At 63.9% G+C, this 56,164-nt stretch carries 52 protein-coding genes and 1 tRNA gene (1 of these 53 cut by a window edge); 25 read left to right on the forward strand and 28 right to left on the reverse strand.

Going from position 1 to position 56,164, the window contains the following annotated elements; translation table 11 throughout:
* Window positions 1-97 precede the first annotated feature (97 nt).
* Window positions 98-1,165, reverse strand: coding sequence for an SMP-30/gluconolactonase/LRE family protein (locus H1S03_RS10340; protein ID WP_185804374.1), 1,068 nt, complete (start codon window positions 1,163-1,165; stop codon window positions 98-100).
* Between the two features lie 121 nt (window positions 1,166-1,286).
* Here H1S03_RS10340 and H1S03_RS10345 point away from each other — a divergent pair, with 121 nt between their 5' ends.
* Together H1S03_RS10345 and H1S03_RS10350 are read left to right on the forward strand one after the other, a co-directional pair.
* The gene (locus tag H1S03_RS10345; protein WP_185804375.1) at window positions 1,287-1,868 is read left to right on the forward strand and encodes a nitroreductase family protein; all 582 of its coding nucleotides are present in this window, start codon (window positions 1,287-1,289) and stop codon (window positions 1,866-1,868) included.
* A complete protein-coding gene (locus H1S03_RS10350) occupies window positions 1,865-2,578 on the forward strand; it encodes an EI24 domain-containing protein (RefSeq protein WP_185804376.1) in 714 nt (237 codons plus the stop codon). Before H1S03_RS10345 ends, H1S03_RS10350 begins: the two co-directional genes overlap by 4 nt.
* Here H1S03_RS10350 and H1S03_RS10355 read toward each other — a convergent pair.
* On the reverse strand, window positions 2,559-3,950 hold the full coding sequence (locus tag H1S03_RS10355) for an L-serine ammonia-lyase (RefSeq protein ID WP_185804377.1): 1,392 nt from the start codon (window positions 3,948-3,950) through the stop codon (window positions 2,559-2,561). The genes H1S03_RS10350 and H1S03_RS10355 overlap by 20 nt on opposite strands.
* Window positions 3,951-4,102: 152 nt before the next feature.
* Here H1S03_RS10355 and H1S03_RS10360 point away from each other — a divergent pair, with 152 nt between their 5' ends.
* The gene (locus H1S03_RS10360; RefSeq protein ID WP_185804378.1) at window positions 4,103-5,656 is read left to right on the forward strand and encodes a cisplatin damage response ATP-dependent DNA ligase; all 1,554 of its coding nucleotides are present in this window, start codon (window positions 4,103-4,105) and stop codon (window positions 5,654-5,656) included.
* Between the two features lie 82 nt (window positions 5,657-5,738).
* Complete coding sequence (locus tag H1S03_RS10365; RefSeq protein WP_185804379.1) at window positions 5,739-6,263, forward strand: invasion associated locus B family protein; 525 nt, start codon at window positions 5,739-5,741, stop codon at window positions 6,261-6,263.
* A gap of 43 nt (window positions 6,264-6,306) precedes the next feature.
* On the opposite strand, the gene H1S03_RS10370 is transcribed toward H1S03_RS10365, so the two are convergent.
* From H1S03_RS10370 to H1S03_RS10385, 4 genes are all read right to left on the reverse strand, one after another.
* Window positions 6,307-7,095: an FAD binding domain-containing protein gene (locus H1S03_RS10370; RefSeq protein ID WP_185804380.1), complete on the reverse strand. Its 789-nt coding sequence runs from the start codon at window positions 7,093-7,095 to the stop codon at window positions 6,307-6,309.
* A 73-nt stretch (window positions 7,096-7,168) separates the two neighbouring features.
* A complete protein-coding gene (locus tag H1S03_RS10375; protein ID WP_185804381.1) occupies window positions 7,169-7,654 on the reverse strand; it encodes a (2Fe-2S)-binding protein in 486 nt (161 codons plus the stop codon).
* Window positions 7,655-7,824: 170 nt separating this feature from the next.
* Entirely contained in the window at window positions 7,825-8,694 is an 870-nt protein-coding gene (locus H1S03_RS10380; RefSeq protein WP_185804382.1) for a 1-acyl-sn-glycerol-3-phosphate acyltransferase, read from the reverse strand.
* A gap of 83 nt (window positions 8,695-8,777) precedes the next feature.
* A complete protein-coding gene (locus H1S03_RS10385) occupies window positions 8,778-10,577 on the reverse strand; it encodes a PHA/PHB synthase family protein (protein WP_185804383.1) in 1,800 nt (599 codons plus the stop codon).
* Window positions 10,578-10,675: 98 nt separating this feature from the next.
* Here H1S03_RS10385 and H1S03_RS10390 point away from each other — a divergent pair, with 98 nt between their 5' ends.
* The 3 genes from H1S03_RS10390 to selD all read left to right on the forward strand — a co-directional run bounded on the left by H1S03_RS10390 (window position 10,676) and on the right by selD (window position 14,059).
* Window positions 10,676-11,056, forward strand: a complete 381-nt coding sequence (locus H1S03_RS10390; RefSeq protein WP_185804384.1) for a hypothetical protein — start codon at window positions 10,676-10,678, stop codon at window positions 11,054-11,056.
* An 83-nt stretch (window positions 11,057-11,139) separates the two neighbouring features.
* Window positions 11,140-11,886, forward strand: a complete 747-nt coding sequence (locus tag H1S03_RS10395) for a TerC family protein (RefSeq protein WP_185804385.1) — start codon at window positions 11,140-11,142, stop codon at window positions 11,884-11,886.
* A 25-nt stretch (window positions 11,887-11,911) separates the two neighbouring features.
* On the forward strand, window positions 11,912-14,059 hold the full coding sequence (selD, locus tag H1S03_RS10400) for a selenide, water dikinase SelD (RefSeq protein ID WP_347339226.1): 2,148 nt from the start codon (window positions 11,912-11,914) through the stop codon (window positions 14,057-14,059).
* On the opposite strand, the gene mnmH is transcribed toward selD, so the two are convergent.
* Window positions 14,046-15,107: a tRNA 2-selenouridine(34) synthase MnmH gene (mnmH, locus tag H1S03_RS10405; RefSeq protein ID WP_185804516.1), complete on the reverse strand. Its 1,062-nt coding sequence runs from the start codon at window positions 15,105-15,107 to the stop codon at window positions 14,046-14,048. The genes selD and mnmH overlap by 14 nt on opposite strands.
* A 142-nt stretch (window positions 15,108-15,249) precedes the next feature.
* Between mnmH and H1S03_RS10410 the strand changes: the two genes are divergently transcribed.
* Complete coding sequence (locus H1S03_RS10410) at window positions 15,250-16,257, forward strand: Fe(3+) ABC transporter substrate-binding protein (protein WP_185804387.1); 1,008 nt, start codon at window positions 15,250-15,252, stop codon at window positions 16,255-16,257.
* A gap of 66 nt (window positions 16,258-16,323) precedes the next feature.
* On the opposite strand, the gene gatA is transcribed toward H1S03_RS10410, so the two are convergent.
* The 4 genes from gatA to H1S03_RS10430 all read right to left on the reverse strand — a co-directional run bounded on the left by gatA (window position 16,324) and on the right by H1S03_RS10430 (window position 19,847).
* Entirely contained in the window at window positions 16,324-17,808 is a 1,485-nt protein-coding gene (gene gatA / locus H1S03_RS10415; protein WP_430700905.1) for an Asp-tRNA(Asn)/Glu-tRNA(Gln) amidotransferase subunit GatA, read from the reverse strand.
* Between the two features lie 2 nt (window positions 17,809-17,810).
* Window positions 17,811-18,098, reverse strand: a complete 288-nt coding sequence (gene gatC / locus H1S03_RS10420) for an Asp-tRNA(Asn)/Glu-tRNA(Gln) amidotransferase subunit GatC (RefSeq protein WP_166193273.1) — start codon at window positions 18,096-18,098, stop codon at window positions 17,811-17,813.
* A gap of 53 nt (window positions 18,099-18,151) precedes the next feature.
* A complete protein-coding gene (gene guaD, locus H1S03_RS10425; protein ID WP_185804389.1) occupies window positions 18,152-19,444 on the reverse strand; it encodes a guanine deaminase in 1,293 nt (430 codons plus the stop codon).
* A gap of 199 nt (window positions 19,445-19,643) precedes the next feature.
* A complete protein-coding gene (locus H1S03_RS10430; RefSeq protein WP_097928136.1) occupies window positions 19,644-19,847 on the reverse strand; it encodes a cold-shock protein in 204 nt (67 codons plus the stop codon).
* Window positions 19,848-20,091: 244 nt separating this feature from the next.
* On the opposite strand from H1S03_RS10430, the gene H1S03_RS10435 reads away from it, so the two are divergent.
* The 5 genes from H1S03_RS10435 to H1S03_RS10455 all read left to right on the forward strand — a co-directional run bounded on the left by H1S03_RS10435 (window position 20,092) and on the right by H1S03_RS10455 (window position 25,408).
* A complete protein-coding gene (locus tag H1S03_RS10435) occupies window positions 20,092-20,916 on the forward strand; it encodes a TerC family protein (protein ID WP_185804390.1) in 825 nt (274 codons plus the stop codon).
* Window positions 20,917-21,065: 149 nt separating this feature from the next.
* On the forward strand, window positions 21,066-21,977 hold the full coding sequence (locus H1S03_RS10440; RefSeq protein ID WP_185804391.1) for a 5-bromo-4-chloroindolyl phosphate hydrolysis family protein: 912 nt from the start codon (window positions 21,066-21,068) through the stop codon (window positions 21,975-21,977).
* A gap of 3 nt (window positions 21,978-21,980) precedes the next feature.
* Entirely contained in the window at window positions 21,981-23,162 is a 1,182-nt protein-coding gene (locus tag H1S03_RS10445) for a toxic anion resistance protein (protein ID WP_185804392.1), read from the forward strand.
* A 62-nt stretch (window positions 23,163-23,224) separates the two neighbouring features.
* Entirely contained in the window at window positions 23,225-24,328 is a 1,104-nt protein-coding gene (locus tag H1S03_RS10450) for an SPFH domain-containing protein (RefSeq protein WP_185804393.1), read from the forward strand.
* Window positions 24,329-24,331: 3 nt separating this feature from the next.
* Entirely contained in the window at window positions 24,332-25,408 is a 1,077-nt protein-coding gene (locus tag H1S03_RS10455; protein WP_185804394.1) for a TFIIB-type zinc ribbon-containing protein, read from the forward strand.
* 86 nt (window positions 25,409-25,494) lie between these two features.
* Here H1S03_RS10455 and H1S03_RS10460 read toward each other — a convergent pair whose 3' ends face one another.
* Together H1S03_RS10460 and H1S03_RS10465 are read right to left on the reverse strand one after the other, a co-directional pair.
* On the reverse strand, window positions 25,495-30,459 hold the full coding sequence (locus H1S03_RS10460) for a beta strand repeat-containing protein (protein ID WP_185804395.1): 4,965 nt from the start codon (window positions 30,457-30,459) through the stop codon (window positions 25,495-25,497).
* Window positions 30,460-30,737: 278 nt separating this feature from the next.
* Window positions 30,738-32,315 carry a bifunctional metallophosphatase/5'-nucleotidase gene (locus H1S03_RS10465; RefSeq protein ID WP_430700901.1) on the reverse strand — a complete coding sequence of 526 codons (1,578 nt, stop codon included), beginning with the start codon at window positions 32,313-32,315 and terminating at the stop codon, window positions 30,738-30,740.
* 149 nt (window positions 32,316-32,464) lie between these two features.
* Between H1S03_RS10465 and H1S03_RS10470 the strand changes: the two genes are divergently transcribed.
* Together H1S03_RS10470 and H1S03_RS10475 are read left to right on the forward strand one after the other, a co-directional pair.
* Window positions 32,465-32,782, forward strand: coding sequence for an ArsR/SmtB family transcription factor (locus tag H1S03_RS10470; RefSeq protein ID WP_166193299.1), 318 nt, complete (start codon window positions 32,465-32,467; stop codon window positions 32,780-32,782).
* 59 nt (window positions 32,783-32,841) lie between these two features.
* On the forward strand, window positions 32,842-33,885 hold the full coding sequence (locus H1S03_RS10475) for a permease (protein ID WP_185804397.1): 1,044 nt from the start codon (window positions 32,842-32,844) through the stop codon (window positions 33,883-33,885).
* 76 nt (window positions 33,886-33,961) lie between these two features.
* Here H1S03_RS10475 and H1S03_RS10480 read toward each other — a convergent pair whose 3' ends face one another.
* Complete coding sequence (locus H1S03_RS10480; RefSeq protein ID WP_185804398.1) at window positions 33,962-34,174, reverse strand: DUF3072 domain-containing protein; 213 nt, start codon at window positions 34,172-34,174, stop codon at window positions 33,962-33,964.
* A gap of 58 nt (window positions 34,175-34,232) precedes the next feature.
* Entirely contained in the window at window positions 34,233-34,442 is a 210-nt protein-coding gene (locus H1S03_RS10485; protein ID WP_166193308.1) for a DUF6324 family protein, read from the reverse strand.
* A gap of 97 nt (window positions 34,443-34,539) precedes the next feature.
* Here H1S03_RS10485 and H1S03_RS10490 point away from each other — a divergent pair.
* Window positions 34,540-34,616: transfer RNA gene (locus H1S03_RS10490), tRNA-His, on the forward strand.
* A 6-nt stretch (window positions 34,617-34,622) separates the two neighbouring features.
* On the opposite strand, the gene H1S03_RS10495 is transcribed toward H1S03_RS10490, so the two are convergent.
* From H1S03_RS10495 to H1S03_RS10510, 4 genes are all read right to left on the reverse strand, one after another.
* Window positions 34,623-35,846 carry a glycerate kinase type-2 family protein gene (locus H1S03_RS10495; protein ID WP_185804399.1) on the reverse strand — a complete coding sequence of 408 codons (1,224 nt, stop codon included), beginning with the start codon at window positions 35,844-35,846 and terminating at the stop codon, window positions 34,623-34,625.
* An 87-nt stretch (window positions 35,847-35,933) separates the two neighbouring features.
* Window positions 35,934-36,698, reverse strand: a complete 765-nt coding sequence (locus H1S03_RS10500; RefSeq protein WP_185804400.1) for a TIGR02186 family protein — start codon at window positions 36,696-36,698, stop codon at window positions 35,934-35,936.
* Window positions 36,698-37,609, reverse strand: coding sequence for a sulfite exporter TauE/SafE family protein (locus tag H1S03_RS10505; RefSeq protein ID WP_166193317.1), 912 nt, complete (start codon window positions 37,607-37,609; stop codon window positions 36,698-36,700). The genes H1S03_RS10500 and H1S03_RS10505 overlap by 1 nt, the downstream gene beginning before the upstream one ends.
* 105 nt (window positions 37,610-37,714) lie before the next feature.
* Window positions 37,715-38,317, reverse strand: coding sequence for a LolA family protein (locus H1S03_RS10510; RefSeq protein WP_185804401.1), 603 nt, complete (start codon window positions 38,315-38,317; stop codon window positions 37,715-37,717).
* A gap of 180 nt (window positions 38,318-38,497) precedes the next feature.
* On the opposite strand from H1S03_RS10510, the gene H1S03_RS10515 reads away from it, so the two are divergent.
* Window positions 38,498-39,073 (forward strand): PhnA domain-containing protein, encoded by a 576-nt coding sequence (locus H1S03_RS10515; RefSeq protein ID WP_185804402.1) that lies wholly within the window; start codon window positions 38,498-38,500, stop codon window positions 39,071-39,073.
* A gap of 102 nt (window positions 39,074-39,175) precedes the next feature.
* Here H1S03_RS10515 and H1S03_RS10520 read toward each other — a convergent pair whose 3' ends face one another.
* From H1S03_RS10520 to H1S03_RS10530, 3 genes are all read right to left on the reverse strand, one after another.
* Window positions 39,176-41,701: a DNA translocase FtsK gene (locus H1S03_RS10520; protein WP_185804403.1), complete on the reverse strand. Its 2,526-nt coding sequence runs from the start codon at window positions 41,699-41,701 to the stop codon at window positions 39,176-39,178.
* Window positions 41,698-42,903, reverse strand: a complete 1,206-nt coding sequence (locus tag H1S03_RS10525; protein WP_185804404.1) for an aminotransferase class I/II-fold pyridoxal phosphate-dependent enzyme — start codon at window positions 42,901-42,903, stop codon at window positions 41,698-41,700. Before H1S03_RS10525 ends, H1S03_RS10520 begins: the two co-directional genes overlap by 4 nt.
* Window positions 42,904-43,037: 134 nt before the next feature.
* Window positions 43,038-44,264 (reverse strand): UbiH/UbiF/VisC/COQ6 family ubiquinone biosynthesis hydroxylase, encoded by a 1,227-nt coding sequence (locus H1S03_RS10530; protein ID WP_185804405.1) that lies wholly within the window; start codon window positions 44,262-44,264, stop codon window positions 43,038-43,040.
* Between the two features lie 84 nt (window positions 44,265-44,348).
* Here H1S03_RS10530 and H1S03_RS10535 point away from each other — a divergent pair, with 84 nt between their 5' ends.
* The gene (locus H1S03_RS10535; protein ID WP_185804406.1) at window positions 44,349-45,686 is read left to right on the forward strand and encodes an amidase; all 1,338 of its coding nucleotides are present in this window, start codon (window positions 44,349-44,351) and stop codon (window positions 45,684-45,686) included.
* Window positions 45,687-45,727: 41 nt separating this feature from the next.
* Here the strand turns inward: H1S03_RS10535 and H1S03_RS10540 are convergent, their stop codons facing one another.
* From H1S03_RS10540 to H1S03_RS10550, 3 genes are read right to left on the reverse strand one after another with little or no spacing between them, the layout of a single operon-like run.
* A complete protein-coding gene (locus tag H1S03_RS10540) occupies window positions 45,728-46,159 on the reverse strand; it encodes a GNAT family N-acetyltransferase (RefSeq protein ID WP_185804407.1) in 432 nt (143 codons plus the stop codon).
* Window positions 46,160-46,166: 7 nt separating this feature from the next.
* Window positions 46,167-47,171 (reverse strand): YcjF family protein, encoded by a 1,005-nt coding sequence (locus H1S03_RS10545; RefSeq protein ID WP_185804408.1) that lies wholly within the window; start codon window positions 47,169-47,171, stop codon window positions 46,167-46,169.
* Window positions 47,168-48,589: a YcjX family GTP-binding protein gene (locus tag H1S03_RS10550; RefSeq protein ID WP_430700902.1), complete on the reverse strand. Its 1,422-nt coding sequence runs from the start codon at window positions 48,587-48,589 to the stop codon at window positions 47,168-47,170. Before H1S03_RS10550 ends, H1S03_RS10545 begins: the two co-directional genes overlap by 4 nt.
* Before the next feature lie 96 nt (window positions 48,590-48,685).
* Between H1S03_RS10550 and truA the strand changes: the two genes are divergently transcribed.
* Window positions 48,686-49,483, forward strand: a complete 798-nt coding sequence (gene truA, locus H1S03_RS10555) for a tRNA pseudouridine(38-40) synthase TruA (protein WP_185804409.1) — start codon at window positions 48,686-48,688, stop codon at window positions 49,481-49,483.
* Here truA and H1S03_RS10560 read toward each other — a convergent pair.
* From H1S03_RS10560 to cobU, 3 genes are all read right to left on the reverse strand, one after another.
* Window positions 49,465-50,313 (reverse strand): glutathione S-transferase, encoded by an 849-nt coding sequence (locus H1S03_RS10560; protein ID WP_185804410.1) that lies wholly within the window; start codon window positions 50,311-50,313, stop codon window positions 49,465-49,467. The genes truA and H1S03_RS10560 overlap by 19 nt on opposite strands.
* A gap of 83 nt (window positions 50,314-50,396) precedes the next feature.
* Window positions 50,397-50,984, reverse strand: a complete 588-nt coding sequence (locus tag H1S03_RS10565; RefSeq protein WP_185804411.1) for a histidine phosphatase family protein — start codon at window positions 50,982-50,984, stop codon at window positions 50,397-50,399.
* Window positions 50,974-51,531: a bifunctional adenosylcobinamide kinase/adenosylcobinamide-phosphate guanylyltransferase gene (gene cobU, locus H1S03_RS10570; protein WP_185804412.1), complete on the reverse strand. Its 558-nt coding sequence runs from the start codon at window positions 51,529-51,531 to the stop codon at window positions 50,974-50,976. The genes H1S03_RS10565 and cobU overlap by 11 nt, the downstream gene beginning before the upstream one ends.
* A 97-nt stretch (window positions 51,532-51,628) precedes the next feature.
* On the opposite strand from cobU, the gene H1S03_RS10575 reads away from it, so the two are divergent.
* The 6 genes from H1S03_RS10575 to H1S03_RS10600 form a co-directional block, all read left to right on the forward strand.
* Complete coding sequence (locus H1S03_RS10575; protein WP_185804413.1) at window positions 51,629-52,507, forward strand: RNA polymerase factor sigma-32; 879 nt, start codon at window positions 51,629-51,631, stop codon at window positions 52,505-52,507.
* 79 nt (window positions 52,508-52,586) lie between these two features.
* Window positions 52,587-53,396 carry a ChaN family lipoprotein gene (locus H1S03_RS10580; protein ID WP_221892674.1) on the forward strand — a complete coding sequence of 270 codons (810 nt, stop codon included), beginning with the start codon at window positions 52,587-52,589 and terminating at the stop codon, window positions 53,394-53,396.
* A gap of 49 nt (window positions 53,397-53,445) precedes the next feature.
* Entirely contained in the window at window positions 53,446-54,636 is a 1,191-nt protein-coding gene (gene coaBC, locus H1S03_RS10585; RefSeq protein WP_185804415.1) for a bifunctional phosphopantothenoylcysteine decarboxylase/phosphopantothenate--cysteine ligase CoaBC, read from the forward strand.
* Window positions 54,633-55,133 (forward strand): dUTP diphosphatase, encoded by a 501-nt coding sequence (gene dut / locus H1S03_RS10590; protein ID WP_185804416.1) that lies wholly within the window; start codon window positions 54,633-54,635, stop codon window positions 55,131-55,133. The genes coaBC and dut overlap by 4 nt, the downstream gene beginning before the upstream one ends.
* A complete protein-coding gene (locus tag H1S03_RS10595; protein WP_185804417.1) occupies window positions 55,130-55,837 on the forward strand; it encodes a GNAT family N-acetyltransferase in 708 nt (235 codons plus the stop codon). The genes dut and H1S03_RS10595 overlap by 4 nt, the downstream gene beginning before the upstream one ends.
* On the forward strand, window positions 55,834-56,164 hold the 5' portion of the coding sequence (locus tag H1S03_RS10600) for a HesA/MoeB/ThiF family protein (RefSeq protein WP_185804418.1). The gene runs 440 nt beyond the window's last position; only the first 331 of its 771 coding nucleotides appear in the window; the start codon lies at window positions 55,834-55,836; its stop codon lies off the right edge, out of view. Before H1S03_RS10595 ends, H1S03_RS10600 begins: the two co-directional genes overlap by 4 nt.

The following is a 56,164-nucleotide window of genomic DNA, read 5'->3' on the forward strand; positions in this document are numbered from 1 at the left end:
CCGGAGAACTTCCTGGCAGCCATCAAGCTCGCAGCGATCCGCATCTGGATTGCTGATCAATGAGTCCACACCCTAGCTGGCCTAAGCACGTCCTTGTCTAGGGCGCGTCCATCGCGGCCAGTCCGGGCGCACCCAGCGATGTGACGTACAACGTGCCGTCCACCTCCATCGCCCCGGTGACGAGGGAATATTCCCCCTCCGGCGCTTGCAGAACGTCCAGTATCTGCCCCTCCCCATCGATCCGCATCAAGATGCCGTGATGAACGGGCGCGGGGCGCACGACCTCGGGCAGACGCCAGATGATGTTGCGCAGCGTCGGATAGGGCGCGAGCGCGTCCGCGATCGCCTGTCGGGGTGAGACGAGGCCGACCCAATACGTGCCATCGCCCTGCGCCTGAATGTTGTCGGGAAAGCCGGGCAGACCATCCAGAATAACCTCACGCGTGCCGGTTTCCAGATCGTGCTTCCAGATCCGGTATTCGCCGGTTTCCGCGATCAGCAGCGCATCCTGTTGCGGTGTCAGCGCGATACCGTTGGTGAAGTTGAACCCGTCGGCCACCTGCGTCAGACCGTCCGGCGACCAGTGCAGGACATGCCCGGTGCGACGATGTTCCCACAGATCAACGACCGAGGATGCCAGCGTTCCACCCTGCGCCTGCGGATCGTGCCGCCGGGTGGAGACGGAGAAATACACCGACCCGTCCCGCGCCGGGGCCACCTGGTTGGCATAGCGGATCGGCGCGTCGTCATACCGATCGGCAAGCACCTCGGTGCCGTTCGCCTGCGTCCAGCGAAGCAATCCCAGATAGCTGTCAGCGATGTAGAGCGCGCCATCCCCGCCGAATTCGAGGCCCAGAGGCCGACCGCCCAGCCGTCCGACATGGGTCATCTCGCGGTCATCAACGCGCCACAACCCGCTTTGCAGGCTGGTCACCCAGGCCACGCCCGCCGCATCGACGGCGATATCCTCGGGGCCCTCTTCGCCTGCCATATCCAGAATCTCGACCGAGGCCAGCCGCTGGTTCGGCGCAAACGAACCCGTCAGGCCGGGATCGTGCGAGGGTGTGTAGGCGACAGGGGCGATGCCGGTGGGGCTGAAGCCCAGATACCAGATCGCGAAAATGGCGATCACCGCATAGGACAGCATTCTAAAGGCGCGATACATTTGAAGCGGGTTCCTCTCTTTTTACAGAACCCTGCGCGGAAAAACCCCTGTCAGGCAAGCACGCTGTCTTGAAACCCCCATCCATCGGCGCGACATGGGGCAGGAACGAAAGGACGCTCGCATGGCTCTTACCCCTCACCCCGAGGTAATGGATTTTCTGCTGACACGCCGGTCGCGCCCCGCGCCGACATTGACCGGCCCAGCCCCCGATCGCACCACGCTGATGCCGATACTGGAGGCCGCCGCCCGCACCCCCGATCATGGCAAGCTGGAACCCTGGCGCTTTATCGTGCTGGAGGGGGCGGCCCTGACCCGGTTGGCGGATCTGACATTGAAGCGTGGCACCGCGAAGGCGGAGCCGGAGGAGAAGCTGGCAAAGGCCGCGAACCATTTCCGCACCGCGCACCAAATCGTCGCCGTCATCGCCAGCCCGCAGCCCAGTGAGAAGGTCCCCGCAATCGAACAGCACCTGTCGGCGGGTGCGGTCTGCCTCGCCCTGCTCAACGCCGCACAGGCGAGCGGCTGGGGTGCAAACTGGCTGACCGGCTGGATGGCGATGGACCCCGAATGGCTGCGCGAGGGTCTGTCGCTGCAAGCAGGCGAATTCGTCGCGGGCTTCATCCATATCGGCACGCAAACCAGCACGCCCCCCGATCGCCCCCGCCCCGATCTGGAGGCCATCACCACATGGGTTCAGGAATGATCGCCCCCATTCTGGCCGCGCTGAACCAACTGCCCGACCCCAAATTCCGAATGGTCCTGCTCAAGGCTGTCGCGATGACGCTGGGGGTGCTGATCGTGCTCTACACGCTGGTGGGCTATCTGGTGTCGGGCATCGACCCGTTCAGCCTGCCGTGGATCGGCATGGTAGACCCTGCTGGCCTCCTCGCCGGATTGGCGGTCGGTGCGATGATGCTGGCATCGGTGTTCCTGATGATTCCGGTGGCGTCGCTGTGCATCGGGTTCCTGCTCGACGATATTGCCGAGGCGGTGGAGCAGAAACACTACGCGCATCTGCCTGCGGCCACGCCGCCCGGCCTGTTGACCACCATCGTCGATACGGTGCGGTTCTTCGTGATTCTGGTGGTGGCGAACATCGCGGCGCTGGCGATCTATCTGCTGGTGGCCCCTCTGGCGCCGTTCATCTTCTATCTGGTGAACGGATACCTTCTGGGCCGCGAATATTTCCAGCTGGTCGCCCTGCGCCGCCTGCCCCCGCGTGAGGCGAGCGCGCTCAGAAAATCCAATCGCGGACGCATCTGGGTGATGGGTATCGCGATGGCCGTGCCGCTGTCGATTCCGGTGCTGAACCTGATCGTGCCGCTGATCGGGGTGGCGGCCTATACGCACCTGTTCCATCGGCTGCGCGGGAATGTCAGCACTCAGGCAGGTTTCAACACTCAGGCACGTTGACGGCCAGCCCACCTTGCGAGGTTTCCTTGTAGCGTCGATCCATGTCGCGTCCTGTCTGGCGCATCGTCTCGACGCAGGCATCGAGGCTGACCAGATGCCGACCGTCGCCGCGCAACGACAGGGAGGCCGCCGAAACCGCCTTGATGGCACCCAATCCATTGCGCTCGATGCAGGGTGCCTGCACCAGCCCCTTGATCGGATCGCATGTCATGCCGAGGTGATGCTCCAACGCGATTTCAGCTGCATTCTCCACCTGCTCGGGCGTGCCGTCCATCACGGCGCACAATCCCGCAGCGGCCATCGCGGCGGCGGAGCCGACCTCGCCTTGGCACCCAACCTCCGCGCCTGAGATCGAGGCATTGCTCTTGATCAGCCCCCCGACGGCAGCGGCCGTCAGCAGAAAGTCCGGGATCAGACCGCGATGCGCCCCCGGCACATGATCCAGCCAGTAACGGATCGTTCCAGGCACGACCCCTGCCGCACCATTGGTCGGTGCGGTTACGACCTGACCACCGGCGGCGTTTTCCTCATTCACGGCCATCGCATAGACCGACAGCCAGTCGTTGACGGTATGGGGGGCGGACAGGTTGCGGCCCCGTTCCTCCAGCAACTGGCGATGAATGTGGCCCGCACGCCGGCGCAGGTTCAGCCCGCCCGGCAGGATCCCGTCGGTGGCGATGCCGCGCGCGATGCAATCCTCCATCACCCGCCAGATCCGGTCGAGACCTTTGTCCAGATCCTCCGCCGAGCGGGCCGCCAGTTCGTTGCGGCGCTTCATCTGCGCGATGGAATGTCCGCTTTCGCGCGCCATGCGCAGCATCTCCGCCGCGGTTCTGAACGGATGCGGCACGCCCTCGGGCATGGTATCCTCGCCCTGCCGGTCCAGTTCGCGCGCGGTCATGACGAAGCCGCCGCCGACGGAATAATAGGTCTCCGTCATGTGCAGGTTGCCTGCAACGTCATAGGCGCGCAGCACCATGCCGTTCGTGTGACCGGGCAGCATTTCGTCATAGTCGAAGATCAGATCGGTTTCGGGCGCGTAGGCAAGCGCGGGCAAGCCATCGGGCCGCAGTGTCCCGGTCTCATACAAGGTTGCCAGTTCGTGCTCCGCCGCCACCACGTCGAAGGTCGCTGGCGCATGGCCCAGCAGGCCCAGATGGACCGCGCGATCGGTCGCGTGCCCCTTGCCCGTGAACGCGAGGGAGCCGTGCAACCGCGCCTCGATCCGGGCCGCCTCACCCGCGCCGGGCACCCGGTCTGCGCCGCTGCGCAGGGCCTCCAGAAAACGGGCCGCCGCCACCATCGGCCCCATAGTATGAGAGGATGAGGGCCCGACTCCGATCTTGAAAATATCGAATACACTTAGAAACATGATCCCCTCCGTCACCCTCCTTTTATCCTGCGCAAACCCGTCCCGCGTTCCGAATGCGACGCTGATCCGACCGTGCGCGCCCCTGCGCCAGCGAAGCTTTTGCCGCAGGTTGGCCTCTCGCCCCCGGGCGCTTTCCCGCTAGATGGCCCCATATGACACCGTTCGCGAATTTATTGGAACAGTTGGCCTTCACGCCCGGCCGCAATGGCAAGCTTGTGCTGTTGCGCCGTTATTTCAGCAGCACCCCGGACCCGGATCGCGGCTGGGCGCTGGCCGCGCTGGCCGGAACTCTGGATCTGCCGCATGTGACCCCCTCGGTCATTCGCGGCATGATGGAGGAGCGGATGGACCCGGTGCTGTTCGCCCTGTCGCGCGCCTATGTCGGGGATCTGGCGGAAACCGTGTCGCTGCTGTGGCCGGAGCCTGAGGAAACCTCGCCCCCCAGTCTGGATGAGGTCGTCACCCGCCTGCTGGCCTCCAGCCGGTCCGACCGGCCAGCGGTCCTGGCCGGTTTGCTGAACCGGTGCGAGGCCTCGGCCAGACTGGCGCTTATCAAGCTGTGCACGGGGGGAATGCGGGTCGGCGTATCCACCCGCATGGCACAAAACGCGCTGGCGGATGCGGACCATCCGGTTGAGGTGATCGAACGTCTGTGGTTCGCGATCGACCCGCCCTATGGTGAGCTGTTCCGCTGGCTCGACGGCGGTCCGCGCCCCGATGTGGACCTGTCGCTGGCCTATCGCCCGATGATGCTGGCCCACCCGGTGGAGGAACGCTTCACCACACTCGACCCGGCGGATTATGTCGCGGAGTGGAAATGGGACGGCATCCGCGTGCAGGCGGTCGCCACGCCGGGCGGTCGCAGGCTCTACACCCGCACCGGGGACGACATCTCCGACAGCTTCCCCGATATCGTCGAGGCGATGGACTGGCACGGCTGCATTGACGGCGAATTGCTGGTGATGCGCGATCAGGCCGTCGCGCCCTTTGCCGATCTGCAAAAACGGCTGGGGCGCAAGCGGGTGGGAAAGAAGACCCTCACCGATTTTCCCGCGCATATCCGCGCCTATGACCTGCTCGACCATGACGGCGAGGATTTGCGCGATCTGCCATGGACGCAGCGCCGCGCCCGGCTCGAAGGGTTCGGCACCCGCCCCCGGCTCGACCTGTCACCGGTGATTCCGTTCGAGACATGGCCGCAATTGCAGACGCTGCGCGACAGCGCGCGTGAGGATGCTCTCGAAGGGCTGATGCTCAAACGACGTGACAGCCTCTACCTCGCCGGTCGTCCGGTCGGGCAATGGTGGAAGTGGAAACGCGATCCGTTGGAGGCCGATTGCGTGATGATGTATGCGCAGCGCGGCCACGGCAGGCGGTCGTCCTATTATTCCGACTACACGTTCGGCGCCTGGGTGGACGGGCCGGAGGGGCGCTATCTGACGCCGGTGGGCAAGGCCTATTCCGGCTTTACCGATGCGGAGCTGGAGGAGCTGGACCGCTTCGTCCGCAACAACTTCACCCAGCGGTTCGGACCGGTGCGCGCGGTCAAACCGAAACTGGTTCTGGAAATCGCCTTCGATGCCATTCAGGAGAGCAAGCGGCACAAATCCGGTGTTGCCATGCGCTTTCCGCGTATCAAGCGCATTCGCTGGGACAAACCTCCCGAGGAGGCCGCCACCTTGCAGGCCCTGCGCGCGATGATCTGAGATCGGGGCGGCAGGCACAGGGCTTGATCCAGGCGGATACTTGCCCGAAGGTCGGGCCGACGTGAAATCACGGAGTATCCTCATGCAACGCATCGCGACCCTTGCCCCGGCACTTGCCTTGGCCCTTGCCGTTTTCAGCCCCCTGACCGGTGCCATGGCGCAGCAGGCCGCATCTGTTGAGAATGGCACCACCTTCGGCAGCTGGGTCATCGGATGTGGCGCGGAAACGACGCAGCCCGCCCAATGCAATCTGGTTCAGGACCTCAGAATCGCGGAATCCGGCGCGCTGGTCGCGCGCGTTCTCGTCACCGAGCTTCAGGGCGGTCCCGCGCTGATCGGGCAAGTGCCGATCGGGGCCTATCTGCCCTCCGGTATCGTTTATCAGGTGGAGGGCGACGACACCCCGCAGCGCGAACTGATCTGGCAGCGTTGTCTGGGCGAACTGTGTGAGGGGGCACTGGCGCTGGATGATGCGGAGATCGAACGGTTGAGCCAGGGCACCATGCTGCTCGGCTATCGCCCCGCTCCCGGCAGCGACCCGGTGATCCTGCGCATTCAACTCGACGGGTTCGGGGACGGCGTCGCCGCGATCTTTGGCGGGAACTGAGCCTCCTGCCGCCCAAGCGCGGGCGGCAGGGGCAAACCTTGGATCAGGTCAGCTTTTCGACCGCGCGGCGGGTCATCACCCCGATCAGATGGGCGCGATAGGCCGCAGTGCCGTGAATATCCGCGATCATGTCCTCCGCTGAGTGGCGTAGCCCCTCAATCGCACCGGCACTGAAATTCGACGAAAGCGCCTGCTCGGCCTCCGCCCAGCGGAACACGCCGTTATTGCTGGCACCGGTGACGGCGACGCGCACGCCATCAGCGTATTTCGCCACGAACACCGCGACCAGCGGGAACCGGCTGGCGGGTTGGGCCATCTTCTCGTAATGCGCGGCCTGCGGGATGGGAAACCTGACGGCGGTGACGATCTCCCCTTCCTCCAGCGCGGTGGTGAACATGCCCTGAAAATAATCGTCAGCCGCGATTTCGCGCGTGTTCGTCACGATGGTCGCGCCCGAACCGAGGGCCGCAGCCGGATAGCAGGCGGACGGATCGTTGTTGGCCAGACTGCCGCCGATGGTGCCGCGATTGCGCACCGACGGGTCGCCGATACGCCCCGCCAGATCGGCCAGCCCCGGATAGGCCTCTGCCGCCTGCGCCGCGACGGTCGCATGGGTCGTACCGCCGCCGATCTCGATCACATCGCCGTTCACGCGAACATATTTCAGATCCGCGATATGGGCGAGGCTGACAAGGGTGCCGGGATCGGCCAATCGCGCCTTGAGGGTCGGGATCAACGTCTGACCACCGCCCAGGGCCTGCGCCTCACCCTCCGAAAGTGCCTGAATGGCTTCGTCTATGCTGGTGGGTTTTACGAAATCGAATGCGTACATCTGGTGATCTCCTGTCGGTGAACCCTTGCAGGTCCTGCTCTGCTCCGTTCGCTTGGGTCTTGTCCGTTCGCAGCTACCCCGCCGCGACCGAGGGCACGTTTTGCCCGGCGGCGGCCTGAATGGCCTTCACGATGTTGTGGTAGCCGGTGCACCGGCAGATGTTGCCCTCAAGGTAATCGCGAATTTCCTGCTCGGACGGATCGGGGTTGTTCTTGAGCAGATCGGCCGCGATCATCACCATGCCCGGTGTGCAGAACCCGCATTGCAGACCGTGATAATCGCGAAAGGCCTGCTGAATGGTGCCCAGCGAACCGTCGGGGTTCGCCATGCCTTCGATCGTGGTAATCTCGGCCCCTTCGGCATCCGCTGCGAACATGGTGCAGGATTTCACCGCGACCCCGTCCACGTGCACGACACAGGCGCCACATTGCGAGGTGTCGCAGCCGACATGGGTGCCGGTCAGCCTCAACCCCTCGCGGAGGAAATTCACCAACAGGGTGTTGCCCTCCGCCGCCGCGCTTACGTCCTTGCCGTTCACACGCATGGAAATGGTGGTCATCTCGATCTCCCCGATTCTCGCGGCGCGCTCCTCGCGAATCCGGGCGCGCCATTGATTGCGCGCAGTGTCGGGCGGAATCGCCTGTCTGCCAAGCCCCGACCTGGCAATTTCGTTCGACGGGCAAGTGATACGCCCCGGACGAACAGTGTCGCAGCGCGGCGGAGTGTCGATCACCCCAACCGAGGCTGCGGTTTGAGTTGCCGGGGGCGGTTCACGAACAACCTGCGCTCGCGCCGGGGGGAGCGTAGGCGGTCAACCGCGTCGAACAGAACCTGCGTCGCCGTATCGCTGTCGGCGGGCAGACTGTCACCCTGGATCACCGTGCCGAGGCGCACGTGAAATTGCTGCCGGTCCTTGTTCAGAACCTCGTGAAACAGGGTGATGTCGCGCAAGCTGGGATGCATCTTGTCGAACAGATAGAACAGCAGCGAGTTTCGTGCGGTGATCCGCACCGGCACCACGGGCAATTCGTATTTTCGCGCCAGCATGGCGGCGGAGGGCATCCACTCCCGCTCATGCAGCGACATTCCCCGCCGCTTGGACAGGCGCCCGGCAGGGAAGATCACGGCGAGCCGACCCTTGGCAAAGGCATCCTTCGCATAGGTCAGAGTCTCACGGTTTTTCTTCATCGACCGCTTGCCCTCACGCCATTCGACCGGCGCGATCATCGAGGTGAATTGCGGCATGATCCGCAGGATGTCCCCGTTGGCAAAAAAGAACAGATCCGGTCTGAGGTGGCGCAGCAGCTTGTACAGGACGATACCGTCGGCAATTCCGGTGGGATGGTTGCATACGATGATCGCCGGCCCGTCCTCGGGCACGTTTTCCAGCCCCTCGACCTCGACCCGTTTGGCAATCAGGTCCGCCATGTGGTCCATAACCTCAGGCGTTGGGGTCTTTTCGAACTTCCGGCCCAGCGCCAGCGTGCGATCATAGGACAGCATCAGATGCAGCAAGGCCCGAACCGGGCGCACCAGAGGGCCCGCGCGGTACATCCACCGCGCACGCTCCTCAATCAAAGTGTCGAGCTGTTCTTTCATTCCCTGGCACTACCGCGCTGTCATGTCCGTCTTGCGACACTCTTCCCCCCATCAGGTAGAACGCGGCGCGGATGAAACAATCCTCAGCGTTGATCGAAGCGCAGCCGCACATATGATCCCGGAGCAGGTTCGATCACGTCGGATTTCTGGCCGGGCGTGCGCGCCTTCACCTTGCGACCCGAATGGCGGGCGAGCCAGGGTGCCCAATCCTGCCACCACGATCCGGGATGCTCCTGCGCTTGTGTCATCCACTCCTCCAGCGTTTCCTCGTCCAGACTGTCCTTCGACCAGTACTGGTACTTTTCGGCCGCAGGCGGGTTCACCACACCCGCGATATGACCCGAACCGGCGAGGACGAAGCGGACATCCGCGTTCTTCATCATCCGTGCGCCGCGATAGACCGAATGCGCAGGCGCGATGTGATCTTCGCGCGCCGCCACGTGATAGACCGGTCCGGTAATATCATCCAACCCCACGACCTCACCCTTGATCGGCAAGGTGCCGCGCACGAAGGCGTTGTTGCGATAAAACGTCTCCAGATAGAAGTGATGCACCCGCGCCGGCATCGCCGTGCTGTCCGCGTTCCAGTACAGCAGGTCGAAGGGAAACGGCTCCTTGCCCAGCATGTAATTATTGACGATATATCCCCAGATCAGATCGGCCGAGCGCAGCATGTTGAAGGCCGACGCCATCTTTTCGGCGGGCAGGAATCCCTTCTCCATTTCGGCATCCACCGCGTCGATGGTCTTGTCATCCACGAAGACCTGCAACTCCCCGGCATCGGCAAAATCAAGCTGTGCGGTGAACAGCGTGGCGGATGCGATGCGCGTGTCCTTCGTCTTTCCCGCATGGGCCAGGATCGACCCGACCATCGTACCGCCGATGCAATAGGACGCGATGTTCAGCTTTTTCTGGCCGGTTTCCTTCAACGCGACGTTCATCGCGTCGCTCAGCGCATCCATGTAGCTGTCCCACGTCTCCGCCGCCTGGGCCTCATCGGGATTGACCCAGGACACCATGAAGACGGTAAAGCCCTGCGCGACCAGCCATTTCATCATGCTCTTCTTCTCATTCAGGTCGAGCACGTAATACTTGTTTATCCAGGGCGGGATGAACATCAGCGGGCGGGCGTGAACCTGCTCGGTCGTGGGGGCATATTGAATAAGTTGCAGGACGTTGTTTTGAAAGATTACCGATCCCGGCGACACTGCCATGTCGCGCCCGACCTCGAAGGCGTCCATGTCGGTCTGGCGAATGATCAGTTGGCCCTTTCCCCGCTCCATGTCCTGCAACATCATTTTCAACCCGCGAACCAGATTCTCCCCCTTTTGCGAGGCGGTCGCCTCCAGTACTTCGGGGTTCAGCGCGAAGAAGTTGGACGGGCTCATCGCCTCGACGAAGGCGCGGGTGTAGAACTCGATCTTCTTGCGCTCCTGCGGCGGCAGGTCACCGACATCGTGTGCCGTGCCCTGAAGATAGCTGGCGGTCAGCAGATAGGATTGCTTGAGATAGTCGAACAGCACGTTTTCCGACCATTGCTCATGCTTGAACCGCTTGTCCCCGCGCGACGGTTCGACCACGGCGTCGGCAGGTTCCCCGATCCAGCGGGACCACGCGCTTTGCCACAATTCGGCCTGCGACTGCCACCACCCGAACGTCGCGGCGGCCAGCTGTTGCGGATTGTCCGCAAGGGCCTTGGCGAAATTCGTGAAGGACGGCAAGGTGTTGAGCGGATCGAGACGCGCCGGATGGTCCGCATTGGCGGCCTGGGCGTGCAGAAACTGCTTCCAGATCTCGGCGCTCGTCTCGGACACCTGCGCCATGTTGTGCGTGAACTCGGCACTTTCCTCCATCCATGTCTCCATGGTGTCCTTGTCACTCATCGTTCCCTCCGGTCTTCGCATCCTGTCGCGGCCCTGTACGGGGCAGGCCGGATGCTTTAATCGTTTGTTCAAACGTAACTCATATCTGGCGAAATCCCATGCGCTTTCTCACTGTTCTGACGGTCGTGGCACTTGGCGGATGCACCTTTGGTGAGGCCACGGGCCTGTACGATCTGCCTGAGGAAACGCCGATCGCTTTGCAGGATGCGGCCTATCCCGAATTGCTGACCCAACAACAGATCGCCGATCGCGGAATCGCCCCGCTGACCAGCGCAGAACAAGCGGTCGAACTGGCATCCGCCGATGCGCTGAGCCGACGCGCCGCCGGCGTCTTGCAGGAAGAGGCCGACCGGATCCAAGCGCGTGCAGGCGCATTGCGCAGCACCGCAGGCTCGCTGGACAAGACCGGCCCCGGCCTGACAGCAGACGGCCGGGCGCTTCTGGCGCGCGCGGCGCGATTGCGGGCCCGCGCTTCCTGATCTGATGACCCACTGGCCGACTGGACGCGAACCGGCACAGACCTATCTCGCAGAGCGTCAGTAACAGTAAACCGGATCGCCAGATGGACAGCATCGTACAGTTGATAAACGACCCCGCCAACTGGGCGGCCCTGATGACGTTGATCGTGATGGAGGTCGTGCTGGGCATCGACAACCTGCTGTTCATCTCGATCGTCACCAACAAGTTACCGGAAAGCCAGCGGCGGCGGGCACGCAATCTGGGCATCGGCATGGCCCTCGTCCTGCGACTGTGCCTTCTGGCCGCCATAGCGTGGATCGTGGGCCTGACGGAGCCGGTCATCGAATTGTTCGGACGCGGCTTTTCGTGGAAGGACATCATCCTGCTTGCGGGCGGCACGTTCCTCGTCTGGAAGGCGACGAGGGAGATCCATCACCACGTCGACCCCGATCCCGGCGGCGACATGATGGTCGGCACGGCGGTCAAGATGTCGCTCAGCGCGGCAATCGTGCAGATCCTCCTGCTCGATCTGGTCTTTTCCATCGATTCGATCATCACGGCGGTCGGCATGACGCCGCATGTGCCGATCATGGTGGTGGCGGTTATCATCGCCGTGACCTGCATGTTGCTGCTCGCCGCACCTTTGTCCGCCTTCGTGAACAGCAATCCGACGGTGGTCATGCTGGCGCTCGGCTTCCTGCTGATGATCGGCACGACCCTGGTGGCGGAGGGGTTCCACGTCGAGATTCCCAAGGGCTATATCTACGCCGCGATGGGTTTCGCCGGTCTGATCGAAGGGTTGAACCTGCTGGCCAAACGCCGCCGGGCGAAGCTGAAGAGCGGGGTCTGAGCGCGATATGCAGCCCAGCCATCCCGTGACCCGTGACCTCATCCTGATCGGCGGGGGCCACGCACATGCGCTGGTGCTGCGAAAATGGGGCATGTCCCCCCTGCCCGGGGTGCGCGTCACCCTGATAACGCCCGAGCCGACCGCGCCCTATACCGGAATGCTGCCCGGTCACGTTGCGGGCCACTATTCCCGCGATGCGCTGGATATCGACCTGATGCGCCTCGCCCGGTTCGCGGGGGCGCGTGTGGTGCTGAAACCGGCGACCGGGCTAGACCTGAATGCCCGGCAGGTCATCGTGCCGGATCGCGCGCCTGTGGCGTTCGACGCGCTGTCGATCAATGTCGGCATCCGCTCCACCCTGCCCGACCTGCCCGGCTTTGCGGAGCATGCCATACCGGCCAAGCCACTGGGCCTGTTCGCGGATCGCTGGGCACGCTTTGTCGAAGCGGTTGAAAAGGGAGAGGTCGAGGCAAGGATCGCGGTGATCGGCTGCGGTGTCGCCGGTGCGGAACTGGCCCTGTCGATGCATCACCGCTTGCGCGACCATGCGCCCGAAATCGTGATTCTGGAGGCGGAGGACGCGCTCAAACACGCCAGCCCCCGCGCCCGCGCCGCGTTGGAGCGCAATTTGCGCGATGCCGGCATCACGATACGTGAGGGCGTGCAGGTTACGCGGATCGCGGCGGATCACGTGGAAACCCAGGCGGGCGATATCCCCTCCAACTTCACGGTCGGCGCAGCGGGGGCGACGCCGCTGCCTTGGGTCGCGCGGACAGGTCTGCCCGTGACGGATGGTTTTATCGAGGTCGGTGAGCATCTCAACAGCCCAGCCGATCCGACGATTTTTGCCGGTGGGGATTGTGCGCATATGCTGCATGCCCCGCGTGAGAAGGCCGGCGTTTTCGCCGTTAGGCAGGCACCGATCCTGCACCACAATCTGCGCGCGACGCTCAGCGGCAAGCGGCTCAAGGCTTACAAGCCACAGCGCGACTACCTCAAGCTGGTCAGCCTCGGCACGAAGGACGCTGTGGCGGACTGGCACGGACTTGCCCCCTCGGGATCACTGCTCTGGCGGTGGAAGGATCACATAGACAGCAAGTTCATGCGCAAGTTCGACGATCTGCCCGCAATGAACCAGTCCAACGACATTCCAGCCGAGGCCGCTGACGGTCTGGCTGAGATGATCGCCGCCCAGCCGATGTGCGGCGGTTGCGGGGCCAAGGTCGGGGCCGCGACGCTGCGCCGCCAGATCGACGATCTGCCCGCCCCGCACCGCCCTGACATAGCCGAGGGCGCAGGCGACGACGCGGCTCTTCTGATCCATGGCGCGGGTTTCCAGACCTTCACCACCGATCACTTCCGCGCCTTCATCGACGACCCGTGGCTTCTGACGCGAATAGCGGTGCTGCACGCCCTGGGCGACGTCTGGGCAATGGGCGGGCAGCCACAAGCCGCGCTGAGCCAGATTATCCTGCCCCGCATGGCTGAAAAGGCACAGGCCGACACCCTGCGTGAGATCATGGACGCGGCCAGCACCACCCTGCGCGATGCGGGTGCTGATCTGGTGGGCGGTCACACGTCCCTGGGGGCGGAACTGACCGTCGGCTTCAGCGTCACCGGGCTGGTCGAGCGGCCCATACGTCTGTCCGGCGCGCAGGCGGGCGACGCTCTGATCCTGACGAAACCCATCGGCACGGGCACCATTCTGGCCGCGGACATGCAGGCACAGGCGCCCGGTCATAGCGTGGCGGCGGCGCTGACGTCGATGTCGCTCAGTTCGGCGCGCGCTGCCGCAATCCTGTCGCCGCTGGCACATGCGATGACCGATGTGACGGGCTTCGGCCTGGCCGGTCATCTGTTCGGCATCCTCGACCTGTGCAGTCTTTCCGCCGATCTGCACGAGATACCCCTCATCAACGGCGCGCTGGCGCTGGCCGAGGCGGGGCACCGGTCCTCTCTGTTCACGCAAAACACAATGCGGATCGCGGACGTTATTGGACCGGCGGGACCGCTCAAGGATTTGCTGTTCGATCCCCAAACCTCAGGTGGGCTGCTGGCGGCAATCGCACCGGGGGACGTCTCGGCGACCCTGTCGGCGCTGATGGATTCAGGCTATACCGCCGCCCATATCGGCACTTTGTCCGATGGTCCGGCCCGGATCAGGATCGGGTGATTTCCCGTGCCAGGCTGGCGACCGATCCGGCCACCTCGACAATGCCGGCAGGGTCCAGTCGCCTGACGGCCAGGCCGACTGTCTTTACATCATGCCGGGCGCGCTGTCGGCTGTAGGCCGCGTCGTAGTGGTCCTGCATCAACGCGGCGGCCAACGCCTCCAATTCGCCGGATGCAGCCAGTTCGCGCCAGTTTTTCAGAACCTCGTGACTATGCAACCCTTGCAAGCGGTCGATGATGTTGTCCAGTCGCGCGGGATCGGCAACGATGTCGGAATAGGCCCGGGTGAGGTATTTGGCCCTCTCATCCAGCGGCGCGGAGAGGTGGATTCTCGGCGCGGCCTGCATCGCCTTCCACAGGCTCGGCGGCACCAGAACTTGCCCGATCTTGCTCGATTCAGCCTCGACCAGCACCGGTTTCGCCGGGTCCAAGGCCGTGAATATATGGCTCAACGCCGACTCGAAGGCCTTCTGACTGGGTTGCGAGACGTCAACGAAGCCGCCGAACACCGAGCCGCGATGACGGGCCAGCCCCTCCAGATCGACGACCTGAACCTCCGGGTCCTCGATCGCGTTGAGGATATCAGTCTTTGCGCAGCCGGTATTGCCGTCCAGCAGGACCAGCTTCCACGCGAAGTCGGCGTCGTACAACATCTGGCTGACCAGGCGCCGATAGGTGCGATATCCCCCCTCCAGCACTTCGGCCCGCCAGCCGATCTGCTTGAGGATCAGCGCCATCGAATTCGACCGCTGCCCGCCACGCCAGCAATAGATCAGCGGGCGATAGCTGCCCGGTTTGTCCGCGAAATAGGCGTCGATATGATCCGCGACATTTCGCGCGACCAGACCGGCGCCCAGTTTTCGCGCCTCCAACCGGCTGTTTTGCACATAGATCGTTCCAACCTCGGCGCGCTGCGCATCCCTGAGGACCGGCAGGTTGATCGCGCCGGGCAGATGATCCTCCGCGAACTCGGACGGGGAGCGGACGTCGATGATATCGTCGAAGCCGGCAGCCGCGATATCGGCAAGTGAGGAGATGGAAAAGGTCATGCCCCGGACATAGCCGAGCCCTGCGAAAGAGGGAAGCGTCACCTTTCTGAGTATTTTAGTCGGAATAATGCTTGACGTTTTTTGTCGGAATGTGGTGAACATGCCCCTGCAACGCAAATCGACCTGCCATGAAGGACACATCATGTACCGTACGCTTCTGCTCACCACTGTCGCGATCTCGATGGCGGCCCCTGCCTTCGCGCAGGAACTGAACCTCTATTCCTCGCGCCATTACGACACGGATGAGCGTCTCTATTCCGATTTCGAAGAGGCGACCGGCATCACCATCAACCGCATTGACGGCAACGCGGACGAGTTGATCGAGCGCATGGTCGCGGAGGGTGAGAATTCGCCCGCCGACGTCATGCTGACCGTCGACGCGTCGCGCATCACCCGCGCCGAAAATGCCGGTGTTCTGCAATCCATCGACAGCGATGTCCTGAACGAGGCGATTCCCGCCAACCTTCGCGACGAAGACGGCAAGTGGTTCGGTTTCTCGCAACGCGCGCGCATGATCTTCTTCGCCAAGGATCGCGTTGAAAACCCGCCCGCGACCTATACCGATCTGGCCGATCCGGCCTATTCGGATATGGTCTGCATCCGCTCTTCAACCAACACCTACAACCAGACCCTGCTGGCCTCCATCGTCACGCATGAGGGTGAGGAAGCAGCGACCGAATGGGCGCAGGGCATCGTATCCAACATGGCCCGTGATCCGCAGGGCGGCGACACCGACCAGCTGCGCGGTCTGGTCTCGGGTGAGTGCGACATCGCCGTCACCAACTCCTACTACTTCGCGCGCGCCCTGCGCTCGGACGTGGACGGCCTGTCCAGTGGAGTGGAGGACATCGGCTGGGTGTTCCCCGATCAGGACGGCAACGGCACGCATGTGAACATCTCCGCCGGCGGTGTCGCGGCACATGCGCCGAACCGTGAGAATGCGATCGCGTTCCTCGAATATCTGGCCAGCCCGTCGGCGCAGGAATACTTCGCCAACGGCAACGACGAATTCCCCGTCGTCGCGGGCGTCGAGGTCGGTGAGGCCGCCGCGTCGCTGGGTGAGTTCAAGGCGGACGATGTCAGCCTGGCCGAGGTCGCATCGAACATCCCGCTGGCACAGCAGATCTTCAACACGGTCGGCTGGGAGTAATTCCCACCCCTGAAACGCGAAAGGGCGCCCTGCGGGACGCCCTTTTTTAGTACCCGGCTCGAAGTGCTACCACCAGCGCGCGGCCTTGGTCTCGAACTTCGCCGCCTTCTCCAGCGCGAACGCAGTGTTGAGCAGGTCGCCCTCCTCCCACGGTTTTCCGATCAATTGCAGGCCGAGCGGCAAACCATCCGCGGAAAGGCCGGAGGGGACGGAGATTCCCGGCAGACCCGCCAGGTTCAGCGTCACCGTGAAGACGTCGTTCAGGTACATCTCCACCGGGCTCATTTCTGCGGCCGCGCCCAGCGCGAAGGCGCGTGAGGGCGTGGTCGGCGTCAGGATCGCGTCGATGCCATCGGCGAAGGCTGTCTCGAAATCCCGCTTGATCAGCGTGCGAACCCGCTGCGCCTTGCGGTAATAGGCGTCGTAGAAGCCGGCGCTCAGCACATAGGCGCCCAGCATCACGCGGCGTTGCACTTCGGTGCCGAACCCCTCGGCCCGGGTCTTCTCGTACATCTCGGTGATGCCGTCGCCCGCCGACAGTTTCGCCCGGTGGCCGTAGCGCACACCGTCATAGCGCGACAGGTTCGAGGATGCCTCCGCCGGGGCGATCACATAATAGGTCGGCAGCGCGTATTGCGTGTGCGGCAGGGAGATATCGACAACCTGCGCCCCTGCATCGCGCAGCATGGCCGCGCCCTCGTCCCACTGCTTCGCAATCGTGTCAGACAGGCCGTCCACGCGATATTCGCGCGGAATGCCGATCTTCTTGCCGCGAATGTCGCCGGTCAGGGCCGCCTCGAAATCGGGCACGGGAATGTCGGCGGAGGTGCTGTCCTTCTCATCATGCCCGGCCATCGCACCCAGCATGATCGCGGCATCGCGCACCGTCTTGGTCATCGGACCCGCCTGATCGAGCGAGGATGCATAAGCGATCACGCCCCAGCGCGAGCACCGTCCATAGGTCGGTCGCAGACCCACCGTGCCGGTGAACGCGGCGGGCTGGCGGATCGAACCGCCGGTATCGGTGCCCGTCGCAGCCAGACACAGATCCGCCGCGACCGCCGCCGCCGATCCGCCGGACGATCCACCCGCCGTCAGCTTCGCGTCCGATCCCTGCGCCCGCCAGGGGGATACGGTAGGTCCGTAGACCGAATATTCCGTGGCGGAGCCCATGCCGAACTCATCCATGTTCAATTTGCCCAGCATGACCGCGCCGGAGGACCACAGGTTCGCCGTGACCGTCGACTCGTAGGGCGGCGTGAATCCATCCAGAATCTTCGATGCCGCCTGACTGCGCACGCCCTCGACGCAGAACAGATCCTTCACGCCCAGCGGAATGCCGGTCATCGCGGTCGCGTCGCCACCTGCGATGCGGGCATCGGCGGCATCCGCCATGTCCAGCGCCCGTTCCGCCGTGACGGTGACCACGGCGTTCAGCGCGGAGGCCCCCTCGATCGCGTCCAGACAGGCCTGCGTCAGCTCCCGACTCGTCACTTCCTTGGCGGCCAGTTTCGCGCGGGCATCGGCAATGGTGAGGGTATTGAGAGCCATGGTCATTCCACCACCTTCGGAACTGCAAAGAAGCCTTCGCGCGCGTCGGGCGCGTTGGCCAGGATATCCTCCTGCCGGTCGCCGTCCGTAATCACATCGGCGCGGCGTTTCAGGTTCATCGGCGTGACCGAGGTCATCGGCTCCACCCCGTCCGTATCCACTTGCGACAATTGCTCCATGAAGGCGAGCACGGCGCTCAACTCCTCGGCGAGCGCGGGCAGGCGCTCCTCCTCCACATGGATGCGGGCGAGATGCGCGACACGGCGCGCGGTATCGGTATCGATGGCCATTGGCGGTTCCCTCTCAGGCGTCGATCAGGGTGTAACGGCGCAGGGGGCGAGGTTCAAGCAGGCAGCATCTGGCGACCGGCAACATAGACCTGCTCGACCGCGCGGTCGTCGCCCAGCATGATCGTGGCGAACAGCGCGTCCCAGATATCCACGGCCCGCGCGGCGCGTTGCGAGATGACAGGTGTAGAGGCAAGATCGAGCACGGTGATGTCCGCTTCGCGACCTGCGGCCAGATTGCCGACCTTGTCACCGATGCGCAGCACGTTCGCAGACCCCTGGGTCGCCAGCCACAACAGCTCCGCCGCGTGCAGGCTGTCGCCGCGCAACTGGCCGACCTCATAGGCCGCCGCCATCGTGCGCAACATGGAAAAGCTGGAGCCGCCGCCGACATCCGTCGCCAGACCGATGGGAATGCCCCGCGCGGCCAGCCCGCGCACGTCGCACAGGCCCGATCCGATGAAGGTGTTCGAGGTGGGGCAATGCGCAACGCCGGACCCCGTGGCGACCATCGCCTCGACCTCCCGCTGCGTCAGGTGGATCGCGTGACCCATCACAGCGCCGGGGCCGGCCAGGCCATGCGCCTCGTAGACGGACAGATAATCGGGATGATCGGGGAAAAGCTCCTTCATCCAGGCGATTTCCTCGCGCTGTTCGCTCAGATGGGTCTGCATCGCGCAGGTCGGGTTTTCCGCCCACAAAGTGCCTGCCGCCTCCAACTGCGCGGCGCTGGAGGTCGGGGCAAACCGGGGCGTCACGGCATAGCCCAGCCGGTCCACGCCGTGCCATTTCTCCAACAGTGCCCTGGACTGATCGTAGCCACTTTGCGCGTCGTCACGCAGCCCCTCGGGCGCGTTGCGGTCCATCATGACCTTGCCGCCGATCATCCGCATCCCGCGCGCCTGCGCCGCGGCGAAATACGCCTCCACACTCTGGGGATGGATGGTGCAGAAACTGGCGGCGCTGGTGATGCCGTTCGCCAGCGAGAAATCAAAATACAGTTCCGCCATCTGCTGCGCATGACCCGGATCGTCGAAGCGCATTTCCTCGGGGAAGGTATAGGTCTGCAACCAGTCGATCAGCCGCTTGCCCCAACTCGCGATGATGCCGGTCTGGGAGTAGTGAACATGTGCATCCACGAATCCCGCGATCAGCAGGGAATTGCCATGATCGATCAAGGTGCAATCACCGTAGCGTCCTCGCAAATCCGCCGCCGGCCCGACCTCCAGCACGAAGCCGTCACGCATGGCCACCGCGCCGCGGCTCAGATGGCGGGCAGCCTTCAGCCCGGCGGCGAAGGGATCATTGTCAAAACTCAGGGTCTGGCCCAGAAGGAGGGTGGTGGCCATTGGCGTCGTCCATTCTCAGTATGCTAGCCTTAGATAGGCCAGTTTCACGATGAAGTCCCGCCTTCGCTTCACCGACATGCGTGCTGCCGCGCGGATCACCTCATCCCTGACCCGTGCAAGAGACCCGCACAGCAAAAAGGGGCGCCGCGCCGACACCCCCTTTCAGTTCGCGTGACTCAGTTCGCGTGACGTGCCGCGTTCAGACGACCAGATCGCCCGCGCTCTTGCGCCCATCACGCCCGTCGATCAATTCGTATTCAATCGGCTGATTGTCCTGAAGCGACTGTAGCCCCGCTTGTTGCACTGCGGAAATGTGGACGAAGATGTCCTTCCCTCCGTCATCCGGTTGGATGAATCCATAACCCTTTTCAGAGTTGAACCACTTGACGATACCTTTGGCCATTGCTGACGGTCCTTGAGTAGTATGGAGGAGCAACGCGCCCCGCCTTCGCAAACCCTATCAACCGCCCCGGCCCGTCATCGACGTGCTGAATAGTCTTCAGGGTTGTCCGAATGTAGCGGAAAATGGCCCTTCGTTCAACGCGGAGGCTTAAATCCCCTATAGAAAATTTCTGCCAACCGATGAAATCTGAAAAAAACACACAGGTTGAAACTATACCTATCAATCTCAGCGCAAAGGGAGCGTCATGGACCTGCTCACACTCGAAAACCTCGGCACCCTGGTGATGCTGATCTTCCTTCAGGCCGTGCTCGGCTTTGACAACCTGCTCTATATCTCCATCGAGTCGCAGCGAGCGCCGATCGCGGATCAGGCCCGCGTGCGCCGCTGGGGCATTCTGATCGCCATCGCGCTGCGAATCATATTGCTGTTCGTGATGATCCAGCTGCTGCAAGTGCTGTCGCAGACATTGTTCACGCTGGATTTCGAGGGGATCATCACGGGTGAGTTCACCTTCGCGACCCTGGTGTTCCTGTTCGGCGGGGGCTTCATCATGTACACGGCGGTCAAGGAAATCGCCCACCTGCTGGCCGTCGATCATCTTGGTGCCGGTGTGGACCAGAAAAAACGCAAGTCGGCGGCCTCCGTCATTGCGTTGATCGTGTTCATGAACCTGATCTTCAGCTTCGACTCGATCCTGTCGGCCATCGCCATCACGACGATCTTTCCCATTCTCGCCATCGCGATCCTGTTGTCAGGTGTGGGCATGCTGCTGCTCGCCGACAAGGTGTCCGAGTTCATCGAGCGTAACCGCATGTACGAGGTTCTGGGCCTTATGGTCCTGCTGATCGTCGGCGTCGTCCTGCTTGGCGAAGGCGGGCATCAGGCGCATATGAAGCTCTTGGGCTACGAGGTCATCGCAATGTCGAAATCCACCTTCTATTTCTCGATCGTGGTGCTGTTCATCGTCCAGATCCTGCAAACCGGATACCGGCGCAAGCTCGACACCGTGCGCAAGCATCGTGCGGCTCAGGTAGGCCCCGAGGCGAAACCTCTTGGCGCAGTGGAGTAGCGAACCGGCGGTGGAGCACTTATACTAGGAACGACGCGAACGAAGCAGGAGCGACAGATGGAACGACGCAATATCCGGCGCGTGGCGACAGCGGTGCTGATCGTCATCCTGGTCGTCGTCGCATTTCAGGCGTCCGGAGGCCCCTCCTGATGGCCCGCCGCTATGGGGGTGATTTCAGTCCCGGTGGCGCCGGGGGACCACGCGACAGTTCCAGACGACCGCCCCTGTCGGGGGTTCCCGTGCGCCGGTGGACGGCGCGCCTGACGCTGGTGTCGGTCGCGGCGTTTCCCATGCTGATCGCGGGCATTCTGGAACTGGGCTCAGGCAATCCGCTGCGGGCATTGGGTGAACTGGGGGCCTTTGCCGGTATGGCCTCCGGTGTCTGGCTGACGCGGGAGGGGTTGAAGGCCGAGGACGCCTTCGCCGCCCGCACCGTGGCGCACCCCCCCCGCGCCCCGCGCAAGATCGCGGGCGCGGTCGCAATGGGCATCGGCGTGACGCTGGGTGCCGCCGTAGGTTGGGATCTGGGGCTGACCCAGGGTGCCCTCTACGGTGCACTCGCCACTGCTGCGCACCTGACGGCCTTCGGCCTCGACCCGTTGCGCGCCAAGGGGCTGGCCGAACATTCCGATTTCGACCGGGACCGTGTCGCAGGTGCGGTGGACAAGGCCGAAACCCTGCTGGCTGATCTGATCGCACAGGCGGGGCGTGTTCGCGACCGCACCGTCACCGCACGGGTCGAAAGCTTCGCCGCCGCCGCCCGCGACATGTTCCGCCGGATCGAGGCGGACCCGCGCGATCTGGCCGGTGCGCGCCGCTACCTCGGCGTCTATCTGTCCGGCGCGCGCGATGCGACGGCCCAGTTCGCGGACCTGTGGGCCCGCACCCCCGACACCACCGCACGTGAGGATTACCTCGCCCTGCTCGACGACCTCGAACTGCAATTCGAGGCCAAGAGCGCGACCCTGATCGAAAATGACCGCTCTGCCCTCGACATCGAAATCGACGTTCTGCGCGACCGACTGAAACAAGAGGGCGTCCGCCCTCGAAAGATGGAGTGACCCATGCCGTCCGAAACCACGAGAGCCAAAGCCCAGACCACCATACAGGAGGCGGAGATCGTCACGGCAACCCTGCTGCCCGAACCCAAATCCGACCTTCCCGTCCCTGGCGGTGCGCTTGACGTGCCACAGCAGGAGATCGACCGCCGCGTTGCCGAACTGGATATGAGCGACACCCAATCGATCATCCGCTTTGGTTCCGGCGCGCAGGCCGAACTGCAACAGATCAGCCAGCAGATGCTGGCCGGCGTGCGCAACAAGGATATCGGCCCTGCGGGCAATTCGCTGCGCGACATGGTTTCCTCGCTGCGCGGATTTTCCGCCGCCGAACTGGATCCCAGCGCTGAACGGTCCTGGTGGCAAAAGCTGACAGGCCGCGCCGCGCCGCTGGCGAATTTCACCGCCAAGTTCGAGGAGGTTCAGGGCCAGATCGACCGCATCACCGATGAGTTGCTGGAGCATGAGCACGCCTTGCTCAAGGATATCAAATCGCTCGACCTGCTCTACGAGAAAACGCTGGATTTCTACGATGAGCTGGCGCTCTACATCGCCGCCGGTGAAGCAAAGATCGCTGATCTGGATGCAAACGACATCCCCGCCAAGGTGGCGCAGGTCGATGCCGCGCCCGAGGATCAGGGCGTGATGAAGGCACAGGAACTGCGCGACCTGCGCGCCGCCCGCGACGATCTGGAACGCCGGGTACACGATCTGAAATTGACCCGTCAGGTCACGATGCAGTCCTTGCCCTCCATCCGGCTGGTGCAGGAAAACGACAAATCCCTCGTGACCAAGATCAACTCGACCCTCGTGAACACTGTGCCGCTGTGGGAAAACCAGCTGGCGCAGGGCATCGCCGTCCACCGCAGCCGTGAGGCGGCGCATGTCGTGCGCGACGCCAACGACCTGACCAACGATCTGCTACGCCAGAACGCCGAGAACCTGCAAACCGCCAACCGCGAAATCCGCACGGAAATGGAACGTGGCGTCTTCGACATCGAAGCGGTGAAGGAGGCCAACCAGCGTCTGATCGACACCATTCAGGAAAGCCTGCAAATCGCGGATGAGGGCAAGGCCAAGCGCGCCGCAGCGGAGGCCGAGCTTCAGACGATGGAACAGCAGCTCAAGGAAACTCTGGCCAGCGCCAAGGCGCAGAACGTGGCGACCCCCACGGGCGACCAGATCTGAGAACGCGCGAAGCCCCTCCCCCCTGACGGGGGAGGTTTGCCCGCTTCGGCAAGGAGATACACATGCCCATTTTCGACTTCCTGCGCGGTGAGTTCATCGACGTCATCCACTGGACGGAGGACAATCGCGACAAGATGGTCCAGCGGTTCGAGCGTGAGGGCCACGCCATCAAATACGGTGCCAAGCTGACCGTGCGTGAGGGACAGGCCGCCGTCTTCGTGCACGAAGGTCAGATCGCCGATGTGTTCGCGCCGGGCCTCTATATGCTCGAAACGAACAACATGCCGATCATGACGACGCTTCAGCACTGGGACCATGGGTTCCAGTCGCCGTTCAAGTCCGAGATCTACTACGTCGCCACCACCCGGTTCACCGACCTGAAATGGGGCACGAAGAACCCGATCATGTGCCGCGACCCGGAATTCGGTCCGGTGCGCCTGCGGGCCTTCGGCACCTACACGATCCGCATCACCGATCCCGCGAGGTTCATTCAGGAGATCGTGGGCACCGATGGAGAGTTCACCACGGCGGAGATCACCTATCAGCTTCGCAATATCATCGTGTCGCGGTTCTCCTCCGCCATTGCGGGTTCGGGCATTCCGGTGCTCGACATGGCCGCGAATACCGAGGATCTGGCCAAGTTCGTCGCGGCCAAGATCGCGCCCGAAATCGCGGAGTACGGCATCGAGGTGCCGCTCCTGATGATCGAGAACATCTCCCTCCCCGCCGCGGTGGAGGAGGCGATGGACCGTCGCACCTCGATGGGTGTCGTCGGTGATCTGGGCCGCTATACGCAGTTTCAGGCAGCCGAAGCGATGGCCGAGGCCGCCAAGAATCCCGGTGGCGGCATGGGCGCCGGTCTGGGCATGGGAATGGGCATGGCCATGGCGCAGAACGGCCCATGGGGCAGCGCCCCCGCCGCCGCGCAGGCCGCACCACCCCCGCCACCCCCGGTCGAGCATGTGTGGCATATCGCCGAAAACGGCCAGACTCATGGGCCCTATTCGAAGGCGCGATTGGGCCGCATGGCGCATGAGGGCGGACTGACCCGCGATACGCTGGTCTGGACCGCAGGGGCCGCAGGCTGGACCAAGGCGGGTGACATTCAGGAGCTTGCCCAGCTCTTTACCGTCATGCCCCCACCGCCGCCACCGCCGGGCGCATGATCCATGGGTAAGATCGAAACGCACCGCTTCCCGTGCGGAACGTGCGGCTCCGACCTGCGCTTCGCCCCCGGTGAGCGTTTGCTGCGCTGCGATCATTGTGGTGCCACGGAACCGATGCCCGCCGCCTCCCCCTGGGATCGCAGCGCGGTGGCGGAGCTGGACCTGCGCTCCGCCGTCGAGGATACGCTGCCCGAGGCGCAGATGGAGGAGACGCGCGTCGTCCAGTGTTCCTCCTGCGGGGCGCAGGTGGAATTCGACCCGAACGAGCACGCCGCCGAATGCCCCTTCTGCGCGACGCCCATCGTGACCGATACCGGCATCAACCGACACATCAAGCCACGCGGCATCCTGCCCTTCGACATCGATCAGGCCGGCGGACGCGATGCGATGCGCAAATGGATGCGCGGGTTGTGGTTTGCCCCCAACGCGCTCAAGAAATACGCCCGTTCGGATCAGAAGCTTCAAGGCATCTACCTGCCCTACTGGACCTTCGACGCGCAATCCCAGACGGAATATCGCGGTCAGCGCGGCACCCGGCATTCGCGCACAGTCGGATCGGGTAAGAACCGCCGCACCGTGTCCGAGATTCGCTGGCGGCGCAAAAGCGGTCGCATCTCCCACTTTTTCAACGACGTCCTCGTGACAGGATCACGTACCCTGCCCGAGGATCAGGTGCGGAAGGTCTCGCATTTCGATCTGGCCGTGCTGGAGCCCTACCGCCCGCAATTCCTCGCCGGTTTCCGGGCGGAGGCCTATTCCATCGACGTGATGGAGGCGAAAAACCTCGCCCACGCCATGATGGAGGAGGAGACCAGGCAGCTGATCAAAAGGGATATCGGCGGCGACGCACAGCGGATCGACGACATGCGCATGGCCCTCAGCGACATGACGTACAAGCACATCCTCGTCCCTGTCTGGATCGCCGCCTACAGGTTTCGTGGCAAGAGCTATCGCTTCGTGGTGAACGCCCGGACCGGCGCCGTCGCGGGGGAACGCCCCTGGTCGCCGGTCAAGATCGCCTTCGCGGTCATTCTGGGCCTCATCGCGGCCGCCGTGATCGCATATTTCACCCAACGCTGATTGCACCACCTAAACGAAAGCCGGCTAAACGAGGAAGGGGCGCGACCATCAGGTCACCCCCCTTTCTGTTCGTCAGGCCGATCCGATCAGCTCACCTGGTAGAGCTCATCTTCAAGGTCATAGATGATCGACCAGCCTTCCATCTCAACATCGTCGCAATCATCCAAAACGAGCGTATCGTTGCTCTGCCCCGCCGCCTCCAGCAAACCGTCGAGGACGTCGGAAGCACCGGAAACCGCATTCGAAACGTTGAAGGTCGAGAAGACCACCCCTGCCTGTCCCAGATCAGTGAAGGTCTGCTTCAGATCGGTGCTGGAGGACGCGCCGTCGGTAAAGATGAACACCTCGTTGCGCACACCGGCCTCCAGATCGAATGTCAATGATTGCAGCGCGGAATTGAGGTTGGTCGATGAGGCCATGCTGCCGTCGATAAGGGTCGGACTGTCGACCTGCGTCGCAACGCTGCCATAGGTGTAATAGCTCGTCGAGGTTGTCAGGTCCGTAGCATTCTCCCAAACACTGGGAAGCTCACTGCCCAGCAGGTCCGCCATTCCGATGGACAGATCGACCCAGCTGGTAATGCCGTCGCCGTTATTGTCGCAATCGACCGCCCCGGTGGGGGTGAACATCGAGGAGGACGCGTCGATCAGGAAGTAGTAGTTCACGTCCGCCGCGGCGGGTTCCCCTTCACTGATCCCGTTGACGATGATGTCGATCGTGGCGCCCGCACTCGCATCCGATGTGTCGGAGGCGGAGTAGGTGAAGCTGACGATCTCACTATCACCATTGTTCAGCGCCAGGAACTGATCGCTGGGGTCGAAATCGAACGTGCCATCGGCAGCCACCGTCAACGTGCCGGTCCAGCCATTGGCGTTGGAGGTCAACTCGATGGTGTTGCCGTTCACCGCATCGAAGGCCTGACCCTGAACCGTGTCGATCGTGACCACATCACCGTCATCGGCATCCGTGGTCAGCGCGTTCAGGTCGCCGCTCGCAATCTGGGTCTCGTCGATCTCGATCACCTCGCCCCGTGCGATCGGGGGCGTGTTCGGCGCGACATCGTCCTGTCCCAGAATCGTGATGGAGACGGTCTTGGTGTCGGTCTGCACGGTAACGCCATCGGTGGATGCAACCGTGAACTGGAAAGAGAATTCATCGACGTCGCCGTCGTTCATCATCTCTGCCGCTTCCGCAGTAGGCGTATACCGCAACGAACCGTCGACGAACACATTCAGGTAGCCGATGATCATCCCATTCTTCACGATCGGGTTGTCCACTGCGGAACGCGGGGTCGAGATAACGATACCGTCACTGACACTTTGCAATGTCACGCTGTCGCCATCCGGATCGGATGCGCCGAGCAATACGTTCACCGGGTTGCCGTTGCTGCCGCGCAGAACCTCATCCTCGGTCGTGGTGTAGAACTGATCGACGGCTGTCGGCGCCACGTTCACCCCTGCGATGTTGATCGTGGCGATCGCAGGCGCATTCTGAACGGTGGTTCCGCCGGTGGACGATACCGTGAACTCGAATGTGACAGTATCGGTCTGGTTCACATCCAGATCGGGCGAGGTGGAGGTGAAGCTATAGCTGCCATCCGCCCCGATGGTCAGCAGACCCGTGCGGCCGCCTGTGGTCACGACCTCAACGGTTTCACCGACCGTGCCCAGCGAGGTGTACGAGATATACATCGTGTCGCCGTCCGCATCCGTGGAATTGGCCAGCAGATTTCCCTCGACCGTGGAGTCCAGACCCTGGGTGTTCTGCTCGAACACATCTACGCTTACATCACCTGCATCAGGTGCCACGTTGACGCCCTCGATGGAAATGCGCGCCACCGAGGAGGAGAATTGCGGCGTCGTGCCGCCGGAGGAGACAGCGGTGAAGCCGATCTCGACCAGATCGCTGGCGTTCAGGTCCAGCGTATCGTCCAGCGAGGTCAGCGTGAACGATCCGTCGGCCTGAATGGTCAGGTCTGCGAAACGGCCGGGGCCGACCTCGATCGTGACCGTCTCACCGATTGCGCCGATTGTGGTCGAGAAGATGCTGATGACATCGCCCTCCGCATCCGTCGCCCCGTCCAGCAGGTTGCCTGTCAGCGTCGAGGTCAGGCCCTGCGCGTTCGCCTCGGACACCGTGAAGGTCGAGTCGATCGTGACCGGCGCGGCATTGTAGCCGTTGATGTTGATCGTCGCCGTGGACGAACCCGTCTGCACGGTCGCGCCACCCGTCGATTGAACGGTGAAGTCGAAGCTCAACGTATCAGTCTGACCCAGATCGAGGCTGTCATCGGTTGAGACGAAGGTGAACGTGCCATCCGCATTGATCGTCAGTTCGCCCGAGCGCCCGCCATCAGTGGTCACGTTGAGGGTGCTGCCGATCGCGCCGAGCGACGTGGAGGCCAGCGAAACGGTGTCGCCGTCAAAATCCGTCGCGCCGTCCAGCAGATCGCCGGACACCGTGCTGGCCAGACCGACCGTATTCTGCTCGGTGACGGTTGCGCTTTGCGCGATTGCGACAGGTGCCTCGTTCAAGCCATTGATCGTGATGGTCACCGTCTTGGTATCGGTGCGCAGCACGCTGCCATCATCGGATGCAACGGTGTAGTCGAAGACCAGCGTGTCGGTCTGCGTCAGGTCCAGGCCATCATCGGTGGAGGTGAAGGTAAACGCGCCATCCGCCCCGATCTGCAACGTGCCGGTCCGTCCGCCGGTTGTGACCACGTCTACGGTGGAGCCGATCGCCCCCAGCGTGGTGGAGGCCAGCGAAATGACATCGCCGTCCGAATCGGTCGCACCGTCCAGCAGATTGCCCGAAACCGTGCTCGGCTGCGTATCGCGACCGTGCGCCTCGTTCATGCTCAGCGCGATATCCACCGCGACAGGGCCGGAATTCAGACCGGTGACGGTGATGTTCAGATCCGCGGCCGTCTCGGCTGTCACGCCATCAGTGCCCAGCGAGTAGGAGACGGTCAGCGTGTCGGTATCCCCGACGCTCAGATCGTCGAATCCGTCATTTGGTGCAAAGGTATACGACCCGTCGGCGTTGACGGTCAGCAGACCTGTGCGACCGCCGGTGGAGGTCACCTCGAACGCCTCACCCACCGTGCCCTCGGACAGGCCGATGACAGAGTAACCGGCGGCGTCCAGATCGTTCTCGATGACGTTGCCGGATACGGACGTGTCCTCATCCGTCGTCGCGATATCCGCCACGGCGGTGGGTCCGTCGGATTCGCCGGTGATCGTCACCGTGACCGTGGCCGTGTCGTAAAGGTAGGCCGGCACTTCGACGGTATTGCCCAGCACCAGATCGTCGATTGCGCCGGAACCTTCCAGTATCACAATCATATGGGAGACGTTCTGACCGTTGAGGGCGACCGTCTGAATGCTGTTATCCGGCGCGCACGGAACCCACTGCGAACCGGTCTTGCACCAGTTCTCATCATAGAAGCCGATCCAGACGCCTTCCTCGTTGTCGATTATGGTCAGGGACTTCACGTCCTCCGGCTCATCGAACGAGAAGCGGATCTCACCGCCCTTGGCGTTGTCGTCGGGATCGTTGGACTTGCCGTCCTCGGAAATGATCAGGACGTTGTTCTGCGTGTTTGTCGCCAGATCGTAGTCGCCACCGGTTGGGTTGTTCGAGTCGAAGATCATCGCCTCGTCGTACTTGCCACCCTTACCATTGGCCTGAACCGAGATGGTCATGCCCTCGATCTGCGTGGTGATGACGTCGCCCGCGTGCAGATCGCCACCGCCCGATGTGGTGGTGCCATCGACGCCGAAACCGTCAGAGTTGCCGACGGTGGTGCCGTTATCCTCCGACCCCGTACCGTTGGGATCCTCACCGACGGAGCCGACGGGCTTGTCGTTGCCGGGATTGCCGGCACCGTCGACATAGGTGACGATCGCCTCTCCGGTCTCGAAGTCGATGATGCGCGTGTTGTCGATGGTCGTGAAGCCGTTCTGCGATTTCACGGTGAAGTCGAAGGAGAAGGTATCCGTATCGCCCTGAGCCATGTCGTCCGCATCGGGGCCGGGGGTGTAGACGAACGTTCCATCGGCGTTGACGACGACGGTGCCGGTGTAGCCGTTCGCGGTCGTAAAGGCGATTTCCTCACCAATCGCACCCAGCGAGATACCATCGAGGGACACGACATCGCCGTCGATGTCATAGGCCCCGTTCATCACGTTCCCGGTCACGGCGGTATCTTCGTCGGTGGTAACGGCCTGATCCACTGCAACGGGCGCGTCGTTCACGCCCGTGACCTGAACGGTCAGGGTCGCCGTGTCGGTCAGACCGTCGGAATTCAGCACCAGATAATCGATGGAGACGGTGGCCGTCTGTCCCTCGGCGAGCGCGTCGAAATCACCGGCCGCGTCGAAATCGACGGTTCCGTCGGCGGACACGAGGATGCGGCCGCCATCGGCCAGATCGACCCATACGCCCACCAGCCCGGCGGAGCCGTCAACTTCCTTGACGATCAGTGCCTCGGACGTGTTGGACTCATCGTTCAGCAGCACGTTGATATCGGTGTCACCGAAGCCCTCACCCTGCATGACAGCGAGGAAATCATCATCAGCGGCGGGCGGCGTGGCGTGGGAGCCGATCTCACCACCGGACAGGCACGCATAGCTCAGCGAACCGCAATCATTGTAGTAGCACGCGGCGGTCAGTTCGACGCCCTGCGCCGGAACCTTGCCGTAGAACGCGAAATAGTCGTTGCCGCCATCGCACAGCTTCGTGCCTTCGATCTCGATCAAGAAATAGGTCTGACCATCGGACCCATGCATGACGTAGTAGCCTTCCCAGTAGACGTTGCCCGCCTCGGTCCAGGTTCCGTTCTCTTCGACCCAACCACTCTGACGATCGCTCCCATACTCATTCGCATAATTGTCGCCCGCCAGCCCGCGATCATTATCGCAGACATACATCGTGGCATCTGCGCCCGCATAGGTGAAGGAATCACCGGTACTGAAATTACTGTCGGTCCGGATCGAATTCTCATCGATTACGGTGAAGCTCTTCCACGAGTAGGCCCAGTTCGTCATGCCATCGATCCTTGTTTGCAGCTCAGGCTGCCTGTCCCACAAAATGGCCCCACGATGTGAAACCGGGAGAGCCTGCCCCCACAGGGCCCTCAGATGGCGAGGTTGTAGCGGTTGATTGTGACCGCAATTGGGCACGCCCTGCCCCATTGATTCCATGGTCGAATAGGCCCCCAAGGCCTGTTCAGTCCAGAAAAATCGTTAACAAGCTGCCAGTTTGCAACGGAAAGGGCGCGCCAGCTTTCGATGGCACGCCCTATAGTTGTTTTATTCGGCTCGTTTTACTCGGCAGTCATGATTCGATCTTCGGTGGCGGGTGTGTATTCGCCGGCCTCGGTCAGGTACTCGGCCACGACCACCTCCAGACCGGGTCCGTAATCATAGGCGTTCATGCCCTGCTCCGCGAAAACCGCATATCCATCGCCGCCGCCGCGCATGAAGTTGTTGGACACCACGCCGTAAGTCGCATCCGGGTCAATCGCGGAGAAGGTGCCATCCGCGCCCTCTACCTCAACGGAGACGATCCGCGATCCGACCTCTGCCGCCGGATCCCATGTGAAGCGCATTCCCGCGATCTGCGGGAAGCGACCGCCGCCATCCTCGACCTGGCTGACACCGTTTTCCAGCGCCTCGACGATGCCGGCCCCGGTCAGGTCGAACGTCGCCAGCGTGTTCTGGAACGGCAGGACCGTCAGAACCTCACCCATGGTGATGTCACCCTCGTCGATGGAGGCCCGCAGACCGCCGCCATTGGTAATGGCGATCTGAACGCCCTGATCCGCGACACGTTCCAGCATGGCGGTGGTCACCAATGCGCCCATCTCACATTCCGTCGCGCGGCAGGTTCCCCGATCACCGTCGATCGGCGCTGTGGTGGCACCGATGACTTCACGACGGATTTCATCGAGCGGACCTGCCAGTTCGCCAACCCGAGTGACGACAGCGTCATCCTCGGTTACGCTGGCATCCAGCAGGCGCGGCTCACCTGTGGCGGAGATCACGTTGCCATCGTCGTCGAACGTGACCTGCAACTCCCCCAGATACTTGGTGTAGGCATAGGCCTGAACCACGGCGGTGTCGCCGACCATCGTGGGGTACGGCCCTGCGGCCCCATCGTCCACGTTGGACAGGAACGTGTTGGAGTGACCGCCGACGATCACGTCCACGCCATCGACCGCCTCGGCCACGGCCAGATCGACGTTGTAGCCGGAATGGCTGAGCACGACGATCTTGTTGATGCCCTGCGCCTCGAACCGCTCCACCTCACCGCGAACGGCCTCGATCGGGTCGGAGAAGGTGATGTTGGAACCAGGAGAGGACAATTCGCCTGTATCCTCAGGCGTCAGACCGATCAGGCCGATCGTCTCCCCCCCCACGTTGACGACGGTGGACTTGTTCAGCACACCGTCCAGCATCGGTTCGCCTGACACGTCGGCATTCGACATCAGGACGGGGAAATCGACCGCATCCATGAATCCACGCAGCACCTCGGGGCCGTCATCGAACTCATGGTTGCCCACGGTCATCGCGTCATAGCCCATCTGGTTCATGAACTCGGCCGCGGCCTTGCCCTTGTAATAGGTATAGAACAGCGTGCCCTGAAACTGGTCGCCCCCATCCACGAGCAGGACGTTTTCGTTTTCGCTCCTCGCCTCGTTGATCGCGGTCAGGACGCGCGCCATGCCGCCGAAACAATCGCCGGCGGTGTTGTCCTCGGCCGAGCAGGTGGAGTCGTATTTGCTGATCGGCTCGATCCGGCTGTGAACATCGTTGGTGTGCAGGACGGTCATGCTGAATTCGGCATGCGCGGATGTCGCCAGCGCGCTGAGCGCTACGGTGGCGACAAGAATCGGCTTCATGGACATTATGACCTCATTTCGCTGTTGGATGGCAGCATCGTGGTAAAAGCTGACCAAAAGATCAACGGTCCTCGTTCCGCTTAGCGCGATTGTCGCAAGGCACGCCGCGTCCGCTTGACATAACTATAAAACTGGTTTCTTGTATCTGCATGAGCATATCAAGCCCCACCGCCCGTTCCCTCGCCGCGCTCGGCCATGACGCCCGACTCGCGATCTTCCGTCTGTTGGTCAAGGCTGGCCCTGACGGCCTGACCGTAGGTGAAATACGGGGCGAGCTGGACCTCGCCGCCTCAACTCTGGCGCATCATCTGCGCACATTGGTGGATGCGGGACTGGTCGCGCAGGAAAAGCAGGGGCGCGATGTGGTCAGCCGCGTCGATTTCGTCGAGATGAACCGGGTTCTCGATTTCCTCAAGTCCGAATGCTGCACGGGCGTGACGCCGCGCCGAACCGAAGCCATGGTCTGAACCTAACTCGGCACACGCCGAGCGGTACGCATAAAAACCATAAAACTGGATATTTAGACATGATTGATACGGCAATTCCTCACAAACCCAACCCGATGCTCGAAGAACTGAAGCGAAACAAGGTCTGGCTGGCCAGTATCGCGATCCTGATCCTGCTGGCGATCCTGTCGCCCGCGCAGGCCCGGTTCAGCCTTGCCTTCACGCTCGACGCGCTGCTGCATACCGCCCCGTTCCTGATCCTGTCGATCGCCATCGCGGCATGGGCCGGGGCGACGGGGGCGGACAGCCTGATCGCGCGGGCCTTCACCGGATCCCCCTTGCTGATGATCGGGCTTGCCGCGCTGGCGGGCGGGCTGTCGCCGTTCTGTTCATGCGGAGTCATTCCGTTGATCGCGGCCTTGCTGAGCATGGGCGTGCCGCTATCCGCCGTGATGGCGTTCTGGCTCGCCTCCCCCGTCATGGACCCTTCGATGTTCGTTCTGACCACCGGGGTCCTCGGCACCGAGTTTGCCATTGCGAAAACGCTGTCCGCCATCGGTCTGGGCGTCATGGGGGGGCTGGTGGTTTATCTGCTGGCACGCGGCGGCGCGCTGGCCGATCCGCTGCGGGCGGGCATCGGGAACGGCGGCTGTGGTGCGTCGAACCTCCGCACGCCGCAACCGGTCGTCTGGAAATTCTGGGCCGCCCCCGAACGTCGCGCGAAATTTGGACGCGAAGGCATCAAGACCACGCTGTTCCTGGCACAATGGCTGGTGCTCGCCTTTCTACTGGAAAGCCTGATGCTGACCTTTGTTCCGGCGGAAATCATCGCGAACACATTGGGCGGAACGGGCATTGGTCCCATCGCCTTGGCGACGGTGGTGGGGGTTCCGGCCTACCTGAACGGCTACGCCGCGCTGCCCCTGATCGGCGGAATGCTGGAGCAGGGCATGGCACCGGGCGCGGGGTTGGCCTTCCTCGTGGCCGGAGGGGTCACCTCCCTGCCTGCCGCGATTGCCGTCTGGGCTCTGGTCCGGCCCAAGGTCTTTACGCTCTACATCGCGCTGTCGCTCAGCGGGGCGTTCCTGTGCGGATTGCTGTTTCAGGCGTGGATGGGCAGCTGACCCGAGTCGCCAACACGACCTGACAGAAAACGGCCTGCCGCGTCATGCGGGGCAGGTCATGCGGGGCAGGCCGCCCTCATTCCTGCGAGGCCCGCTTTTCCAACTGCTCGATCCGAATGGCGGCGTCGGCTTCGGACAGGGAAGCGTCGAAATCCTCACCACATACGGTGCTCAAGGCCCGCAGCCGTTCGGCCTGTGCCGGGGTCATCGCCTGACCGCCCGCGTCATAGATTCCGGGCGTCGTCGTATTGATCATCGCCTGTCGGCGTGCGTCATCAACCTTGCTCATGAAAATACCTCCATCTGACGAATGAACGCGTGGAGGGCGGATTCCGCTTCAAAACGGCTTACCGCTTCTTCTTGGCCATTCTTTCGGCCACGACGCGGGCCTGCGCGGCGGCGGCGCGCAATTCCTCGGCGATCTCCTCCGCCTCATCCGCGTCGAAGTCGAGCGGCAGGTCCACACCTGCGGCCTCGACGTAAAGCCGGACCATCCCCTGATCGGTCGGTCCGATCTGGATATTGGCTGCAATATCGCTTTCGCTGTTGATGCCCATGAGCGTTCTCCTTTTTCGCTGCCCTATCGCGCGGAACGTGCTCTGTCCAGATCGCCCCTTGCATTCGGAAGAATCGAGCGGTATCTCGCGGGGCAGTGCCGACATAGCTCAGTAGGTTAGAGCGCTTGATTGTGGATCAAGAGGTCCCCCGTTCGAGCCGGGGTGTCGGTACCATTCTCCTCACTCGATCAGAATGGCGCGAAAATCGTTGACGTTGGTCAGCGTCGGGCCGGTGATGACCTGTGCGTCAATGCCGGCAAAGAAGCCGTGTCCGTCATAGGCCTGCATCGCGGCCTGCAATCGGGTGCGGTCGCTGTCCGGTCCGATCAGGGCACCTGCAACCTCCGCCGCGCCATCCACGCCGTCTGTATCGCAGGCGATGGCGTGGATGCCCGGCGCGCCGTCCAGCCCGTCCATCAGGCCCATCAGGAACTCCACGTTCCGCCCGCCGCGTCCCGTGGCGTCGGCGGGCAGAGTCACGGTCGTTTCCCCGCCGGACAACAGCACGCAGGGGGGCGCGATGGGCACGCCGTGCTGGCGCACGCTCAGCGCGATCCCGGCCATGGCGCGACCGACCTCGCGGGCCTCCCCCTCGATCGCATCGCCCAGGATCAGGCAAGGCAGCGGGCACACCGCCTGCCCCGCCCGAAGCGAGGTTATGGGCGTCGCGATCATCCGCAATTCGGCCCGCGACAACTCCTTGGGCGTTTCGTTCGCGTCGTCGTTCAGGGCGGCGGTAACGCTGTCAGGCAGCACCATACGGTAGCGGGCCACGATCTCACGCGCCTGTTGCAATGTCGTGGCATCAGGCACCGTCGGTCCCGAGGCGATGTGCGAGGGATCGTCACCCGGCACGTCCGAGATGACCAGCGTCAGAACCCGCGCCGGATAGGCAGCCGCCGCCAAACGCCCGCCCTTGATCGCGGACACATGCTTTCGCACGCAATTCATCTCATCAATCGACGCGCCGGACGTTAGCAACACACGGTTGAGCATCTGCTTGTCGGTAAGCGAGACCCCAGGCGCCCCCAGCGACAGCAGCGACGATCCTCCGCCCGAGATCAGCGCGATCATCAGGTCGCCCTCACCCAAACCCTGCGCCAAGTTCAGAATCCGCCTCGCTGCATCGGCACCCGCCTGATCCGGCACCGGGTGCGCGGCCTCGACGATCTCGATCCCGGCGCAGGGCACCGCGTGATCGTAGCGCGTGACGATCAAGCCTTCGCACGGGCCCCACGCGGCCTCCAACGCGGCCCCCATCGCGGCGGAGGCTTTCCCCGCGCCGACCACCACGACCCGTCCCGCAGGTTTCACGGGCAGATGCGCCGCAAGCGTGCGCGCGGGCAGCGCCGCGGTCACCGCAGCATCGAACATCTCTCGCAGCACGTGTCGGGGGGCAGTCATCGCATCATCCTTCGTCGCTTGCACCCGAACCGGAACGATAGCGATATGCCACCGGGTGACGGAAACCGTTTGATCCGGGCAGTCGCCCTAGCTTCGCACATATCTGAACACGGCCGCCGCAGCCCAGCCAAGCCCCAGTGCCAGCGCCACGGACAACACGCCATAGATCAAGGGGTGGTCATGGGCGAGCCGATAGATCCAGTCCTCCAACCCGCCGCGACGGACCGTGATGTTCGTCTCGAAACTGTCCACGACACGGCGGTCGCGGGTCAGGAAAACCCGTGCGGTGTAATCCCCCTCGACCAGATTGGCTGGCAGGGGGACAGACACGTCGAACAGCGTATCCTCCAGCAATCGAACCGTTCCGGGCAATTGCCTGTACAGCCCCTGATTGCTGCGCAGACGCACGACGGAGTCGCGAAAATCGAAAGGATTGGCGATATCCTCGGGCGTGCCGCGCAGGCCGACCAGCCATTGCAGCCCGATCCTGTGCCGCATCTGATCGGTGTGCGATAGCATCTCGCGCAGCGGAACGGTGGAGGCATTGGCATAGAAATAGGGCGCACGATCGACCACGACCTCATCCGTGTTGACCCAGATCCCCGCCACACGTTCCTTGCGCCGCACCGTGACCGGCCCCACCGGCCCGACGATGGAGACGAGGACCTGCAAGGGACCAGCCCCCGGCGGCGGCGGCGCTTCCCGCTTCACCGCGCCGAACACGAAAATCTCGGAGCCGTCGAAAAACGCTGTGATCGAGACCTGATTCTGGCTCAACCCGGCGACGACTTCCTCGGCCCGGGCGACGCCCAGAGCGGCCAGAAACATCAGTGCGATCAGCCAGCCCCGCATCACATCTGCCCCGTCAGGGAATACAGATCCGCCGGCGTCACGACCAGATCGAAGGCCAGCTTCAGACAGACGGCCAGCACCATCCCCGCAAGGGCGATGCGCAACTGCTCTGCCTTCAGCTTGACCGCGATGATCGCCCCGATCTGGGCCCCGATCACGCCGCCCAGCAGCAACAGCAGCGCCAGCAGGGTGTCCACGGTATAGTTCTGCGTCGCGTGCAGGATGGTGGTAAAGGCCGTCACGAACATGATCTGAAACAGCGAGGTGCCCACGACAACCGCTGTCGGCATTCCGATCAGATAGATCATTGCCGGCACCATGATGAAGCCGCCGCCCACCCCCATGATGGCCGACAGGATACCGACGACAAATCCGATGGCGAATGGCGGTATAGCTGAAATATACAAGTGCGACGTCCGAAATCGCATCTTGATCGGCAGGCGATGCACCCAGACGTGCCGTTTGCGCACGGGCACGTGGCCGGGTTTTCGCGACTTGCGCAACGTGTTGACGCTCTCGATGAACATCAGCCCGCCGATGACGCCCAGAAAGACGACATAGCACAGCGATACGAGCAGTTCGACCTGCCCCAGTTCGCTCAACAACTTGAAGATGCGCACCCCGACCAGCGACCCGAGCAGGCCCCCTGCCAGCAGGACGAGGCCCATCTTGATATCGACGGTTCGCCGCCTCAGATGCGCCAGCGCGCCTGAAAAGCTCAACCCGGTAATCTGCGGCGCCTGCGTGGCCACCGCAACAGCCGGCGGGATACCGATGAAGATCAGCAGCGGCGTCAGCAGGAACCCACCGCCGACACCGAACATGCCGGACAATATGCCCACGATCAGGCCAAGGCCCAGCAACAGGAACAGATTGACCGAAACCTCGGCTATTGGCAGGTAGAGCTGCATGGAAGCCCTTTCCGGGCACGAACGTGACGTTACGCTCATTCTGGCGGGTTGCCATGCGGCACACAACCCGCCAGTCACCGATTGCCCCCTCCGAAAAGGAGGTTTTTAACGACGCGCCTCGGCCTGGATCGAGAACATGCGGCGCGGCAGTTCGACATTCTGCTGCATCGAGTTCAACCGCACGGTCGTGCGCTGACCTTGCGGATTGATCGTGACCCATTCGCGCAGGGCGAGCGGGTTCTCATCAAAGACCAGTTCGAGCGAGCCTGTATCACGCTCATTCGGGTCCACCGCCATCAACGTCGTGCGGCTGCCCGACTTGACGACCCGCTGCACCGCGCCTGAATTCAGCAGATCAATCCGATCGCGCAGGATCAGGTTCAACGGGGTCTGACTGATGGGATATTGGTGCGGTTCGTCGTTCGAAGCGCGATCCACGACTGCCACCCAGGTTCCATCCGCCACGATGACGTGCGGGTGCGGATCGGCATATTCGAACTTCATCAGGCCCGGCTTCTTGATCCAGTATTCGCCCTGCGAGCTGGAACCGTCCGCGTTGAACTGAACGAACGTTCCCTGTGCGGATCGCATCGCGTTCAGATATGCGTCGATCCGTGCGAGTTCATCCGCTCCCTGCGCATGACCTGCCGTCGCGAGGCCACTTGCACCAAGGGCCGTCAGGCCCGCTATGAAATTGCGTCTATCCATTCCCTACATATGCGTGAGCATGGGCTTCCGTTCCATATGCGCCGGATAACTTTGACGCGAGCCGCTCGATAAGGGCCCGGCACCTGTCGAACGTGGATATTTCCGCGCGGGGCATCCGTGGGTAGAGGTCGGCCCGCGCAAGTGCTAAGGCCCGTGGAAACCTTGTGGGGGAGTGCACCTATGGCCCAGATCGACGACCTTATGACCCGTGCGGAGGGCGCGTGCGAACTGTGCCGCGGGACCGAGGATCTCGCACCCTTCGCCCTGACCCCGCCCGAGGGCTATGCCGACAGCGCTGCCGTGCTGACCTGCGGTGAATGCCGGGGTCGGTTGGAGACCCGCGACCTGGGCACGCCGGATCACTGGCGCGCGCTGGAGCGGACGATGTGGACCCCCGTGCCACCCGTGCAGGTCGTCGCGTGGCGTATCCTCAGCGGATTGCAGCGGCTCGACTGGGCAGCGGATCTGAAATCGCAGCTTTGGCTGGATGAGGAAACGCAGGCCTGGGCCGAATTGCGTGCGCCTGCGCCTATGGTGGAGCCAACCCATCGTGACAGCAATGGCGCGGCGCTGGCGGACGGCGACACGGTAACGCTCATCAAGGATCTGAACGTCAAGGGTTCCAGCAAAACCGCCAAGCGAGGCACCGCCGTGCGCGGCATAACCCTCGTCCCCGACAACGACGAGCAAATCGAGGGCCGCGTGAACGGTGAGCGGATCGTCATCCTGACACAGTTCGTGAAGAAGCAGGGGTGAGAGCCCCCAGCCCCTATAGACTGGCGTAAGTTCGTTACCACAGAATTAACGCCAAGCGTTTAGCAATCCAATACGGGACCAGCAGCGCCGTGATGGCGAAAATCAGGAATGCCCATTCGCGATTTCCGGCACCAGAATGTCACGTTTGCCAACCTTGTTGGCTTGCGAAACAACGCCGTTATCCTCCATCTGCTCAACCAGCCGCGCGGCCTTGTTATAGCCGATGGCCAGTTTGCGCTGGATATAGCTGGTCGAACATTTCCGGTCACGCGCGACGATGCCAACCGCTTGATCGTAGAGGGCGTCCTCGGATCCGGTATTGCCGCCGAGGCCCAGGACAAGGTCAATATCGCTTTCCGCCTCATCATCGGGACCGTCCACCACGCCCGAGACGTATTCGGGGGCACCCAGCGCCTTGAGGTGATTGACGACGTCCTCGACCTCCTCATCAGAAACGAAGGGTCCGTGAACCCGTGTCACCCGACCGCCGCCGGCCATGTAGAGCATGTCGCCCATGCCCAGCAACTGCTCGGCACCCATCTCTCCCAAAATGGTGCGGGAATCGATCTTCGATGTGACCTGAAAGGAAATCCGCGTCGGAAAGTTCGCCTTGATCGTACCGGTGATAACATCCACCGATGGACGCTGCGTCGCCATGATCAGGTGGATACCCGACGCCCGCGCCATCTGCGCAAGGCGTTGAATACACGCCTCGATTTCCTTGCCAGCCACCATCATCAGATCGGCCATCTCATCCACGATGACGACGATGAACGGCATCTTTTCGGGGGCGAACTCCTCCGTCTCGAAGATCGGCTCACCGGTATCCTCATCAAATCCGGTCTGCACGGTGCGTGAGAAGTTCTCACCCTTTGCCAGCGCATCCGCCACCTTGCTGTTGTAGCCGTCGATGTTGCGAACGCCCATCTTGGACATCTTGCGATAGCGCTCCTCCATCTCCGCCACGGTCCATTTCAGGGCCACGACAGCCTTTTTCGGATCGGTAACGACCGGGCTGAGCAGATGGGGAATGCCATCATAGACGCTGAGTTCCAGCATCTTGGGGTCGATCATGATCATCCGGCAATCCTCCGGCCCCAGACGATAGAGCAGGCTGAGGATCATGGTGTTGATCGCGACGGACTTGCCCGATCCCGTGGTTCCCGCGATCAGCAAATGCGGCATACGGGCGAGGTTCGCGACAATCGGGTCGCCGCCGATATCCTTGCCCAGCGCCAGCGGCAGCTTGTGCTTGCTGTCACCATAGGACGCGGCGGACAGGATCTCACGCAGCAGGACCTTTTCCCTGTTTTCATTGGGCAATTCGATGCCGATGATGCTGCGGCCCGGCACGGTGGAGACTCGCGCCGCCAAGGCAGACATCGATCGCGCGATGTCATCGGCAAGTCCGATGACCCGCGACGCCTTGAGGCCCGGTGCCGGTTCCAGCTCGTACATCGTGACGACAGGCCCGGGTTTGACCGACACGATCTCACCCCGAATGCCGTAATCGTCCAGCACGCTTTCCAGCATGCGGGCGTTCTGCTCCAGCGCCTCATCGCTGAGATGTGTCCTGACGATGCCTGCGGTGCTTTCCAGCAAGGACAGCGCCGGTCGGTCATAGGCTTCGACCTCACCCTCGGGCTCGAAGCCTAGGCGGGGTTGCTCCTCCTCCTGCGCGGTACGGCTTTTGACGGTCGGCTTGACCGGCTTGTGCTGCACGACAGGGCGGAAGGTCGGGTCGGTGCGGGCGGGCGCGACCGCCTCTTCGATCACCTGATCATATTCGTCCATTTCACCGTCCGCGTCTTCATCCTGGGTGGCGCGCAAACGCTGCATCAGGTTCGCCGTATCGGGGCGCGCGGCTGGCTGGTCCTCGCGCGCACCGGCGTCGAAACCGGGTTCGGCGCGGCGGGTCTTAACCGGTTCTGCGACCGCCTCCCTTTCCGGGCGGGCCAGACGACTGCGCTGCGCCCAGATCAAGCCACCCACCGCGACGACCCCGTCCAGCACGGATCGCAACCCGGTCCGCAGGAACCTCACGACACTTTGCCATTCCCCACGATCGACACCCAGCGCAATCGAGCCCAGCACGATCAACGCAATGCCCAGCGCCACGGCAAGGACAGGAACCGCCAGCGTCATCGACAGCGGCATGACGGCCAGCGCCAGTGCCCCGATGCCATCACCGAATTGCCCGCCCAGACCGTAATCAGGCAACCAGCGCACCGGCGGCAAGTGCATCGCGGCAAACACCGCCGTCAGCGCGATCACCGGCAACAGCAGCATGATCCCCGGAACGAACCTGCCCTCGCCACGCCTGAAGGTGAGGCGACAACCCCAGACCCCGAGGCTGACCGGCAGCGCCCAGGCGGCCCACCCGATCGCGCGCATCAGCACTTCGGAAATGCTGGCACCGACATGGCCCAGCGCGTTTTGCGGGGCACGGTCCACCGAGTTGAAAAAGCTGGGATCGTCCGGCGTCCACGTCCACAGCATCGCGCAGATGAGCAGCGCCAGAACGATCAGAACCAGCCCGAGCGCGCGCCCCGCCCCCTGCCCCAACGCGGCCTGCAAGCCCGAGGGGATGAAGGGATCGCGTGTGCGGTTCGACGTAAAATAGGTCATGTCGCTGCTCCTCGTTCGCTCTCGATCTGTGCGCGGATCGCCTGCAAGCCACGCGCGACGTCCTGTTTGGGCGCGACCAGCGCCACCCGGATGTAGCCCGCACCCGGATTGCCACCGCCCAGCCGCAGATCGGTATCGCGGCTGAGATACGAGCCGGGCAGAACCTTCACCCCGTCCTCGCGCCACAGCCTTACGGTCATTTCCTCATCATCACGCACCGCGATCCACAGGAAGAACCCCGCCTGCGGTGATGTATAGCCCGGCATGTCCGCCAGAATGCGGTCCGCCAGATCGAATTTCTCGGCATACAAGGCGCGGTTTGCGTCAACATGCGCCTCATCCGCCCAGACCGCCGCCGCCGCCATCTGCGCCGGGATCGGCAGGGGCGCCCCGGCATAGGAGCGGAGCTGCTTCATCGCCGCGATGGTGCGCGGCCCGCCAGCGCAGAACCCGGATCGCAGGCCCGGCAGGTTCGACCTCTTCGACAGGCTGTGGAATGCCATGACCCGCTCGGGGTCGTGATCCAGCGCCACGCTCAGGGCACCAACGGGCGGTGCATCGCGGTAGATTTCTGAATAGCATTCATCCGCGAAGATGCGGAAATCATGTTCCTCCGCCAGGTTCAGCAAATCGTTCCAATAGGACTCATCCGCGACCGCCCCTTGCGGATTGGCCGGTGAGCACATGTAGACTGCCGCCGTCCGCTCCAGCAAATCCCGGGGCACGGCTGCGAAATCCGGCAGGAAGCCATTGTCGGCGGTGGCGGGAACATAGACGGGCTGCGCCCCGGCGGTCATCGCGGACACCGCGTAGCATTGATAGAAGGGATTGGGCAGCAACACGACAGGCCGCGCGCCGTTCTTGGTTTCCGGCACCAGCGCGATACAGGCCGCGAACAGCCCCTCGCGCGTACCGTTCAGGGGCAGGACATGCCGATCCGCGTCCAGTTCCACCTGATAGCGGCGCGACACCCAATCGCAGATGGCGCTGCGCAGGGCCGGCACCCCCTCGTTCGGCGGATATTTCGCAAAGCCGGCGGTGTTTTGCGCCAGCACTTCGTCCAACATCGGCGGCAAAGGATGCATCGGCTCCCCGATCGACATCGGCAAAGGCTCGCCCCCGGGCGAAACCGGGTCGAGCAGCGCGCGCAGGCGCGGGAAAGCATATTCCGGCAAATCGGAAAACCGCTGGGGATACTGCATATGTGCCTCGTGACCGGGATCATTGCGCCCCGTTTCACCTTCCACCATAGCCCCGAACACGCCCCCCGGTCCAGTCCGACGCGCAGGGCCTCGTTTTCACTTTCCCGAAATATCCCCGCCGGAGGCAGCGCCTCCTACAAAGGGCGCCCCCGCATCAGACGGGGCAGATCGCCGCCAAGCCCGGCTGCCTCACGCATGAAGCCCCGGCGCAGGGGCGCGGTCGCGTTTACCGCACCCAGCCCGAGATCGCGCAAACCGCGCAGCAGCGTGTTGTCATTGGAGAACAGACGGTTCAGCCCGTCGGTGGCCATTGCCAGACCCGCTGTGTCGAACCGCCGCCACCGGGCATAACGCTCCAGCACCGGGCCACGCGCCCAGTCCTCGCCGCGTCTTTTGGCGTCGGTCAGCACCTCGGCCAGGGTCGCCACGTCGCGCAGGCCCAGATTCAGCCCCTGCCCGGCCAGCGGATGAATCCCATGCGCGGCATCCCCGACCAGCACCACACGCTCCGCCGTCCAGTGCTCGGCCAGGCTCAGCCCCAGCGGATAGGCGTAACGCGCGCCTGATAGTTGGACATCGCCCAGAAAATCACCGAAACGCGGCGCGAGGGCGGCCAGATAGTTGTCATCGTCCAGCGCCTGTATTGCTTGCGCCAGCTCTGTGCTTTCCGTCCAGACGATGGACACGCGGTTGCCGCGCAGGGGCAGGATCGCCAGCGGCCCCTGGGCGAAGAACATCTGATGCGCCACCCCGTCATGAGGGCGCTCATGCTCCAGCGCGCAGACCAGACTGGTCTGATGGTAATCCGTCTGCATTCGCCGGATCCCCGCGCGGCTGGCCGTATCGGACCCGCGACCGTCGCACCCGACAATCAGCTTGCAGGTCAGAACCGTGCCATCCTCCAACGTCAGGGCGGCGCCCCGGGCATCGGTCTGCTGTGCGACGACGCGGGCCGGGGCGCGCATCTCGATCCGGTCGTCGGCCTGAACCGCCGCGATCAGGGCGGCACGCAAGTGTCGATCCTCGACCATCACGCCGAAGGGGCCCTCCTCCAGCTCATGATGGTCGAAATGCACGTGGTGCGCCGTCGCGCCAAACCCGGCGCGTCCGTCCGCGACCACGATATCCTCGATCGGTTGCGCCATGTCGGCCAGACCGTCCCACAGGTCCAGCGCCCGCAGCAGGTTCTTCGAACCGAGCGCGAGAGCATAGGACCGCCCGTCGAAATCGGGATCGGTGTGCACCTCGACCGGAACGGCATCCAGCACGGTCACGTGGAATCCCGCACGGCTCAGCGCTAAGGCGAGGAGAGGGCCATTCAGGCCGCCGCCGACGATGGCGATATCTGTATCTTTTTCCATGTCCGTTTATCTAGGGCGCGCGCATGGGAATTGTCCATCGTGTGCGCTCTCGATAGCGTGCGACAAAGCGATCCGGAGATGCCCATGACGAACGACCTGACTTTTCGCCCCGCCTGTGACCTTGGCCGGGACATCGACGCGGGAACGCTCGATCCGCGCGATGTGGCGGAGGCTTTTCTGGAGGCTATCGCCACCCATCCCGACACGGATCGGATCTATACATGTACCACGCCACAGCGCGCGCGGGCGGAGGCGGAGGCCGCACACAGGCGGGCGCGCAGCGGCACCCGCAGGGGGCCGCTCGACGGGGTTCCGATCTCATGGAAGGACTTGATCGACAGCGCCGGAGCCCCAACCGAGGCCGGAACCGCCCTGATGAAGGACCGCATTCCGGCGCATGACGCGGACGTGCTGCGCGCGGCGACGCTGGGCGGCTCGATCTGTCTGGGCAAGACGCATCTGACGGAACTCGCCTTTGCCGGGCTGGGCTACAACCCGATCACGGCAACGCCGCCCAATATCCACGATCCCGCGCTGGCGCCGGGGGGATCGTCATCGGGGGCGGCGGCCTCTGTCGCGTTCGGGCTGGCGGCTGCGGGCATCGGATCGGATACCGGCGGATCGGTGCGGGTGCCCGCGGCGTGGAACGATCTGGTCGGGCTGAAGACGACGGCACCGCGCGTGTCGCTGCGCGGTGTGGTTCCATTGGCGACCTTCTTCGATTCCATCGGCCCATTGTGCCGAACGGTCGAGGACGCAGCGGCCACCCTCGCCCTGATCGAGGGGGGCAAGCCCGTCGATCTGAAGGCGTGCGAGGTGCGCGGCAAACGGTTTCTGGTGTTGGAGACATCCGCCCTGGAAGAGATCGACGATGCGCCGCTGGCCGCGTTCGAGGATGCCGTGGACCGCATCGCCACGGCAGGGGCCAGCATCGTGCGCGGCAGGATCGACGCGGTGGCCCGCGCGATGCCGCTCTCGGCCAAACTGTTCGCCCCCGAAGCCTACGCCATTCAGGGTGAATTGATCGAAAGCGCGCCGGAGGTGATGTTCGCCGAGGTGCGCGAGCGTTTTCGCGCCGGGGCGGATGTCAGCGCGGTGGAGTATCTGCGCGCCCGGACCACCCTGACCGCATTGCGGGCCGAGTATGCCGCCGCGACGGCCACCTATGATGCTGTCCTGATCCCCAGCGCGCCCATCCTGCCCCCCGACATCGCGCGGCTGGCCAGCGACGGCGCATATTACAGGGCGCAGAACCTTATGGCGCTGCGCAACACGCGGATCGCCAACCTGATGGGACTGGCGGCGTTGCAATTGCCCACGGCCACGCCGATGTGCGGCATCACCGCCATGCGCGGCCCCTTGCAGGAGGAGGCCCTGCTGCGCATCGGTGCGGGAATGGAGCGTGCGCTCGCGGTGATATAGGCGCGGCGGCTGCGAACGTTTCCCTACAGCAGACGCCCCCCCTACAGCGAAAGTTCCATGTCCTGATGCTCCAGCCCGGCCTCCATGTAGCGCGGACCGACCGGCTCAAACCCGGCGCGGGCGTAGAGTGTGATCGCGGCGATCTGCGAGCCGAGCTTGGCGCGACGCACCTGCGGCATTTCGGCCAGTTCCGCCAGCATCACCTCCAGCATCCGTCCGCCAAGCCCGCTGCCGCGCATCGCGGGCAAAACGCAGACCCGCCCGATCTTGGCCACCTCATCGCGGATCAGGATCCGGGCCGCCCCCACAGGCTGCCCCCCGATCCGGGCGAGGATGTGCAGACATTCCGCATCCATGCCGTCCAGCTCATCCGCGGGGCTGACGCCCTGTTCACGCACGAAAACCTCATGCCGCAGGGCAAGACAGGCGGACAGGTCGTCTTCGTCCGTCACGAATCGAATGATCTCGGTCATGGGTCGCTCACTCCTTGCGAGACGGAATCATCCCCGTCATCGCGCGTTGCAGGATGTTCGTGACCGACGGTTTGCGCAAGGCTTCGAAGGGAAGCGGCCGGCAGACATCCATCGCCGCGACCCCGACCCGTGCGGTCAGGGCACCGTTGACCACGCCCTCACCGAACCGGCGCGACAATTTCGACAGCAGGCCGCCGCCCGCGACCGCGCCGATCATATCGTCGCCCACGGCCACAGCGCCGGTGGCGATCAGATGCGCGGCCACCGTCTTGAACAGGCGCCACGACCCCAGAAAACCGGCCCTGCCGCCATAGATCTCCGCAATGCGCCGGATCATCCGCAAATTCGCCGTCAGCGCCGTGGCCACGTCCGCCAGCGCCAGCGGCAGCAGCGCCGTGACCCCCGCCACGGTACGGGCCGCCACCTCGATCTCCACCCGCGCGGCGGCGTCGAGCGAGGTCAGATAGGCCCGCTCCGCCATGCTCAACAGGGCGTCGGCGTCCAGCACCTCCTCCGCGCCGCGTTTCATGTTGGCCTGTGCCTGGGCCAGTTCGGCACGCCCGGCATACAGGCTGGACAGGCTTGCCGTGACCTTCAGCGCCTCGGCCCGGTCGGCGGACAGCTTCGCCCGCTCCGCCTGCGTGCGCAGCGCATCGACACGCCCCAACCGGACCAGACCGATCAGTTCGCGCGCCACCGCCAGAACCATGCCCAGGGCCACAACCGCGATCAAACCGATGACGATGCGTCCCAGAATGACGTTGCGCGCGATCAGGTCCATCGCGAAGGACCACGCCGCGTCCCCGATCATGATCAGGACCAGCGAGGTCAACGCCGCCCAGAATATGCGGGAGAACCACGAGCTGCGCCGTGCCGCAACCTTTGTCGCGCGGACCATCGCCACGCCGCTGGCATCGGGCACGGGCGGCGCGGTGGAGGGCGTCACGTCATGCTCGGGCAAATCCTCGATAAAGACGGGGCCCCGGCGGGGCGGGTCTGGCATATCGCTCATCTCAGCCGATCTCCGATCAGGAATTCCGCGGCGCGGTCCAGCCGGATATGCGGCGGGCCGTCACCGGGCGACAGGTCGAGGCGCGGCGGCGCGAACTGCATCACCGAATAGCTGTCATCCAGCCACTTTTCCGCCCCCTTGCGCGCGGGGGCCAGCAATTGTCCCGGATCGCGTGGCAGATCGCCCGCATGCAGGGCCGCCTCCTTGCCCGTGTCCAGCAGGCGCCCGCGCACCAGATCAAGGGCTTCGCCCTGATGCTGCACCCGCTGTTCGACGGTCGCACGCAACGCGGCGATTGCCAGAGCCTCCGTCCGGGCGCCGCGAAAATCGGCACGGGTCCGGGCATCCGCGACGAGGGCGGACATGATGGCGGCCAGACGGTCGTGCTGACTGTGGTGCAGGTGGTCCGCCTTGGTCGCGGCGAACAGAACCCGCTCCACCCTGCGCCCCAGGATGGAGCTGAGCCAGGTGTTGGGTCCGGGCCGGAACGCCTGCAGGATGTCGGCCATGGATTGGCGCAGATCCTCCACCGCTTGCGGACCGGCATGGATCGCGCCCAGCGCATCCACCAGCACCACCTGCCGGTCGATGCGTGAGAAATGATCGCGAAAGAACGGTTTGACCACCAGACGTTTGTACGCCTCGAACCGCCGCTCGAATTCCCGCCCCAATGTGCCGGAGCGGTACCTGCCCGCCGGCAGCGGCGCGAAGGTCAGCGCGGGGGAGCCTTCCAGATCACCGGGCATCAGGAACCGACCGGGGGCGAAGCCGGACAGGCCTGCCCCGCGCACCGCCGCCAGATAGCCGGTAAAGGCCCGCGCCTGCGCCTGTGCCTCCCCCTCATCCAACGGGGCATCCGGCGCGGCATCGGCCAGCACGCTCAACCACGGCGCGGCAAGGGTTGCGCGGGCGGGCTGCCGCGCACCGTTCAGCACGCCTTGCGACCAATCGGCATAGCTCATCCCCATCAGCGGCAGGTCCAGCAGCCATTCGCCGGGATAGTCCACGATGTCCAGATGCACGGTGCGCGGGCCGCTCAACCCGCTGATCCAGTTGCCGCGCCGCACCTTCAGCGACAGGCGAAGCTGGCTGATCGCGCGGGTGCTGTCGGGCCAGTGCGGGTCGGGACCGCTCAGCGCCGCCAGATGCCGCTCGAAATCGAATCTGGGAATGGTGTCGTCAGGTTGCGGTTGCAGGAAGGCCACCTCGATCCGCCCATCGGCAGCGGCCTGCAATTGCGGCATCCGTCCCCGGTTCAGCAGGTTCGCGACCAGCGAGGTGATGAACACGGTCTTGCCTGCCCTGCTCAACCCCGTGACGCCCAGCCGGATCACCGGGTCGAACAGGGCCTCGCGGGTGGCGCTCTGCGCCTCCTCGACGCTGCGTAGCATTCCTCCGGTGATATCGGTCAGTCTCAAGGGATCCCTCCGCAAACGTTCGTGTGGTATATGGAGCGGATGCGGCGCGGTTGCGAGGGTCTTGGCAAAAGCGGACGCACGAGGTAGGGCCAGCGGATGCCCAGATACGCGCTTCGCATCGAATATCACGGCCTGCCATTTTCCGGCTGGCAACGTCAGGACAACGCGCCCTCCGTTCAGGCCGCGATCGAGGCTGCGCTGGCGAAATTCCTGCGAGAGGCCCCCCTGGTCACGGGCGCGGGGCGCACGGATTCAGGCGTTCATGCCCGCGCGCAGGTCGCCCATGTCGATCTGGATCGGGAGTGGGATACATATCGGTTGAGTCAGGCGATCAATCAGCATCTGCGCCCCAAGCCCATCGCCATCACCGCCGCCGCACGGGTCGCGGATGACTGGCACGCGCGGTTTTCGGCGCTCGACCGGACATATCTCTACCGTATCCTGTCGCGCCGCTCACCCGCCGCGATTGATGACGGGCTGGTCTGGCAGGTGCGTCAGCGCATGGATGAGGCCGCGATGCAGGCCGGTGCGGACCGCCTGCTGGGGCAGCACGATTTCACAACGTTCCGGTCCACCGCCTGTCAGGCCGCCAGCCCGGTCAAGACGCTGGACCGTCTGGATGTGCGCCGCGTGGGCGATGAGGTGCACCTGCATGTCAAGGCGCGGTCATTCCTGCACAATCAGGTCCGCAGCTTCGCCGGAACGCTGGAGCGGGTCGGCGCGGGCGCGTGGCGGCCCGAGGATGTGACGACCGCCCTCGAAGCACGCGACCGCACGGCCTGCGGCACGGTCGCGCCCGCCTGCGGGCTGTACCTGATGCATGTCGGCTACCCCGAGGATCCGTTCGCCACGCTGACGCCCGGCCCGACCCCCACCTATCGCAAGAGAGGCTGAAGCCCCGGCCACGCGCCCGGATCGGCCACCGATTTGTCGCGGCAGAACGGATTGCAGAACGCGATGATCCGCCCGTCGATCCGCGCCATTGCGTCGGGACGGACTGGGGCACCGGAATAGGGGCACGTCTGATTGACCGGGGTTCCGGACGCCACCGCCTCCGCCGGGATACGCTCACCCGGCCAGGGACCGCGCGACAGGTCGAGGTCATAGCCGGGCTGCACGAAATTCTCCGCCAGTCCCATCGCGCGCCACCGCCGCAACGGCCCGTGATCGAGATGCCGCTGCACATAGTCCCGCGCCCTTTCCGACACGGGCAAGCCATATGTGACAATACGGGTGGCGATGGGGGCGAAGAAAACGTCCGCGATGGAATACGTGTCGAACAGCCAGCCATCCGCGCCTGCCCACAGGCTCTCGACCCTTGCCAGATCGCGGCGGACCGCGTCGCTCGGCGCGAATCCGTCATAGACGTGGCGCAGATTCATGCCGCATGCGCCGCGCAGCGCGGTGAAGCCGGAATGCACCTCCGCCACCATCGAGCGTGCCCGTGCCCGCTGCCCGGCATCGGCAGGCCACATCTGCGGATGATCCTCGGCCAGTGTTTCGGCCATGGCCAGCGTATCCCAGACCGCGCACCCGTCTGCCGCGACCATCTGCGGCACCAGATTGCTGCCGCTGGGAACCGCACGCAGGGCGGCGGCCAGCGCGTCGGAATACATCGGGTATTGTCTGACCTTCACCGGAATGTCGAAAGCCTCGAACAGCAGCCAGCCGCGCAGCGACCAGCTGGAATAGGTCCGGTCCCCGATGATGAGAGTCCATGTCATGTCAAATCCTCCGCTACCGGGTCAGAGGGAGACTGTGCCGTGCGCTGTCCGGGGCGTCCAATCAGGTTTTGGCAGCGGACCGTTCACGGACGGTGATTGATAACATCGACCGACCAGTCCGCACCGCCGAACCAGGTCATGCGGCTCAAGGAAAGCGGCTCGATGCGAAAGGACAAGGCCGATTTCGCAGGCATCCGGGTGGCGATGCTCAACGCGGCGAGGATGACGCCCATATGCGCGACTGCGATCACCGGTCCTGTGGTCTGCTCCCGCATGACGGCGGCCACGCGGTCGCAAAGCTCATTCCAGCTTTCGCCCTGGGGCGGGCGTGTTTCGCCAGGCGTGTCCCAGAATGCCCGCGCCAGCGCCGAATCGACGGCCGGATCGTCGAAGGCCAGATCCTCCCACGCGCCGTAATGCAGTTCACGCAAGCGGGGGTCCGTCACGGGCGTCAGGCCCAGAGCGCGCGCGGTTGATCGCGCGCGGCTCAGGTCCGAGGACAGGACAGCCGCCCCTGTTGGTAGCACCGCGCGCAACCGCGCCAGTGCCACATGATCCGACAGATCGGCAGGCCTGTCCGTATGCCCGACCATGCGCGCCGCATGGGTCGGGCCATGCCGGATCCACCACCACTCGACCGATCGGGCGCTTGCCTTTTCATCATCCGACATTAGGCGGCAAATTACCCTTCAGAACCAACGGCAAGCCCGCAACGGCCAATACAGCAAGGCCCGCGCGCGCCGCTACCATCTGGTTCAATCGCCCCTGTGCGTCGCGAAATCTGCGCCCCAGAGAATTATCTGGAACCAAACCCATTCCCACGTCGTTGGAAACACAGACGACATGTGCGCGACAGGCGGACAAGGCCTCGACAAGATCGCTGCATGTCGCCTCTACGTCACGGTTCGCCAGCAGAATGTTGGACAGCCAGAGGGTCAGACAGTCAATGAGCACCACTTCGCCATCCTTTCGGGACAAGACGACCTGCTTCAGGTCCAACGGCGCCTCGATGGTATTCCAGTCCGGCCCCCTGTCCACCACGTGCTGTGCGATCCTTTCCTCCATCTCTGTATCGTATGCTTGAGCGGTGGCCACATATGTCAACGCGCCGCCGGTTCGCGCAGCATTGCGCGCCAGCCCTTCGGCCAGACGGGACTTTCCCGACCGCGCCCCGCCCAGCACGAACTGCAGATTTGTTAATATTTCCGCGCCAGACATGGCGTGCATCCCCTGCTGATCCGACCCGCCAACCGGGACGTATCACCCTTAAACAGTGCAGGACCAAACCTGCAATCGCAACAGCTGGAGAATGAGTATGGCTATGGACGATTCCATCGCACGTTCGGTAACGCGCCACGCAATGAGCGCTGAGATGCTGGATGCCGAAACCGAACTTGCCCTGGCGCGTGCCTGGCGCGATGAGGGGTGTGAGCGGTCGCTGCACCGGCTGGTCAACGCCTATATGCGCCTCGCAGTGTCCATGGCCTCCAAATATCGTCGCTACGGGGCCTCGATGCCCGACCTTATTCAGGAGGCAGGCGTCGGCCTGATGAAGGCGGCGGAGAAATTCGATCCCGAGCGGGGCGTGCGCTTCTCGACCTATGCGGTCTGGTGGATCAAGGCGTCCATTCAGGACTACGTCATGCGCAACTGGTCGATGGTGCGCACCGGCTCCACCTCCAGCCAGAAGGCGCTGTTCTTCAACCTGCGCCGCGTCAAGGCCAAGCTGGAGCGTGAGGGCCAGGGTCTGGACCCCGTATCCGGTCAGCAAATGCGTGAGATGATCGCAATCGAGGTCGGCGTTCCCCTGCGCGATGTGGAGATGATGGAGGCCCGCTTGAGCGGCTCCGACTTCTCGCTCAACGCTCAGCAAGCCGGTGACGAGGGCCGCGAATGGGTCGAAGCGCTGGAGGATGACGGCCCCCGCGCCGAGGAAACAGTCAGCGCCGATGTGGATCTGATCCGCGTTCGCGGTTGGATCGCCGATGCAATGGACGCCCTGACCACGCGTGAGCGAATGATTGTGATCGAGCGCAAGATGCGCGACGATCCGCGCACTCTGGAAAGCCTCGGCAATGAGCTGGGCCTGTCAAAGGAACGCATCCGGCAGTTGGAGGCGCAGGCCCTCAAGAAACTGCGCAAGCGGCTTGAGGCGAACAACGGCGCCTCGGTCGAGATGCTCGCCCTTGCCTGATACCCCATATTGACGCGATGATAAGGCGCTCGGTCCGACAGGCCCGGGCGCTTTGTCTGTTATGAGAGATATCCATTCCATGCCCCACGTCTTTCGCGCTCTCGCCCTCGTCCTGATCTGGGTGCTGGCCGCCTGCGCGGAACCGCCCCGCGACTTTCGCGCCGAGGCTGACGTGGTGATCGTGGGTGAGGTGCATGGCACCGCCGCCCATCACGCCTATCAGGCGCAGGTGGCACAGCAGATGCAACCGGCGGCCATCGTCTTCGAGCAGATTTCGGGATCGCAGACCGCCCGCCTGAATGGCCTGATGCGCACGCAGACCGATCCGGTCGTGATCGCGCGGGCGCTGGATTGGGAAAGCAGCGGCTGGCCCGGTTTCGGGTTCTATTATGACATCATGCGCGCGGCCCCGGACGCCCAGATCGTCGGTGGCGGCGCGGCGCGCAGCGATGTGCGGCTGGCCAGACAACAGGGCGCGGCGACGGCATTCGGCGCGCTGTCAGCCCGTTTCGGCATCGACCAGCCCCTGCCGCCGTCGCAACGCGCCGCCCGCGCACAGGCACAGACCGACGCGCATTGCGGTGCCATCCCGCCCAACGTCGCCGCTGGTTTCGTCGAGGCGCAGAGGTTTCGCGATGCCGTCCTCGCCCAAACCGTCCTGCTGGCGCGTGAGCGTGTGAACGGTGGAAAGGTCCTGCTGATTACCGGCAATGCTCATGCCCGCGTCGATTACGGTGTGCCCGCCCTGCTGACCATGGCGGACCCATCGCTGAGCGTTTTCAGCATCGGTCAGGTCGCGCCGGGGGACACGACGCCCTTCAACGACGTGCGGATCGGCTCGATCGCGCAGGATGCCGATCTTTGCGACGGGTTTGCCGCGCCCTCTTGATGCAGGTCGCGCGTGCGGATAGCTCTGACATCAGGACGGGGGTCGGCATATGAGCGTGAAACGCATACTTCTCATCATCTCGGGCGGGATCGCGGCGTATAAAAGCCTCGAACTGATCCGTCTGTTCCGCGCTGAAGGCATTGGCGTCACGCCGGTGATGACGCGGGCGGCGGAACAGTTCGTCACCCCGCTCAGCGTTGCGGCGTTGGCCGGATCCGACGTACACCGTGACCTGTGGGACCTGACGGCGGAGGCAGAGATGGGCCATATCCAGCTGTCCCGCTCCGCCGATCTGATCGTTGTAGCACCCGCCACCGCGAACCTGATGGCGAACATGGCCCACGGTGCCGCCACGGATATGGCGACCACTCTGTTGCTTGCGACGGACACGCCGGTTTTGATCGCCCCCGCGATGAACGTGCGGATGTGGACCCATTCGGCGACACAGCGCAACCTGGCAACGCTGCGCGATGATGGCATCCGCTTTGTCGGCCCGGATGAGGGCGATATGGCCTGCGGTGAATACGGCCCCGGTCGCATGGCCGAACCGCCTGCGATCTTGGCCGCTGCCAAGACGATGCTGCACGACGGACCGTTGCGGGGAAAGCGCATCCTCGTCACCTCCGGCCCCACGCATGAGCCGATTGACCCCGTGCGCTATATCGCCAACAGGTCATCCGGCGCGCAGGGTACGGCAATAGCCGAGGCCCTGTCCGCATTGGGGGCCGAGGTCGTCTTCGTCACCGGACCCGCCGACACCCCCCGCCCCATATCCGCCGAAGTGGTGGAGGTAGAGACCGCCCGCCAGATGGCCGCGGCGGTGGATGCCGCCCTGCCCTGCGACGCCGCCGTTTTCTGCGCAGCAGTCGCGGACTGGCATGTGGTCGGCGCGGGATCGTCCAAGATCAAGAAGGACGGCACCGGCGCGCCTCCCGGATTCGAGCTTGCCGAAAATCCCGACATTCTGGCAACCGTGTCGCGCGGCGACAAACGGCCCCGACTGGTGGTCGGCTTCGCCGCGGAAACCGATGATGTCGTCGCTCATGCCACTGCCAAAAGGGAACGCAAGGGCTGCGACTGGATCGTCGCCAATGACGTCAGCCCCGCCACAGGCATCATGGGCGGCACGCAGAACGCAGCGATCCTGATCACGGCCGAGGGCGCGGATCCCTGGCCCCGCATGAGCAAGACCGAGACGGCCACGACCCTCGCCGCGCGTATGGCGGAGGCACTGACATGAGCGGCCTGAAACTTGCGGTTCCCGGTCTCGATGTCCGGGTTTCACGCACGGCGGAAAGTGACCCGGAAATCCCCCTGCCCCGCTACGCGACCAAGGGTGCGGCGGGTATGGATGTCCATGCCAATTTTGGCACCAACAAACGGGGGCGCGGTGTCACCCTGATGCCCAATGGACGCGCTTTGATCCCCACCGGCCTGATGATGGAGATCCCGCGCGGCTACGAAATTCAGGTGCGTCCACGCTCCGGCCTGGCGCTGCGCCATGGGGTCACGGTTGCGAACGCGCCCGGCACCGTGGACAGCGATTATCGCGGCGAGGTCGCGGTCATCCTCATCAATCTGGGGCATGAGGTCTTCGATATCAGCCACGGCGACCGGATCGCGCAGATTGTTCTGGGCCCCGTGACGCATGTGAACTGGATCGTTACGTCCGAGTTGGAAAAGACGGAGCGCGGCAGCGGCGGCTTCGGCTCCACCGGGCGCAATGACAAGGCATGAGCGGCCTTTTCGGCACGCTGGCCAGCGGTGGATTTCTGACCCTGCTGGTGGCAGCGGCGTTCGGGTTCGGTTTCGCGCTGGTCGCCGGGCAGGGGCGCAAACGCTCCGCCATGATCGGGGGGCTGTGCGCGGTGCTGCTGGCCGCGATCCTGTCCGCCAGCCCGTTCTTTCGCGCGAACATGGCGGGGGCGATCGCGGTGCTGTTCGTTCTCGGCCTGCTCGCGCTACCGGTCATGTTCTACGCCATCGTCCTGCGCCGGATCAGGCGGCGCAACGCCCCCGCACCGAACCCGCAGCCGGCCGGTTTGCGTCTGATCGAACAGGACGACGCCCTGTTTCGTGAGACGCTGGAACACTTGCGGGATGAAAATGCACGGCAACCGGACTATTCGCGGCAAACATTCTCCATTGCGTGGCGGGATGAGGGTGGCGCGGTTCTGGCCAGCGTCAGGTGCGAAATCCTGATGGGACTGGCCGAAATGCGGGCGCTGTATGTACAACCCGAGATGCGCGACAAGGGGCTGGGCCGCCAGGTGTTGCAGGCCGCACTGGATGAGGCGAAATCCCGGGGCGCCGCACGTGCCCTGCTGCATACCTTCGACTGGCAGGTGCCTGACTTCTATCGCCATCTGGGCTGGACCCGAACGGGCGAGGTCTCCTATCCCGCCGGTCCCCGCCGTATCCAGTTCGAGAAACAATTATGAATCTGACACCGGAAGAGTTGACCCGCTATGCCCGCCACATCGTCCTGCGAGAGGTCGGCGGCCCCGGCCAGATGAAACTGCGCGCCGCGCGGGTTCTGATCGTCGGGGCGGGCGGGTTGGGCGCGCCTGCCTCCATGTATCTGGCCGCCGCCGGTGTTGGCACCATAGGGATCGTCGATGATGACACGGTGTCGCTGTCCAACCTGCAACGCCAGATCGTGCATGACACCACCACCATCGACACGCCCAAGGTCGAGAGCGCGGCTCGCACGCTCAATCGCATCAATCCCCACGTCGCGGTGGAGGGGCACGCCCAACGCCTGACAC

The organism is Pontivivens nitratireducens, from assembly GCF_014235845.1.
GTDB lineage: Bacteria > Pseudomonadota > Alphaproteobacteria > Rhodobacterales > Rhodobacteraceae > Pontivivens > Pontivivens nitratireducens.

What these genes read in the sequence shown, in the direction of transcription:
- H1S03_RS10340 (WP_185804374.1), bottom strand. Translation starts at nt 1,165, where the DNA reads ATGTATCGCGCCTTTAGAATGCTGTCCTATGCGGTGATCGCCATTTTC.
- H1S03_RS10345 (WP_185804375.1), top strand. Translation starts at nt 1,287, where the DNA reads ATGGCTCTTACCCCTCACCCCGAGGTAATGGATTTTCTGCTGACACGC.
- H1S03_RS10350 (WP_185804376.1), top strand. Translation starts at nt 1,865, where the DNA reads ATGATCGCCCCCATTCTGGCCGCGCTGAACCAACTGCCCGACCCCAAA.
- H1S03_RS10355 (WP_185804377.1), bottom strand. Translation starts at nt 3,950, where the DNA reads ATGTTTCTAAGTGTATTCGATATTTTCAAGATCGGAGTCGGGCCCTCA.
- H1S03_RS10360 (WP_185804378.1), top strand. Translation starts at nt 4,103, where the DNA reads ATGACACCGTTCGCGAATTTATTGGAACAGTTGGCCTTCACGCCCGGC.
- H1S03_RS10365 (WP_185804379.1), top strand. Translation starts at nt 5,739, where the DNA reads ATGCAACGCATCGCGACCCTTGCCCCGGCACTTGCCTTGGCCCTTGCC.
- H1S03_RS10370 (WP_185804380.1), bottom strand. Translation starts at nt 7,095, where the DNA reads ATGTACGCATTCGATTTCGTAAAACCCACCAGCATAGACGAAGCCATT.
- H1S03_RS10375 (WP_185804381.1), bottom strand. Translation starts at nt 7,654, where the DNA reads ATGACCACCATTTCCATGCGTGTGAACGGCAAGGACGTAAGCGCGGCG.
- H1S03_RS10380 (WP_185804382.1), bottom strand. Translation starts at nt 8,694, where the DNA reads ATGAAAGAACAGCTCGACACTTTGATTGAGGAGCGTGCGCGGTGGATG.
- H1S03_RS10385 (WP_185804383.1), bottom strand. Translation starts at nt 10,577, where the DNA reads ATGAGTGACAAGGACACCATGGAGACATGGATGGAGGAAAGTGCCGAG.
- H1S03_RS10390 (WP_185804384.1), top strand. Translation starts at nt 10,676, where the DNA reads ATGCGCTTTCTCACTGTTCTGACGGTCGTGGCACTTGGCGGATGCACC.
- H1S03_RS10395 (WP_185804385.1), top strand. Translation starts at nt 11,140, where the DNA reads ATGGACAGCATCGTACAGTTGATAAACGACCCCGCCAACTGGGCGGCC.
- mnmH (WP_185804516.1), bottom strand. Translation starts at nt 15,107, where the DNA reads ATGACCTTTTCCATCTCCTCACTTGCCGATATCGCGGCTGCCGGCTTC.
- H1S03_RS10410 (WP_185804387.1), top strand. Translation starts at nt 15,250, where the DNA reads ATGTACCGTACGCTTCTGCTCACCACTGTCGCGATCTCGATGGCGGCC.
- gatA (WP_430700905.1), bottom strand. Translation starts at nt 17,808, where the DNA reads ATGGCTCTCAATACCCTCACCATTGCCGATGCCCGCGCGAAACTGGCC.
- gatC (WP_166193273.1), bottom strand. Translation starts at nt 18,098, where the DNA reads ATGGCCATCGATACCGATACCGCGCGCCGTGTCGCGCATCTCGCCCGC.
- guaD (WP_185804389.1), bottom strand. Translation starts at nt 19,444, where the DNA reads ATGGCCACCACCCTCCTTCTGGGCCAGACCCTGAGTTTTGACAATGAT.
- H1S03_RS10430 (WP_097928136.1), bottom strand. Translation starts at nt 19,847, where the DNA reads ATGGCCAAAGGTATCGTCAAGTGGTTCAACTCTGAAAAGGGTTATGGA.
- H1S03_RS10435 (WP_185804390.1), top strand. Translation starts at nt 20,092, where the DNA reads ATGGACCTGCTCACACTCGAAAACCTCGGCACCCTGGTGATGCTGATC.
- H1S03_RS10440 (WP_185804391.1), top strand. Translation starts at nt 21,066, where the DNA reads ATGGCCCGCCGCTATGGGGGTGATTTCAGTCCCGGTGGCGCCGGGGGA.
- H1S03_RS10445 (WP_185804392.1), top strand. Translation starts at nt 21,981, where the DNA reads ATGCCGTCCGAAACCACGAGAGCCAAAGCCCAGACCACCATACAGGAG.
- H1S03_RS10450 (WP_185804393.1), top strand. Translation starts at nt 23,225, where the DNA reads ATGCCCATTTTCGACTTCCTGCGCGGTGAGTTCATCGACGTCATCCAC.
- H1S03_RS10455 (WP_185804394.1), top strand. Translation starts at nt 24,332, where the DNA reads ATGGGTAAGATCGAAACGCACCGCTTCCCGTGCGGAACGTGCGGCTCC.
- H1S03_RS10460 (WP_185804395.1), bottom strand. Translation starts at nt 30,459, where the DNA reads ATGACGAACTGGGCCTACTCGTGGAAGAGCTTCACCGTAATCGATGAG.
- H1S03_RS10465 (WP_430700901.1), bottom strand. Translation starts at nt 32,315, where the DNA reads ATGAAGCCGATTCTTGTCGCCACCGTAGCGCTCAGCGCGCTGGCGACA.
- H1S03_RS10470 (WP_166193299.1), top strand. Translation starts at nt 32,465, where the DNA reads ATGAGCATATCAAGCCCCACCGCCCGTTCCCTCGCCGCGCTCGGCCAT.
- H1S03_RS10475 (WP_185804397.1), top strand. Translation starts at nt 32,842, where the DNA reads ATGATTGATACGGCAATTCCTCACAAACCCAACCCGATGCTCGAAGAA.
- H1S03_RS10480 (WP_185804398.1), bottom strand. Translation starts at nt 34,174, where the DNA reads ATGAGCAAGGTTGATGACGCACGCCGACAGGCGATGATCAATACGACG.
- H1S03_RS10485 (WP_166193308.1), bottom strand. Translation starts at nt 34,442, where the DNA reads ATGGGCATCAACAGCGAAAGCGATATTGCAGCCAATATCCAGATCGGA.
- H1S03_RS10495 (WP_185804399.1), bottom strand. Translation starts at nt 35,846, where the DNA reads ATGACTGCCCCCCGACACGTGCTGCGAGAGATGTTCGATGCTGCGGTG.
- H1S03_RS10500 (WP_185804400.1), bottom strand. Translation starts at nt 36,698, where the DNA reads ATGCGGGGCTGGCTGATCGCACTGATGTTTCTGGCCGCTCTGGGCGTC.
- H1S03_RS10505 (WP_166193317.1), bottom strand. Translation starts at nt 37,609, where the DNA reads ATGCAGCTCTACCTGCCAATAGCCGAGGTTTCGGTCAATCTGTTCCTG.
- H1S03_RS10510 (WP_185804401.1), bottom strand. Translation starts at nt 38,317, where the DNA reads ATGGATAGACGCAATTTCATAGCGGGCCTGACGGCCCTTGGTGCAAGT.
- H1S03_RS10515 (WP_185804402.1), top strand. Translation starts at nt 38,498, where the DNA reads ATGGCCCAGATCGACGACCTTATGACCCGTGCGGAGGGCGCGTGCGAA.
- H1S03_RS10520 (WP_185804403.1), bottom strand. Translation starts at nt 41,701, where the DNA reads ATGACCTATTTTACGTCGAACCGCACACGCGATCCCTTCATCCCCTCG.
- H1S03_RS10525 (WP_185804404.1), bottom strand. Translation starts at nt 42,903, where the DNA reads ATGCAGTATCCCCAGCGGTTTTCCGATTTGCCGGAATATGCTTTCCCG.
- H1S03_RS10530 (WP_185804405.1), bottom strand. Translation starts at nt 44,264, where the DNA reads ATGGAAAAAGATACAGATATCGCCATCGTCGGCGGCGGCCTGAATGGC.
- H1S03_RS10535 (WP_185804406.1), top strand. Translation starts at nt 44,349, where the DNA reads ATGACGAACGACCTGACTTTTCGCCCCGCCTGTGACCTTGGCCGGGAC.
- H1S03_RS10540 (WP_185804407.1), bottom strand. Translation starts at nt 46,159, where the DNA reads ATGACCGAGATCATTCGATTCGTGACGGACGAAGACGACCTGTCCGCC.
- H1S03_RS10545 (WP_185804408.1), bottom strand. Translation starts at nt 47,171, where the DNA reads ATGAGCGATATGCCAGACCCGCCCCGCCGGGGCCCCGTCTTTATCGAG.
- truA (WP_185804409.1), top strand. Translation starts at nt 48,686, where the DNA reads ATGCCCAGATACGCGCTTCGCATCGAATATCACGGCCTGCCATTTTCC.
- H1S03_RS10560 (WP_185804410.1), bottom strand. Translation starts at nt 50,313, where the DNA reads ATGACATGGACTCTCATCATCGGGGACCGGACCTATTCCAGCTGGTCG.
- H1S03_RS10565 (WP_185804411.1), bottom strand. Translation starts at nt 50,984, where the DNA reads ATGTCGGATGATGAAAAGGCAAGCGCCCGATCGGTCGAGTGGTGGTGG.
- cobU (WP_185804412.1), bottom strand. Translation starts at nt 51,531, where the DNA reads ATGTCTGGCGCGGAAATATTAACAAATCTGCAGTTCGTGCTGGGCGGG.
- H1S03_RS10575 (WP_185804413.1), top strand. Translation starts at nt 51,629, where the DNA reads ATGGCTATGGACGATTCCATCGCACGTTCGGTAACGCGCCACGCAATG.
- H1S03_RS10580 (WP_221892674.1), top strand. Translation starts at nt 52,587, where the DNA reads ATGCCCCACGTCTTTCGCGCTCTCGCCCTCGTCCTGATCTGGGTGCTG.
- coaBC (WP_185804415.1), top strand. Translation starts at nt 53,446, where the DNA reads ATGAGCGTGAAACGCATACTTCTCATCATCTCGGGCGGGATCGCGGCG.
- dut (WP_185804416.1), top strand. Translation starts at nt 54,633, where the DNA reads ATGAGCGGCCTGAAACTTGCGGTTCCCGGTCTCGATGTCCGGGTTTCA.
- H1S03_RS10595 (WP_185804417.1), top strand. Translation starts at nt 55,130, where the DNA reads ATGAGCGGCCTTTTCGGCACGCTGGCCAGCGGTGGATTTCTGACCCTG.